Below are 47319 nucleotides of genomic sequence, written 5' to 3'. Positions count from 1 at the left end.
TAAGAGCAGCGCGCGGCGGTGGTACTCGTAGAGCCCGTCGAACTGCGGCCGATCACAAGTTGGAGCGCAGGTCGGCATGACCGGATCTTTGGATTTGATCTATGACCTGTGCGAGGTGGTGCGAGGTAGCCCATGCGTGCCAGTTTGAGGCGTTGCCGGGCCCGCCGACGCCCTCCGCCCGCGCCGCAATCTGATGGTCGCCCCAGGAAAAGTCTCGTCCTTCTGGATGCCAGTGGTCGGAGACCACCAGCGCGTTGCACAGGTCGTACATCGCAGGTCTGTCGGTCTTGCCTTGTGGCCAACGGTAGATCCACCACACCTCATCGTGGGTGTAGCGCAGACTCGGCATAGGTCGCCAGGCAGCTCCGGCCGCTCCTGGATGGGCGATACCGTAGTCCGCGTAGTGGATGCCGAGGTCCCACACGCGCTGCCACAGTTGCAGGTCCCAGCGCCGCAGCGGTGTGGGCGTGTAGACCGGGAGGTGCGAGATGCTCTGCGGCATGGCACCGGCGGCGACCGTAATCGAACGCCAACGGTAGCGCAGAGCCCAGGACACGCATTTGCGGACGATCGGCTCGACTCTGGTCAGATCGCGTTCGGATCGCACCTCGAACACGTCACCTCTATCTATGGTCAACGTTAGGTGACCGATTGACAACTCCCCGTCCTTGCTCTGGCGGGCAGTCGAGACGTCGCGAGCCCAAGGACTTTCGTTCACCACGAAAGCCGATTGAGTCGGCCTCGGCCCGCGAGACGTTTAAGCCAACGGCCACTGGCACATCCCGGAGCCAAACGTCGGGCGCGCGATGGGTCGAATTTGATCTTTGAGTCCGCTGTTCACGACAGTGAGCCACTCCGTTAGCACGGGGGTGGTCAACAGCGAGGTTGCTGAGGTGTCCCTGCTGTCGTAGAGCGGTTGATGTGTTTCCCGGTCTGACTGGTCCAGACAGGTCATCGGTACGTGCGTGGTTCGTTGAACAGGATGAGGTGTCGCATCGAGGTGATCTCCATGGGCGCTACGGCGAGAGTCAACCAGCCCGACCTCCTGGCCGGATGGCTGCACAACACGCAACCCCGAGTCCGAGGGCACCGGCCACCACCTACTGTCGGCGGTTTGCGGTTCGCGTTCTACGGGCGGATCTCCACCGCCGACTACCAGGACGCCGCCTCGTCACGGGCTTGGCAACTCGACTCGGCACATCGGACCATCACCTACCAGGGGAAGATCGTCGCCGAGTACTTCGACATCGGCTGCTCCCGGCGGGTGCCGTGGCACGCCCGCCCGCAAGCCGCCGCACTATTGACCGCCGCCACCGGGCAGTGCCGGATGTTCGACGCGGTGATCATCGGCGAGTACGAACGCGCTTTCCACGGTGACCAACTCACCCACGTCGCCGCCATGCTGGCCGCTCACGAGATCCAACTGTGGCTCCCCGAGACCCGCGGACCCATCGACCTGAACGACCCCACCCACCAAGCCCTGGCCATGCTGCTCGGACATCAGTCGGAACGGGAGGTCCTGCGCGCCCGGTTCCGCACCACGATGGCCATGCGCGCCCAAGCCCGCGACCAGGGCCGCCACCTCGGCGGACGGCCACCCTACGGCTACCGCCTCGCCGACGCCGGACCCCACCCCAACACCGCACACGCCCGCTGGGGACGCCGACTACACCGACTCGAACCCGACCCGATCACCGCACCACACGTACAATCGATCTTCGCCCAGCGGATCGCCGGAACCAGCGCCGCCGGCATCGCCCGCACCCTCAACCACCTGGGTGTGCCATCCCCATCGCAGTACGACCGCACCCGCAACCCGCACCGGACAGCAGAAGGCTGGACAGTACGGACCGTCGCCGAAATCCTCGCCAACCCCCGCTACACCGGACGGCAGGTGTGGAACCGGCAGCACACCGACCACCAGGAAACAGAGCCCGGAGACCGGCGCACCAGCCGAGGATCGGTACGGCGATGGAATCCACGAGACCAGTGGATACTGTCCACCCGGTTGGTGCACCCGCCGCTGGTCAGCGAGACGGACTTCGTCCAAGCCCAAACCGTCAACGCCGTCGCCACACCCGAGGACGGCCAACCACGCCGGTACCTACTCACCGGACTGGTCATCTGCCGAACCTGCGGCCGACAGGCCGACGCACACTGGATACACGGACGATCCGGCTACCGGTGCCGACACGGCCACACCAGCGCCAGCCCACCACAACCTGGCCGGCCCAAACCGCTGTACCTACGCGAAGACCTGCTCCTCGCCCGCATCGCACGGCAACTCCACGACCGAACGACAGAAGCCGACGACGGCCCACGAGCCATCGCCGCCTATCTGCGGGCGAACCAGATCACCCTCACCTGCGATGCCGACACCATCACCCTCGGCCGCCAGCCGTCGCCAGCAGGAATCCCGCGCCAAAAGCAACGACCCCCACCCGAACCGCTCGAAAACATGAACGGCTTTGGTGGGGGTTAACGTGTCCGAGCAACACAAACCAAAACCCAACCGGGTCCCACCCTATCGGCGTTGATCCCGTTGGCTTAAAGCCTTCGTATTGCGGCGTTCCTGCTCGACCCAGTTGGGGAGTGCTTGGAGCGCCGCTCTTTTTGTTTCAACGCCTTGCCGGTTGTGTTGCTACTTAAAGCCTATCCCCGGGTACTGTCACTGTACACCTTTGTCACTATACCGTGGATGCCGCGCTCCGTCACTGGGTTGGTGCGCAACAACGTTTGTTGGCTCGGGATCGAGACACAAGCCCGGTGCGGCTCGGTGGGATCCCTTGCAACCCACCAGAGCAATACTCGACTTTATTGTTGCGGCCGGTGTGTTGGTCGTCGGACAGGCACCATGCAGGATCAGCGAGATGGTCGCGGAGCCGATGACGTCGAAGGCCGCGGCGGCGAGCTCAGAGCCGCCAGATACCCGCCGGAGATGATCCGGAGTATCTCCGATGGGCCGAACACTGCAGATCCCACATGGAGCGGCTTAGCACCGACCCCACGGCTTGACCTCGAGGAAGAGGAGGGTGTTGGTGCGGCCGCCCCGCCCTCTACGATGGATCACTAGATCGGGGCGCATGCGGGTGGTGTCCGCCGGGTTCCGGTTCTTGCGGCGCGCGGGCCGTGCCTCGCGCTCATAGAGCTAGCTGACGCGGCGAGCGACAGGCTCGGCATCGACATCGCGGACGAGACAGTTGCAAACCTGCAATGGGGTGTCGCCACCCAGCTATCTGATCAAGCTCGCGGCGGGCGGATTCCCGTGTATCGCATCAGGACTCAGCCTGCAGTGAGTTCCGGCTGTTGAGCTTCGTCCCAACGAAGCAGATGGACAGGACGAGGGTACGTCGATGAGGTGTGACGAGGTTGCGCAACAGGCAGGCGAACCCACCGACTGGCACCGGCGCCCTTCAGTGTTCGAGCGAGATTCGGCAGAGCAGCCGGGACGGCGGCAGCGAGACTGCGCGGGCCATGGAGCGGTCAATCCCACTTCGTCTTCACGTCGTACTGCAGGTACTCCCACGGGTCGTTGTTGCGCAGACCGGGCGGGACGGTCTCCTGGAGCTCAAGCGAGACCTCCTGACAGATGAACTGCGTAATCCCGAGGACGGTCAACTGAACCTCGTACCAGGTGCGCACCTGAGCAGCATTGTCCTCAAAGGTCGACGTGGAGTCCTCGCCGGGTTTGACGTGCGTGAGAACGTTTCGCCTGGTGACCCAGTCCATCCAGTTGCCGCGAATGCGGTCCCACACGTGGAGCGGCGCCTGCGGCTTCGCCTCCCTCATGAGAAGGTCGATGGAGTACTGGAGGCCACGCTTCCGCTCACCCGGGGCCGGTTCGGGGGCAGGCCGAAGTGCCTCGGCGAGGCCGCCGGTTCGCACGTAGAGCGCGGTGCCTGCCAGCTCTGGCCACGGCTCGGCGATGTCCTGGAGGTGTAGGACCTGCTCGACAAGTCCCTTGTACGCCGCCGTGATGTGCGGGTCCGTTGGATACCAGGCCGGCACCATCGGCAGTGACGGATCGAGCGTGCCGGGCACCATGCCGAGCGTCCAGCCGCGAATGATTGGTGAGAGCGACTGGGGACGTACGGTCAGCTGGGGCGCATCGGTGTCCATGCGCCGCTGGACTGCTTCTACGAGATTCGAGGAGAGCTCATCGGAGAACCCAGTGTTGCGGAGGCCGGCGAGCAGCCAGGTGGCGAGTACAGAGTGCTCCAGGGACAAGGCCAAGTCGTCGGCAGCCGCCGCCTCAAGCGAGGGCGCGTCGAAGCACCACTTGGCGTCGTAGTCCTGCGCCCGGGCCGCGAGCCACTCCAAGTCGCATCCGAACTCTCCGAGGCGTTCGCCCAGCTCATCATGTAGGTCACCGCTCGCTAAGAGCAGGTGATAGAGCTCCGCGAAGACCAGCGGCGAGAGCTGACAGGTCAGCTCTCCCACAGGACCAGCTCCAGACGCTGGGCCAGCGGAAGGACGACTGCCGACGTTTCGACCGGCTCCAGAGCCGCCGCGGGCACCGGGATGCGCCCAAGGTCGGTGGCGGAAATCGACGGGATCTGCGCCCCGACGGTGAACACCTGTCGCACCCTGTACGCATCCTGCCCGTTGAGGTAGTGCGCCAACGCGGGGCCGAGCGAGGGATCTCGCAGCCGGAGCACCAGGACGTGGCTGTCAGCGACCACGCGAGCATCGGCAATGCGAGCGTGCGGCAGATTCCCGACGGCCGCCACCAGGAGGTCGCCCGGCTGCGCGACCGTCTGGTTCCTCTCTTCCTCGGGCGCCCACCGACGGGGAGCCTTTCCGCCAAGCATCGAGACGTCGGCGACGGGCAGGTAGCCCGGTGCCTCTTCCTCAATGGCAAGCATGCCCGTGTTCCTGCCCCGCACAATCTCAACGCAGAAGTTCGCCAGCGGCTCGCCTGCAGTCAGGACTGACGGGTCTGGCGTCGCGAGCGCCATGCGCCACTCGGTCGTCCGCAGATCGGTCGTCTGCCACCAAGTCTCAACTGCCTCTTCCTCGTCGACGTGTGTCGAGTCCTCAATGGCACGGAGGGGGCCGGTGAGCCGGCGCAGTCGTTCGATTGGCGGGACTGGAACGGTGGCATCAAGAAGCGACGACGCCTCGACAGCAGCTAGGGAAGCCCCCTGCGAGAGATTGGCCCGCAGGCGGTGCCCGCTTTCGCTGCTCAGTACGGCCCAGAGCCACAGGCCGAGCTCGGAGTCGAGCGGGCGCAATGCTGAGAAGCGCGCGGCAACTAGCGCGCCGCGGAGGTGTTCAGAGACCAGCACGGCCGGGCCGAGGCCGACGCGCGGCACCAACACGTCTCCGGGACGTAGCTCGGTACCAACCTGGAAGACCGCGCCCTGGTACTTCTTGCTTCGTCGCCGGACGCCGCCGCCGTCGGGGTCAATGCTCGCAGGAGTCACCACCGGTGACCCGGAGTCCGCGAATGAGCCCGGAGCGAGACGGGTTGTGAGCTTGCGGAGCGGAACCTCGGGATCCGAGGCGGGCCAGCGGAAGGCCTCGGCGGTGAGGCGACCGGGCTCCCAGTTCCGCTGGAGCCGCAAATCGAGAATTGCACTGGTGAACATGGCGATCTACTCGCCGTCCAGGTGCTCAAGCGCCGCGTTCATGGCCGCGCCGGTCTCTGAGAGCTGAGCCGCCCAGTCCTCGCCAAGCTGGGCAACAAACGTCTCCCCGGGCTCGGCGCGGTCGATCACCAGCAGCACAGCGCGGATTGTGGTGCCCTCGAGCGCACCCGCCGGGAGGCCGATCAGGGCACCGACCCGGTACTCACTCGCGAGGTACCGGCGGTACGACTCCAGCGTCTGCTTGAACGTGATGTTGTTCGGCAGCAGGAACACCGCGCGGCCACCGGGGCGCAGCTTGCGCACGCATAGGTCGATCGCAGCAACCTCAATCTCTCGTGCAGGCACCCCAGTGGGCAGGGTCCACGGCCGCCGCATCGGAGGTCCGAATGGTGGGGCCGTCACGATGACGTCCGCCTCGGGGAGCTCCGTGGTGAAGGCGTCGCCAGTGGTGATCGTGGCCGGCGCCGGCGCAGTCCGAGCAATCTGCTCGGCAAGCTCGGCAAGCTGCGTGTTGATCTCCTGCCCGACGAACTCGACCGGACCGTCCAGATCCCGTGCGCGATCCATCGCGGCCCAAAGGAAGTTGCCTGTGCCGCAGAAGGGATCAAGAACTGTGCCGACGAGCTTCTTGCCGATGAGGCGGCCGACAGCGTCGGCGATCACCGGAGCGGTTGTGTGTTCCTCGGCTTGTGGTCCCTTGAGGGCGAAGGACGCGAGCGCTCGACGCCGGGCCTGCCAAAGCACGTCGTGACGCACCGGAACGAACTCGCCGCTGGCGGTTTCGATCCCGGGAGTCGCCGTCTCCGCCAGCAATTCTGCCGGCGGGAAGAAGATGTCGCGATGACCCTTGCTGCGGGCCTTTTCCGCCTCGAACCACAGGCGATCCATCAAGAGTGCGGTGGCCAGTGCAGGATCCGTCAGGGATCCAAAGTCACCGTGGACCGGAACCACCGGGCCATTGACGGGCACCATCGAGCGCATGCTCCGGTCGGCACGGAACCACTGGCTATTGATAACTGCATAGTGCTCCACCGTGCCGAGCAGCTCACGCCACTTGCGCAGCTGCGAGAGCGCTACTTGGGGCTTGACGTTTGCGCCGCTCTTGACCTCGACAGCGAGCCACGGGACGAGGTCGCCGTCAGCGTTCGCGGCGTAGGCGAGCGCGTCAACTCGGCGGCTGGAGTGGCTGTCGATCTTAGGATCAAGCTGGACCAGCCGATAGCCGGCAGCCTGCAGCTTGGCGCGGATTTCGGCGCGGCCTTCCCGTTCCTCAACCATCTGATTCCCCTCCTCCCAACTCAAGCAGGCCGGGGATGCTATCACGGCACATGATCCGCGCCTTGGCACTGTTCAGGTAGCTACCCAGCTCCGATAGGCTCGCGGCGGAGTCCGGCACTGGCACGAGCGCCATCAGTAGCCGGGGCGGGATTACCTGGTGTTCCACGCCTGCACCTTCTCGTCGAGCTCTGCCCGTGCGCGTCCCGCGGTGAACGCGCCGGCTCGCATGCGGTCAGGCCCAGACCTGCTGAATCCGTGCAGTTGCAGCCGTGCTCGGACCTGACTCACGTCAGACACCTCGCGGGCTTCCGGTTGCACACGCAGATCCCTTCCCGGCGCTACGCCACCGACGTTGGCGCCTCGGTCGTGCCGATCCCCATCGCCAAGGGCATCACCCGCTGGCCGCCACCGCGCTGCCCACCGCCACTGGCGGCTACCGCGGCGTCTTCCTCACGGCGCCATGACGTGCGTCACCGCAGCTGTCGTGCTCGCCAATGTGCCCGGCCACCGCCGTAAAGCCACAGCAGGCCGCGCGTGGGATCGCCGCCCGCCCCGATCAGGGAATGGTCAACGCGGTGAGGGCATGGCAGAGCGCCTCGGCGTCGGTGATGGCCTGCCGGCACTGCCGCTCGGTGAGGGTGAGGCGCTGGCCGAAACGGGCTGTACTGGCAGGGACCTTCGTCAGGAATTTCGCGTCGACGAGCCCGTCGTTGTGTGTGAACACGTGCCGCATCGCCCAGAATTCGATCAGCCGCTCCCACCGGTCGGGCTCGAGCACGGTACGCAGGTCCGGGTATCCGGCCGCGACGAACAGGTCCGCGGTGTCAGCCAGCCGTTGGAAGACGTTGCCCTTGCCGTTGAGCCGCTGCTGTGCGTCGACGACGGCATCGCGGAACACCGCCGAGCCAAGAGCCTCTACGATCCCGACCAAGTTTTTCAGGGTGTCAACCCACAACCGGGTGAACACGCCCTGCTCGCGCAAGCTGGCAGCCGTCTCCGCGGGCAACTCTTCCAGGCCGTCCAGCCGTGCCGTCTCGGCGCTCAGCGCATCCAGCGCCACCACCATGGCCGGCAGCGTCCCGCACACCGGGCAGAAGCGATGCTCGCCGAACACCGCGTACCGCAGCGAACAGCCCGCGCAGTTCCGGACCCGGATCAGCTTCTCCTCGTCGATGGCCGGCAACGGCTCCGGGTAGAACGGCTTCGACCTGTACTGGATGCGGATGCTGAACCCGGATCTCGACCGCGACGACCGCCGCCGCGGCGACCGGAAGCGGCTGAACGCGTCATCGAGCGCCTGCCCGACGATCTGCATCCCGAGGTCCCCGGCCGCGCGCATTGCCCGGTCGAGCTGCTGCTGGGTCATGAACTCGCTGTGGTCTTCGTGGTGGCCGCAGTACACACACCAAAGTTCAAGATCATCGGGCAGAGCCTCGTAATCATCGCCATCGACCCGGAAGATCTGCCGGCAGCTCGGACACTGCCGACCGAAGAAGCCATGCTCGTCGCTCGGGATGCTCACCCGCACCTCGAACGAGTCGCCGTCACGGCCAACGATGCTTGCACCCTGCGCCATCCGGAACTTGGCGAAGCCGTCCCACGAGCCGCCGGTCACGTCCCACATAGCTGCCAAGTGTGCACCTTGGGTACGACACTTCCGCCATTCATTTTCGGCAGCGGTCATGCCCGAGTCGGCGCCGACCCGCTCGAGCCCACGCCGGAGCATCGGAGCGCTGGTGCCGGATCCTGGCCGACCGCGGCCCCCCTCCCCGCGAGACCCCCCAAACTCCCACAACCGGGCGCGAGCTTGCCCTGGGTGGGTCTTGCCGGGTCAGCGCCGATCAGGTAGATCGGCGGGACGTTACGGGGTGGGTGTTGAGGCAGGACTAGATGGATCCACTTGCTCTTCCCTCTGTCAGTCTGGCAGAATCCTTGTGTCTACAGACTGGCAGATTGGGGACAGCGTGCGGCGGATCGAGATCGATGACGACGTGTACGCCGAACTGGAGCGGAACGTCAAGGGCTTCGAGCAGCCGAACGACGTCCTCAGGCGGATGCTCCTAGAAAAGAGCCACTCCACCCCGGGAAGCTCGGGAGGTCCCAGCCCGGCCGCGCCGTCCATCCCAGGAGCTCTCACGGCCCTCATCGAGAAAGGGTTTGTGAAGGCGGGCGACACTCTGAGCCACGTCCAGGTGCGAAAAGGGCGGCGCTTCGCCGCGACCGTCGAGACCGATGGCTGGATAAGGACCGAACTCGGCCGATACAAGGAGCCCTCGCCGGCGCTGGGCAAGCTGGTGGGTACGTCGATCGACGGGTGGGCGTACTGGATTCATGACCCGACGGGGAAGTCCCTTCGACGACTGCGCGCGGAGAGCGGCGCTGCCGGCCGGGGAGGCCGCTGAACAAGCACCAGTCCACCGGGGCATCGACTTCTGGTCGTCAGAGCCTCTGCGTAGGCGGACCTCGTCGTTGGGTTTCTGTCGACATGCCCCGGGCTTCAGTTACCGCTGCGGCGCCAGCCGGCAATGACCCGCCCGCTGCTTCAGCAGGTGTTCGAATCAATTAAGGGAAGGAAGCAAGGAGTGGCTTCCGCGCACTCGTCGGTCGAGGATCCGCAGGGGACGGTCCTCCAGGCCCTGTACGACCACTTCCGCAGCCACGGGGTATGGCCAGAGTTCGACCGCGTAGACCGCCAGCTCAGGCGAGCGGCGAAGATTGACGTCGCCCAGGTGGCCGTCGGGATTCCCGAAATGCTTTTAGTGACTCATGCACCGCGGGGCGTCGCGCCCAGGGGCCACGACCTGATGCGGCTCACGCTAGCCGGCATGGAGCGCTGCAATGGAGGCCAGGACGATGTTGAACTCTTCCTCCGCGCCCTGCGCTGGTTAGCGCGATACGAGGAACAGCATGACCCCGAGCCAGGCGAGACGACACTGACGGTAACCCGAGCCATGCTTGCGAGAGGCCTCCGTGTGCCCTTACGAGAGGCACGCCAGCTTCGCAGGCTCTTCGAGGTGCTCTACTGGGAGCGGTGGGGCGGAGAAGGCAGCTGGCGTGCACTCGATAGCGACAACTGGCACGTGAAGGTTGGTCGAGATGTCAGGCATTTCTTGCGTGTGAGGAGCGTCGACGACTTCCTCGAGGCGACAGCGGGCTGGCTCGGGCCTCATGCGCCCAACGTTGAACCACGTGCTGAGCCGTCGCCCCACTCTCCTGAGGAAGCGGGCAGCTACATCGACGAGCGCATCTTCGACCTCATCAAGCAGGCAAACGGACGGCGATGGGATTGCACGAAGTTCCTCGTTCTCCTGCGTGAGCTCGATGACAACTGCCGTGCCGGCAACGCATACGCGGCACACGCGTTGTTGCGTGCCCTGCTGGATCACGTACCGCCGCTGTTTGGTCAGTCGTCGTTCGCGCAGGTTGCTAACAACCATCCGTGGGGTCGGACCGACGGCAGGTACGTCAAGCGGCTAGTAGCCTTTCGTGACCAGGCCGACGACGTGATGCATCGCCAGATCGCCAAAATCCCTTGTCTGCTGTCTATGGACGACATGCCGGCCCGTGCTGCTGTCAACCGCTTCCTGGCAGGCTGTGCGGATCAACTCGCCTAAGGTCCGATCGCTGCTTAAGGAGGAGGCGTAGCGGCCGCCGACGGAGCGGGCGACCGGCGGCAGCAACCACGAGCGGCGACCAACACGTGGTGCTCTCAAAGCAGGTACGAGTCGACGACCCCTTCGCCCGCGAATCGCCCGGTACGCTGCTTCCTGCCGCACGCCAACGGTCACCCGCCGCCCTGACAGCGCCAGCCCGAAGGAGTTGGTCTTGCGAAGTGAAGGAAATCAGAGCAGTTGATCTATAGCGCTGCAGGTCAAGAAGCCTGCTCCCCGCGCACGCGGGGGTGATCCCGCTGACGGCGAGCTGGAAGTAGAGCGGGTCGACTGCTCCCCGCGCACGCGGGGGTGATCCCGACAGCGTGAACGTGCCGTTGCTGTTGCTGGTCTGCTCCCCGCGCACGCGGGGGTGATCCGCGACCGCCAGCCTCAGCCACCCGGGCGTACGCGCTGCTCCCCGCGCACGCGGGGGTGATCCCCTCCAGCCATACGACGCCGACGCTCGCGCGCGCTGCTCCCCGCGCACGCGGGGGTGATCCCGCCCGGCGGCGGTAGGGGCCCTTGATGTGCCGCTGCTCCCCGCGCACGCGGGGGTGATCCCCCGTTGTTGGGTATGGAACAACGACAGGTTGCCTGCTCCCCGCGCACGCGGGGGTGATCCCACCCCTGGTCACGCAGTTGACAGCACCACCCGCTGCTCCCCGCGCACGCGGGGGTGATCCCGGACTCGTGCCGTGCGTGTGTGGACGGGCGAACTGCTCCCCGCGCACGCGGGGGTGATCCCACGTGGACGCGGCAAACGTACGCGCCGACGTCGCTGCTCCCCGCGCACGCGGGGGTGATCCCGGAAGTCACGTCTTGATCAAGACCCTAGGCCCCTGCTCCCCGCGCACGCGGGGCGATCCCGGCTTGCGGGCCATGGTGCGGCCTCCCCTCGTCTGCTCCCCGCGCACGCGGGGGTAATCCCGCCCGCTGGGATGCCTGGCCGAGGCTCAATGTCCTGCTCCCCGCGCACGCGGGGGTGATCCCCAGGAGAGCTGCGACTGAAGGATCTGTTCACCCTGCTCCCCGCGCACGCGGGGGTGATCCCAACAACACGCCGCCAGCCAGGCCTGTCAACGCCTGCTCCCCGCGCACGCGGGGGTGATCCCTATCTGAATGACCCGCTGGGCCGGGAGGGCGCCTGCTCCCCGCGCACGCGGGGGTGATCCCGTGACGGCGGACCTTCTGTCCGCGTACTGGTCCTGCTCCCCGCGCACGCGGGGGTGATCCCCGGACCCTCTGGGCGAAGACCTCGCTGTAGTCCTGCTCCCCGCGCACGCGGGGGTGATCCCGAACGACTCGGCGGTCATGTGAGAGGGAAGGACTGCTCCCCGCGCACGCGGGGGTGATCCCGTGTCGGCGTCAGTGAGTGGCAGATGTTCGCCCTGCTCCCCGCGCACGCGGGGGTGATCCCCCGGGGACACGGTACGGCCGAACCCGTCCGACCTGCTCCCCGCGCAGGTGGGGGTGATCCCGGCGGTCGTCGTTGCGGAACCGGATCGTGGCCCTGCTCCACGCGCACGCGGGGGTGATCCTTCCGCGCGGTCGAATTCCACGATCTGGATTCCCTGCTCCCCGCGCACGCGGGGGTGATCCCTTGTGGAGGCACGAGGCGTCACCGCAACGAACGTGCTCCCCGCGCACGCCGGGGGACCCCACCTACGGGACAATGCTCGCCCTGTTCGTGCCCGGCTCCCCGCGCACGCGGGGGGTGATGCGGGTAGATGTCCAACCTCCGGAGCAGTCTCAACTGCTCCCGCCCACATGGAAGCCGAACTTTCAATCTGGACCTTGTAGGTTCGGCTAACCGGTGTCTTCCTCACCTTGTTTGGGAGCGCCACCGAGGTGTGGCCGAGTTTCTGGAGAACGATGTCCGAAGCGCCGGCGTTTTGATGCTTTGCTCCAGCCGCGGGACAGGGCGGGGTTGTAGGTCCGTCGGTCGGTGGGTCGACGGATCAGCGTGATGCCGTCGAGGTCGACAGGCTGCCAGTGGTGGTCGTGAACCTGGAAGCGCAGCCGTTGTTCACCTGGCTGTTGATGGACGAGCAGGGCTCGGCCAGGCCCGGCCATCTCGACAACTTTGGCCCAGAGGCGTTGCCGGATTCGGCTGTTCACGTGGCCCACGTACACGCCGGCGGATATCTCCAGCAGCCACTGAGTCAGATGGCCGCGCAGCCCTTCGGGGCAGGCGGTAAGGATGATGACGGTCATCAGAAGTCGGCTTCTCCGCCGTAGTTGCGGCCACTCGTGAGTTCGTAGCCGCTGTCGTCCCACAGGCGTACGGTGTCGCTCTCTGCCTCCTCATCGAGCCACTCCTCATCGATCGGCCCGGTCGGGCCCGGATTGAGCAGCAGAGTGCGGATGTCGCGTACGCAGCGGGAGAGGAAGGCGCCGTCGTGGATGCGGTCGCGGACGGCACGGCGGGTGTCCGCGCCGATGTCGGTCGACCCGCTGGCGGCGATATCGAAGGCGACCGGGATGGTGATGTCGGCCTTGTAGAGGTCGGCGATGTCGTAGACGAAGGATCGGTCGTGCCCGGTGTGGACGAAGCCGAGGCCCGGTGAGGCGCCGACAGCGACGATGACGGCGTGCACGACGCCGTACAGGCAGGCGTGGGCGGCGGACAATGCCTGGTTGACCGGATCGCTGTCGGTGAAGTCGTCCGGGTTGTACTCGCGGTTGTTCCAGTTCACACCGGTCCGCTTGGCGTGCTCGCGGTAGCTGCGGCGTACTCGGGCTCCCTCTTTGCCGCGGAGTTGCTGCATGGTGAGGGCGGTGGTGTCTTCGCCGGGGAAGCGCATCCGATACATCTCCCGCGCGACCTGGAGCCGCCGGTCGCGGTGCGTGACCGCGGCGGCCTGGGCGACGAGGAGTCGGCTGGATCGGGCCAGGGGGCGTCCGTGGGCGTAGTAGCGCACGCCGTGTTCGCCGACCCAGACCGCGGTGGCGCCGTTGTCGGCGAGCAGCATCATCGCTTGCTGGGTGATGCTGGTGCCCGGTCCGAGCATCAGCACGCCGAGGGTGGCGGCCGGGATGTGGGTGACGCCTTTGTCGTCGGTTGTGGTGATCGCGTTGCTGTCGCGGTGGATGACGCAGCGTTCGAGGTAGATGAAGCTGAGCCGGTCCTGCGCGCGGTTGAGGTCGGCCAGTTCCGCCGGTGGGACGCCGGGGATCTTCACGGGCGGCCCTGGACGGGAGCGAGGGTGAGCAGGCCGCAGCCGTATGCCTTGGCGTGCCCGATCCCGCTGGTCAACGCGCTTCGGAAGGCGTCGGCGTCGAGGACCTGGAGGATGCCGTCGTAGGTGGCCGTGGTGAGGGTGACGGTTCCCATGCCGCGTTTGAAGGACTGCGTCTGGCGCCGGTGCAACCGCAGGTTGGGGCGGCCGTCCTGCTGTGTCGCGAGGGCGAAGCCATGTCGCTCGGCCCGGGCGAGTAGCCATGCGGTTTGTTCGTGCTCGCGGAGGTAGCCGAAGCGTTGCGTCTCCTTCGCCTCGGCGGTTTTTCGTCCGCTGTGGGTCGGGTTGGCGGTGAGGCGGAACGCCCACTGCTGTCCCGGTCGCAGCGAGGCGAGCAGGCCGTCGTACTCCCGGGTGGTCCAGGCTTCGTCGCTGGTGGGCCAGCCGGCCTGCTCGACGAGGTGGGTGAGGTCGGGTCGTCCAGGGCTGACGATGTAGAGGTGGACGGTGGCGGTGGCCGGGGTGTCGAGGCGCCATAGCGTACGAACGCCGGGGCGCTCGTAGTCGGCGGCGTCGGCGAAGGCGGTGCGGACGGCCGCGTGCATGGCGTGTGGCGAGGCGAGAAGCTTGCGGGCGTTGCGGCGGGCGGCGTTGATCTGGAACCGGGTGAGGAACATGCTCAGCCTCCCAGCAGGCTCAGCGGGTCGTGCTCGGTGATACCGGCCCGTTCCGCGAGGTCGTTGGTGACGTCGACGTGCCGGCGCACCACGGAGCGCCAGGTGTGTTGCCGATGTGCGGGGTCGAAGCTGACCGGCTCGTCGGGAACGGTTTCGGTGACCGGCTCCCCTGGGCGCGCGTCTCGGATGATTTCCAGGCGGACGGTGTGGGCGGCCTTCTTGCGGTGCCAGTTGGCGGCGAGCCAGGGCCACTGGGTCAACGCGTCGTCGAGGGTGTCGTCGTGGACGCCGAGGTTGATCGGGCCGACCGGTGGGCAGGATCGACGGCCGAGGTAGAGGGGGAACTGGGGGCGGTCCAGTGCTTCGGCCAGGCCGGTCAGTAGGGTCTGTTCGCCGCTGACGGCGGCGAGGAAGACCGCGTCGGACAGGTAGAAGCGGTAGGTCAGTGGTGCGCTGCGGCGGCCGTCGAGGGATCGGGCCGTCTGGAAGTCGCGCAGGATCTGGCCGGGCTGGTCCAGGCGTACGCCGAACTGGAGGCCCAGCAGGTCGGTGAGCGGTTGGGTGCGTCTCATGCCCTTGGCGGCGGCGAGCAGGCCGATGACGCCGCTCTTGGTCGGTGCGACCTCGGTGCCTCGTCGGGCGAAGCGGCTGGACGAGCCCCACGATTGCAGTGGGCCGGCCAGTTTCAGCAGCAGCACACTCATGCCGGCTGCCCGAGTGCCACGGTGACCTGCTCTCCCACGGCGGCGACGAGTTCGCTGAAGGTGACTGCCTTGCCCAGGTCGGCCAGGACTGCGGTCCGCTCGCCGACCTGGGTGACCCAGGCACCGGCGGGTCGTTCCCCGTAGGCGCTCTCGACCGCCACGGTGTGCTTGGCTAGTGCCTCGGCGGCCAGTTCGATGCGTCCGGCGGCGTGGGTCTCCCGGATGGGTGTCTCGAAGGCGCCGACGAGGTTGATCGGCTGGGTGTCGCGCAGCCGGACCAGCACGGCGTCGGGGAGCGTGCGGTGGGCGAAGGTGTTTTGCTTTCCGGTCGGCATGCTGCGGGCGAATGCGGTCAGGAACGCTTCGACGGCGGCCCGGGTGGCTGTGGCGTCGCCGAGGGTGCGGTGTAGCGCGTCGACGTCCACGGTGGCGTACCGGTACAGGGTGGAGGAGTTGAATTCGACGGTGCCGATCATGCCGGCGCCGGTTTCGGCGGCGTCGGCTTTGCGGTCGTCGACGGCGGTGAAGTAGTCGAATTCGTTGTCGACGGCGTGGACGCTGATGGCGTGGGAGACCTGGCAGGCAGCGTCGACGTTGATGTCGGTCATGTCGGCGACCATCCGCCCGAACATCGCGATGTCGACGGAATGCTCCGAGTCGACCAGCGCCTTGAACCGGGCCTTGTCGAGGGTGCCGCCGGTCTGCGCCGCTTCCAGCGCGGCGGCGGCGAGGTTGTCCAGCTGGCGGTGGCTCAGGAACAGCAGGTAGCCGGACTCGACGTCCTTCAGCTCGCCCTTCTTCTTGTCGACCTTGGCCAGCCCACCAGCCACGAAGGTGTCGGCGGCCAGCGCTGACGCTGCTTCCTCGGACATGCTCGGGTCGAGCGCCCGGATCCGCGCGGCGAGGGACTCCCCCACGCGCTTGGTCCGCTCGCCGAGCTGGGAGCGGTCGAGCAGGTCGCTAAAGGAGAGCCGGATCGCCCGTTTCCAGGCCTGGCTGGACACCCGCGCACGCCGCACGCCGCCGTAGACGGCGGTCTTCGGTGAGCCGGTGTCGTCGCGGTTGAGGTTGCTCGGCGGCACGGTCTGCAGGGCGTAGACGTCGATGATGGTGCGGCTCATGACGGATCCTCCTCGGAATTGTCAGTGTTCGGAGCGTCAGCGTCGGTGCTGGGCCGGCTGCGGAAGAACTCCCGCCCCCAGATCGCCTGGATCTTCGGGCGGCGGCCGGGGATGCGCAGGGTCTGGAGGTCGTCGGCGAGCAGACCGTAGTCGAGTGGGATCTGGTGTTCCCGCAGCATCGTGATCAGGCTGCGCAGGTGGTAGATGCTCTCGGGGTAGGTGCTGGCGGTGCCGAGGGCGGCGAACCGTCGCCGTACCCCGTCCGGCCCGGCCGACCTGCGGACCAGGTCGGCCATGGCGTGGCCCAGCCCGCGTCCGTCGGCGTGCATGCGTTCCCGACGGGACTGCTGGTGCAGCGCGTACAGGGTGACCGCGTCGTGGGCGGCCTGTTCGGCGTCGGTCGGCTCGGTGTCGTCGGCCGGGCGGCGACCCAGCAGGTGCTCCGGCACCTGCACGTACCGCTCAAGGGTGAAGTCGAAGCCGGGGGTCCGGCCGATACCGCGCCGCAGTCGCGCGAGTGCGCTGACCGCCTCGGGTTGCGGCACGGTGCTCAACGCCCGCGCCTGGAGGCGGCCGACGGTGCGGGCGACATGCTCGCCGAGGTCCCGGCGACGCCGGTACCGCACCTTGTGGGGTGGGCCCGCCGGATCGGCTTCCACTGCCGTGGTCATGCTGGTTGCTCCTGTCTCTGCTGCGGGGACTCGACCCCCATCGGCAACGCCTTGGCCAGACCGGTGCGGAACCACGCCTCGGCCTGCGAGCTGGAGTAGTGGACATCTCGGCCGGCGCGGTCCTTGCCGGTGCGGCCGACCCATGCCGTCGGGCCTGCCGCTTCCACCAGCCCGGCACCGAGCCGACTGATGGCCCGCCAGACCAGCCGCTGCCACTGGCCCCGCTCGGCGGCCGGGTCGCTGTCCGGACCCAGGCGCGCCAGCCAGTCGCGGAACTGACGGTCCAGCAGGGCGTACGCGCGCTCAGCAGCGCGGTCGGCGGCGCCACCCTCGGTGTCCCGGCTCCCAGCGGCACGAGCCAGGTTGTCGGCGAGCCTGCGCAGCACCGTCACCGCGGCCTCGGCGTCGCCGGCCGCGTCGACGGCTGTCGCGCGCAGCGCCGAGTCCGCCACCAGCAGCAGCACGTTCATGGTCAGCGCATCGCTGAACACCTCGTCGACAACGGACTGCTTGGCGCCGTAGGTGATGCTCACGGCACGGGTGCGGGTCTGGAAGTCGGTGCCGACGACGCCGGTGACGGTGAGCCGGGCCAGCCACTGCACCACCATCGGCGGCAGCCGCTGCGGCGGCTCACCACCGGGCGGTGGCGGCGCGGGAAGCAGGGTTTGCAGCCCGCGCCACAGGGCCCGGCCGTGGTCGTGCGGTCGGGGCAGGTAGATCGGGGTGCGTTTCTGGTCGCGTTCGCGGGGTGCGCTGCGACCCCAGACGCTCATGGGTTCCAGCAGGTGCCGGTCCTGCCATTCGATCCGGTCGCCGTTGGCGATCAAAGCTCCGGTGATGCCGCCGGCATCACCGAACAGCCGGATGCGGCGGGACTGCCAGGTGTAGAGGCTGAGCAACCCGTACGGGCCACGCGTCGAGGCGGACTCCTCGGCGGCGGTGTGCGGCTCGCGTTCCCACACCGGCAGGTCCCGCTCGTCGGCTTCCCTCCAGGTGGGCGCGACCGGCACCAGGTTGAGCAGCAGGGTCTCCCGCAGGTTCGCGCCTTCCAAGTGGACGCCGCCCAGCCACCCGACGGATCCCGCGCCGATCGGATAGCCCTTGCCGTTCTTGGCCTGCGGGTCACCGACCGCTCCGGTCTTGATGCCGGAGCTGTCGTACGCCTGGCAGTGCACCACCCAGCGGGCCGCCTCCGCCGGGCTGATCAACTCCATGCCCGGTCCGGCGCGGGTGGTCAGGAAGGGCATCCCGTTCGGCACGTCGGCGATCAGCCGCTCCAGGCCGTACGTGTTCTCCTTCGCCGCCCGCAGGTCGGCCACCTGGTAGAACGGCTGCTGCGGATGCAGCAGGTCGAACCTGTCTCGGAAGGCGTCGAGATACTCGGCGATGTCGGCGGTCGGTAGTTGACGGCCCCGCCACAGCGCGCGCCAGGCAGCCTCCCCCAGCGGACCGTCCGTGGCGCGATGCAGGACCGCCAACGCGAGGCGCAGGATCGCGAAGCTCTGCGTGGGCAACGCGCAGGCGATCATGCGCAGGTCGCCTGCCTGCTCGAACAGGCCGCGCAGGGACACCTCGCGGCGGCTCCCCGCGATGTCCAGCACTGGAATCCACGCCTGGTCAACCAACGAGAACCCCTGCCACTCCGGCGGATTCGTCAACGTTGGCCACCTCCTTCGTCGCATCATCTAACCAGGATCATTGTGATGCTGCCTATATGGACAGACTTGCGGTCCGCCTGAACGTCGCTATAACCTTTCGCCACCGCCGTCCGGGATGGCGTTGTAGTCCCTCCGGTGGAGGGGTGATCCGCAGGATCAGTGGGACGCAGCATCGCTCCCCGCGTATGCGGGGCTTCCTATTCGTTCCGAAAGACACGGAGACCCTCGTGAGGCTCGTAGTAAAGATCGAAAGGGCCAATTCGCCCGTGACCCTCGCCGTCGATGTCGAGGACGAGCTCGCCAGCGAGCCACGGGTTGTCCTGCCAGGCTCTGACGTCGACCCGACCCTCGATCTCGGCGATCACGCCATCGATGACGTCAGCGGAGGTCATCGCACGGGGCAAGGGCAGGGTGCACCGAGCTATGGAACGAGCCAGGGTGAAACTCGGGGAGGAGGCAATAGGCACCCGTACTCCGCCCCCGTCGATCCATGGGGGGAGTACGAGACCTTCCGGGGTGCGTACCAGGAGTAGGACTTCGAGGGTTTCGGCGTCGGTGTCGCGGACGTGGCCCTGCGCCACGCGTTCGTCGGCGTCGCCGACGCCGCCGGAGAGCCAGCCGATCAGGGGCACGCCCGGTTCGGCGACGGCGGCCAGCCGGAAGCTGTCGGCCTTCGACTCCTTGGTGGCGATCTCGTCGCGTTGCCGGGCCTCCGCGTCGACCATGGCGGGCTGCCAGGACTCGGGGCCGACCGGCGTGTCGCCGTAGGCGGTCTGGGTGATCGGTGCGATGTCGCGCGGCAGCCGCACCGGTTCGCCGTCCAGATAGGGCAGGAGAACGGCGGCGCTGCGCAGCAGGGTGGCCGGCTGGTAGACGCGTCGTGATCCACTGACCGGCTGGGGTGGTTCAACGCTCCAGTCAGCGCCGGTGATCCAGCAGGTCGCCTCGGTGAGCCGGGCGGGTCGGTCGGCGCGCGGGTGGCGGTGCAGCCGGCCGACGCGTTGCAGCACCAGGTCGACCGGGGCGAGGTCGGTGACGAGCAGGTCGAAGTCGATGTCGAGGGACTGCTCGGCGACCTGGCTGGCCACCACCACATGCCGGTGGGGGCGGTCGCCGCTGCTGCCCGGTGGACCGAAGGTGTCGCGCAGCCAGCGGTCCTTGGCGGCGCGGTCGACGGCCATGAAGCGGGAGTGCGCCACCGACACGGGGGTGTCCGGCCCCAGGGCCGTCCGTAGTGCGGCGGCGGTCTCCTGGACCCGGGCCACGGTGTTGCGGACGACGAGGGCGCACCCGCCGTCGGCGAGCCGGTCGCGGAGCAAGTCCACCAGTGCGGGCAGGTCGTCGGGTAGTCGCCGCAGTGTGACGTCGATGCCCCGTCCGGAGTCGCCGCAGCTGATGGCGGTGGCGCCGCGCTTGTCGGTGGAGACGGTGACCAGGGGGTATCGCAGATCGCCGCGCAGTGGGGCGTACGGGTCGATGCGTGGTGTGCCCCGGTCGCGCCAGGTCAGCGGCGGGGGTGTGCCGAGGCGGCCGTCGTCGTAGGCCTTCATCAGTTCGGCCCGTCGGTGTGCCGGCAGCGTCGCGGAGAGCACGACCACCGGTACGCCGTACGCGCCGAGCCATTGCAGCGCCCGGTCGAGGAACCGGCCCATGTAGACGTCGTAGGCGTGTGCCTCGTCGATGACGACGACCTTGCCGGCGAGGCCGAGGTGGCGCAGCACGAGGTGTTTGCTGCGCAGCGCGGCGAACAGTAGCTGGTCGACGGTGCCGACGACGAAGCTGGACAGCATCGTCCGCTTGGCTCCTGCCAGCCAGCGGTGCACACCGATGTCGGCGCCTCCGGCGTCCTCGCCGATGCTGCTGGGCAGCGACGTCGTCCGCAGGTCGTCGTAGTCGGGGTTGAGCGCGGCCTTGCCGTGGGCCAGCCGCACGTCACGGTCGCCCCGGCCCACCTGGGTGTCGGGCAGCCGGCGCAGCCAGGACAGCATCCGGCCGAACATGGCGTCGCTGGTGGCCCGGGTGGGCAGGGCCAGGTAGCAGCCGGATGCGCCGGTGCGGCGAGCCAGGATCTCCACCGCCGCCAGGGCCGCTTCGGTCTTGCCCTCCCCCATCGCCGCCTCGACGATCATCATGCCCGGTGTGGGCATGGTCTCGGCCAGGTCGGCGGCGGTGCGCTGCACCGGGCGTGGTGTCGCCCCCGCCGGCAGCGCGAACCGTGCCGTGAACAGCTCGTCGACGCTGGCCGGTGCGGCGGCGGGTCGCCATGGCACGGGCAGGTCCACCAGCTCCCACCCGGTGCGTAGCCGATCGGTGTCGCTGCCGGTGAGCAGGTAGGGGAAGTACTCCTCGTTGCTGGCGATCCAGTCGGCCATGATCACCAGGCCGGTGAGCAGGGCCTGCACGGGTTGGGAGACGGCGACATCGCGCCAGGCGGTGAACCGGTCTCCGGCGCCGGACCGGTGCGTCATCCAGGTCAGCAGTTCGTGCTGGACGGGCCGCCACGCGTCGCCGCCGAGCAGGTGGGGGCGCACCCGCACGTCGCGCAGGCCCATGTCGGTCGGCGGTACGCCGTGGTGCCCGCCGACGACCACGGCGTACGGGTGCGGGTCGGCCCAGTCCTGCTCGTGCAGCCAGTCGGCCAGCAGCACGTGCCCGGCGGTGGCGTGCGGTGCGTACCTGCGGTCGGCGGCGATCAGGTCCCGCTGGTAGCCGAGTCCGTGGTCACGCATCCGCTCCGCGAGGTTGTACGCCTGGTAGGCGAAGGCGGGGGTGGCCTTGCCGATGTCGTGGATGCCGGCGAGCCAGACGATCAGGGTGCGGGCGTCCGCTTCACCGGCGGGCAGCTCGTCGGCGATGCGGTGCCGGGCGGCGCGGCCCAGCCAGTGATCCCACAGGTGTCCGGCCACGTCGGCGGTGTCGGCCAGGTGTCGCCACAGCGGCAGCCATCCCACCGGGGAGGTGCCCCGGCGGTCGGTCTTGCCCCAGACCGTGCGTGCCGCCGCGCCCAGCGGTGGGGCGTCGGTGCTGACCCGGGCGTTCATCGGGCCACCGGCAGCAGCGGGCTCGGCGTGCCGCTGTGGGACAGGTAGAGCACGTCCCGGGCGCGGGTCAGCGCGACGAACAGCAGGCAGCGTTCCCGCTGGAGGTCCTGCCGGTGGGCGTGGGGATCCTCAGCGGCGGAGGTGAGCGCGTGTGGTGCCGGCAGCACGCCCGCGTCGAGCCCGACGACCGCGAGGCACTGGAACTCCAACCCCTTCATCCGGTGCATGGTGGCCACCCGCACCCCGTCGGTGCCGCGTTTGTCGTCGGCGACGGGGATGTGGGCGTCGCTCAGGATCCGGCCGACGGTCTTGACCAGTTGCCCGGTGCGCACGGCCACCCCGACCGCGTGCGGTTCGACGCCCTGGTCGAGCCAGGTGCCGACCCGCTCGATGAGCGCCTCGCACTCGCCGTCGCGGCTGACGTGCGCGGCGAGTTGGGGTGTCCCGCCACGGGTGACCGAGCGGTAGCCCCGCAGGGTGTCGTCCTGCCCGTCGAGCCCGATGGTGGGGTCACCGCCGAGGACCTTGACCGACAGGTCGAGGATCTCGTGGGTGGTCCGGTAGTTGACGCTGAGCCGGCGGGTGCGGCCCCGGACCTCGATGCCGAGGTGGGCCAGGGACACGTGGCTGTCGTAGATGCGCTGGTACGGGTCGGCGAGCAGGAACATGTCGTTGGGGCCGGGTGCCACCAGCGCCCGCAGCAGCCGCCACTGTGCCGGGTGCAGATCCTGCCCTTCGTCGACGACGACGTGCCGATACGGTGCCGGTGCGTGGCGGGCGATGGCGGCGGCATCGTCGGCGAGTTGGGTGTGGGTGCGCAGGCGTCGTTTGGCCAGCTCGCCGGTGACCGTCTCGATGACGGTCCACACCTGGTCGCGCTGCGCGGCGCGTAGGCCGGCGCCGCGTCCCCGGCGGGTCGCCTCGCGGTACGCCTCCCGGGTGGTCACCTGCTGGGCCAGCACCACCTGCTCCCACTCGTGGCGCAGGAAGGCAGGGCTGAACGTAGTGACTTGGCCGGCACGGTTGAGGTAGGTCGGGCCGGCCTTCGCCGCGGCCTCCCACAGCTGGTCGACGATCTCGGCGTCGGCGACGGTGACCCGGCCGCTGCCTCGGGTGACGATCTCGTAGGCGAGCTTGTCGACGCTGATCACGTCGATGCGGGCGCGTACCGCCGGGTCGTCGGTGAGCCGGTAGAGCTGTCGGGCGAGGGCCTCGGCGAGGGCGCGGGTGAACGTGGTGAGCAGGACCTTCTCACCGTCCGGTAGTCGCCGGGCGAGGAACACCGCCCGGTGCAGGCCGGTCACGGTCTTTCCGGTGCCGGCGCTGCCGGTGACCAGCGCCGGTCCGCTGTAGGTGTCGCGGTATGCCACGTCCCGCTGGGTCGGGTGCAGGAAGGTGCGCCACACGTCGAACGGGTGGGCGAGGATGGCCGCGAGTTCCACCGGACCTGAGACGAAGGCGATCCGCTCGGGGGTGCGTCGCGCCGCGGTCAGCAGGTCGTCGGTGTCCACCCCGGACACCGTCCGGTCGGCCAGCTCCGCCCAGACCTCCTCGACGGACAGACCGCTGGCCAGGCCCAGCAGCACGTCGAGTTGGCTTTCCGGCAGGCGTCCGGCCAGGCTTTCGAGTTGCTTGTCGGTGGTGATGACGCGCAGCAGCGGCAGCAGGTCCTCGTCCACACCGAGCCGGGTGAGGTCCGCGATCGAGACGTGGGTGAACAGTCCGGCACTCGCCGGTGCCGGTTCGGCGCGGGTGAACTCCTCGATGCCGACCTGGTCCCGCATCTCCAGCACCCCGAGGGTCTGGTTGACGGTGAATCGGCGGCTCACCGCGAAGGCGATGGCGTCGTCGTGGGGCAGGACGTCGAGCAGCGCGTACCTGTCCTCACCGAGCGCGAGCACCACCCCCCGGTAGAACTGGTCGATCCGGATGGTGCGGATGTTCGGGTCGCGCGCACCGGTCAGCTTCTCCAGGTGCAGGCCCGCGTGGGTGTGCTCGGCGAACTTGCCGATGGCGGCGTCGACGGCGCGCTGCACCCGCCGTTGCAGCCGGGCGTAGGCGGGCAGGAAGCCCCGGCCGATGGCCAACTCAGCCATACATCCCCCGATGACGGGCACCCTGGGCGCGGCCAGGAGCGGAATGGACGAACTGTCGCGCGCCGGACACGACCGGCGGCCTGGTTCACGCAGCATGGACGGCGGCACCGAGCTCACCGCCACGCATCGAGCCCATGATGCACCTTGTGAACTATGCTTGCAAGGGTCCTTCTGTGGGCAATGTTCACCAGAGTGGATGCGGCGTGCCGAACGGATGTGTCCGACGGTGACCGCTTCGGTCGTTATGCTGAGCCCCGTGGTGCCTAGCACGAGCCTCAAGGACCGCTATCGGCTGGCCCGATACCCGTTGGCCCATAAGGGAATGAGCGAGGTCTGGCCGGCCCACGACGCACTGCTCGACCGGCCGGTGATCGTCAAGTTCGTCGCTGCCACGGACCTGGATCTGGTCCGCCGCTTCCGCCGCGAGGCACTGCTCACCGCCCGCCTCGACCACCCCGGCGTACCCGCCGTCTACGACCTCGGCGAACACGCCGGCCACCCCTACTCGGTCCTTCAAAAGATCAACGGTGTCGCCCTGTCGGACCTGGTCGCCGAACACGGTCCACTCCCGATCGGCTGGGTGGCCGCCATCGGCGCCCAGATCAGCAGCGTCCTGCTCGCCGCCCAACAACTCGGACTCGTGCACCGCGACATCAAGCCCAGCAACGCCATGCTGGAGCCGAGCGGCGCGGTGAAGGTGCTCGACTTCGGCCTGGCCGCGATCCCCGACGACGACCGCTACTCCCGCATCACCCAGAGCGGGCAGGCGCTCGGCACGATCGGCTACATGGCACCGGAGCAGATCCTCGGCCAGCCGACCGACCACCGCGCCGACCTGTACGGCCTGGGAGCTACCCTGTTCGACCTGCTCACCGGCAGCCCACCCTTCGACGACCTGACCACCATGACCACCGTGCGGCAGCAGGTGGCCGCCACCCCGCCCCGACCCGCCACGCTGCGACCCGAAACCCCTGCGGCGCTCGACGACCTGGTGCACGCGCTGCTGGCGCCCACCCCCGACGACCGGCCAGACAGCGCCGCCGACGTCTACCGCGTGCTGGCCCCGCTGGCTGCGAACCTGCCGCCGATTCCGGGTGTGCTGGACGAGTCCGTCACCGCCGTTCAGGCGTACGCCGCGATCGTCGGGCGCACCCCGCCGCACCACGGGGCCACCGTCGCACCGGTCCGCGAGCCGTCCGATGTGGAGCTGGAGCAGGCTGTCCGGCAGGCCGAGCAGATGCAGGCCGCGGGCGAGTTCCGCGCCGCCGCCCGGCAGTGGCGGCGGCTCGCCGAGCACCGGGCCCGCCAGCACGGCGACGACGATCCCCAGGTGTTCGATCTTCGTCTGCGTGCCGCGCGTACCCATCTGGCGCTCGGCGAGCACGACCGGGCGGTACGACAGCTCACGACCCTGCTGGAGGGCCGGGAGCGGGTGGACGGGCCGGAGCACCCGGCCGTGCGGGAGCTACGCGAGGAAATCGCCCGGCTCAGCGCGGAACGAGCCGGCTCGCTTCCGCTGCCGCAGCAGTACGCACCAGACGCGGATCGCTGAACAGCCGGGGCAGCAGCGCTGCCTTCTGCTCGGCGAACCGGCGACCCCCGTAACGGAAGATCTGGGCGCAGTTCTGCCCGCGCGTCTCGGTCGTCATCGCCCGCGCCGCCAGCGGCGAGTACATCGTGCTGTGCGTCAACCAGGCCGCCTCCTCGCCGTGCCTGTCGAATCCCCGGCCGCTCCCCGCGTGCCCGAACACGTCATGGACCGCGCGGAACATGTCGTTCTCCCCGTCACTGAGGTACGGGTGGGGGTTGCCGCTGGCCGCACTGGCGAACACCTTCAACCGGCGCTGCCACACGTCGTCGATCATCGACTCGACGTCGGGATACGGGTCCTCGTCGACGATGCGCACCGTCACACCCAGGCCACCGAACTCCGCCCGCCCCACCAGAAGGTGGTACTGCTGGACGGTCTCCCGACAGAAGGCCGCGTAGGCGGCGTAGGCCCGCTCGTCACCCTGCGGGGCCGCCACGTACGCGTCGGCGATGGCCGCGCCGACGACGGGGTCAAGGCGCACTCGCGCGTACGCCTGGGACGGCGTGCCGGGAGCGTAGCGCCGCGCGCCGCGACAGACGTACGCGACCGGCGGGAAGCACGGGGACGCAACAGGTGACAGCGTCGGTTCGCGCAAGGGTGTTCATGGTCCTCCTCAGGTCGACGGGATTCGGCAGGTGCGGATAAGCGCGGGTCAGCGCGGCGTCGCGCTGTCCCGCGCCGGCTGCGGGTAGGCGCCATCGCGCGTCTCGGTGCGCTGCTCGCGACGGAGCAGCTCGCCGAGAATCCGGATCTCGGAGGCGCGACGGGCCTGGCAGAGCTGGGCGATCTTTCCAACGGTGGTGCTGCGCCCACGACGTGGCATGGGAAACCTCCCCGAGGTTGTGAACTGATCGACCGGAACTGTAGCGGCTGTGAACCGGGTACACAATCCCGATCACTATGCTAACGTTCACGCGTGACAACAGAGCCGACGCTGGCCCCGAGCGAGACCACCCTGACCGCCAGCGGCATCGCCCGACTGGCCAACGTCGGCCGAGCCGCGGTGAGCAACTGGCGACGGCGCTACGCCGACTTCCCGACACCCGTCGGCGGCACACCGGCGAGCCCGTCCTTCGACGCCGGCGAGGTGGAGCACTGGCTACGCCGACACGGCCGGCTGCACCAGGCCGGCACCGACGAGTGGGCCTGGCGGCACATCGAGAGCTACCAGCCCGCGGCCCAGATCAGCGACGCGCTCGGCATCGCCGGCGCGCTCCTGCTCGTCCGCGCCGACCAGGCCCCCGCCCCCGACGCCGGCCTGCCCACACCCCGGCAGCTCATCACCCGGCTGCGCGCCCTCGACCCCGATCTGGCCACAATGGTCGACCCGCTGCTGCCGAAACAGTGGAGCATGCAGCTCAGCACCCTGCTGGGCACCGTCGACCAACTCGGTGCCGAACAGGACCCTGAGTCGGCCTTCGAGTACCTGCACCACCGCTACGTCTCCTCGGCCCACTCCATGTCCGGCCTGGCCGGGACACCGGACACCGTCGCCGAGGTGATGGTGGCCCTCGCCGGGCCGGGAGACGTCACCTTCGACTTCACCAGCGGCACCGGGTCGATCCTGCGGATGGCCGCCGACCAGGCCCTGACACGAGATACGGCAATCCGGTGCTACGCCCAGGAGATCAACCCGCAGTACGCCCTGATCACCATGCTGCGGCTGTGGCTGCTGCACCTGCGCGTCCGACGTAGCGTGCCCGACGCCGCGCCACCCGTCGTGCACGTCGGCGACAGCCTGCTCGCCGACGCACTGCCCGACCTGCGGGCCGACGTCGTCGTGGCGAACTTCCCCTTCGGCGTCCACGAATGGGGCCACGACCGGCTCGCCTACGACCCCCGCTGGTCCTACGGCCTGCCCCCACGTACCGAACCCGAACTCGCCTGGGTGCAGCACGCCCTCGCCCACCTGGCACCCGGCGGCACCGCCGTCGTCCTCATGCCCCCGGCCGCCGCATCGCGCCCCGCCGGCCGCCGCGTCCGCGCCGAACTGATCCGCCGTGGCGCGCTACGCGCCGTCGTCGCCCTACCCGCCGGACTCATGCCGCCCACCGGCATCGGACTGCACGTCTGGGTGCTCACCCAACCCGACCCACACCAGCCACCGGCCGGCGACCTGCTCGTGGTCGACACCACCGCCGCACCCGACCAGCCGCTGACCGACACCGTGGCCACCGCCTGGAGCGCCTACCGTTCACCCGCGTACGCCGAACTGCCCGGCGTCCACCGCACCGTGCCCGCCATCGACGTCCTCGACGACCAGGTCGACCTCACCCCGCAACGCCACCTCCCACACACCGGCGACCTCGCCGCCGACCCGGCGCAGGTCGTCGCCCGGCTCAGCGAATTCGACCACCTCCTCGACCAGCTACGACGCGGCCTGCCGGCAGTACGACAGACACCGGACACACCCCTGCGCGACGCCCCCCAGGCCGACGTCGCCGACCTCATCCGCTCCGGCAGCATCTCCGTACACCGCGCCACCGCACGCAGCCGATCGACAGGCGCTACCACCGCCACCGCCGTCGTCCTGACCGCCACCGACATCCTCTCCGGCAGCCCCGCCACCGGCACCACAACCCGCACCGCCGACGACGAACCCGGACCGGAGGTACACCCCGGCGACATCCTCGTCCCCATCATCGGCCGCAGAATCAACGCCCGGGTGGCCACCCCAGAACAGGTCGGCGCCGAACTCGGCCCCGGCGCCCAACTGATCCGCGTCGACACCACCCGCTTCGACCCGTGGTTCATCGCCGGCACCATCTCCCGCACCGACAACCTCCGCATCGCCGGCCGCGCCGCCAGCACCGGCAACGGGGCCATGCGCATCGACGTCCGACGACTGTCCATCCCGGTCGTAGCACTCGAACAACAGCACGCATACGGCCAAGCCTTCCGCCAACTCGTCGAATTCCGCGCCACCCTGGAGCGAGCATCAGCGACCGGAACCACACTCACCCGCGAGATCAGCGACGCCCTGACATCCGGCACCCTCGGCCTCACATCCTGATTCGACTGACCACGATGGAGCTGGGCGGTCAGGAAACCAGGAGCAACGACCAAGACTGGTCATCCCTGAGCAGCCGTCTGAACCGGCCGCGCCCGGTACGCTGCTCTCACCGCACCTCAGCACTGAGGCATCGCCCTTGCAACACAGTCCGCAAAGAGGCGATCTTGCGAAGCAAAGTGAATGAAATCGGAGTAGTTGATCTATAGCGCCGCAGGTCAAGAAGTCTGCTCCCCGCGCACGCGGGGGTGATCCCCGGACGCGACACACGCACCTCCACCGTCATTGCTGCTCCCCGCGCACGCGGGGGTGATCCCGTGCCCGGCCAGTCGCAGGACTCATCCGGCTCCTGCTCCCCGCGCACGCGGGGGTGATCCCGCGATCAGCGCGGTGACGGCTTTACCTGCGGCCTGCTCCCCGCGCACGCGGGGGTGATCCCGAGGAAGGCGGCCGGTCCCTGACGATTGACCGCTGCTCCCCGCGCACGCGGGGGTGATCCCATGACAGGTCACCCCTTTCCGAGGGCGAAGGTCTGCTCCCCGCGCACGCGGGGGTGATCCCTCGGCGGCACGCTTCGGCGACATCGGACGCAACTGCTCCCCGCGCACGCGGGGGTGATCCCTCCTACGCGCCATGCTCCGCCGCTTCAACGACCTGCTCCCCGCGCACGCGGGGGTGATCCCTGCTCCTTGATATAGGTGGAGCCGCCCAGGTTCTGCTCCCCGCGCACGCGGGGGTGATCCCGTGCCGATGAACTCGCGCAGGATCGGCCCACGCTGCTCCCCGCGCACGCGGGGGTGATCCCTCCCGGCCCTGGGTTTCCATGGCTGCCTTCAGCTGCTCCCCGCGCACGCGGGGGTGATCCCCGTACGGAAAGCGTGATGGCCAGGATCCTCTGCTGCTCCCCGCGCACGCGGGGGTGATCCAGCCTCCGCCGCGCGGAATCCGGTCATCTCATCCCCTGTTCCCCGCGCACGCGGGGGTGATCCCCACACGCCGCGCAGGAAGCCGTACGCGGGAATCTGCTCCCCGCGCACGCGCGGGGGTGATCCGGACCGCGTGCGGGACGGCCAGCCGACCCTCCTCTGCTCCCCGCGCACGCGGGGGTGATCCCGCTGTCGCCACGGCGGTGCAGTGGGCGTGGCACTGCTCCCCGCGCACGCGAGGGTGATCCCAGGTCGACCGCACCCCCGGCGGCGGTCTGCAGCCTGCTCCCCGCGCACGCGGGGGGATCCCTCGGCGCTGCACGTCACGATCCGAGCCCGTGCCTGCTCCCCGCGCACCCGGGTGATCCGGAGAAGGTGAAGACACATGACTCGGCCGGTAACTGCTCCCTGCGCCTACCGGATCCGGCGTCGAGTGCCGAGCCGCTGGCCTGTCACGGTCGGCGCTCGGTCGACTACCGTGAACGCTGGTGCGACACGTTCGTCCGTCCATGGGGGAGGAAGATTGCGGCACGGTCGGCGTTCGTCACTGACGCTGCAATTGTCGGTGCTTCTGCTCGCGGTGCTGCTTGAGGTGACGACGAGCCTGGCCACGGACGCGGCTGCCGGTTCCGGGTTGTTCGCCTGGGTGGAGGTGATCGCCGGGCCGGCGCTGATCGTGCTGCTGCTCGTGCTGGTCGGCGGTAATGCGCTGATTCTGTGGTGGGAGAACCCTCGTACACCGAAGTCGACCTGGGACGGTGGCCGTTCGCCCTATCCGGGGCTGTCGGCGTTCACCGAGCAGGATGCGGCGGTGTTCTTCGGCCGCGACGAGCTGGCTACGGATCTGGTCCGCCGCATGCACCTGCTCACCGCCGACATTGAGGCGCGTTTCGTCTGTGTCACCGGGGCTTCCGGGAGCGGGAAGTCGTCGCTGGTACACGCCGGTGTGGTGCCTCGGCTGCGGGGGCAGCGGTGGCAGCTGCTCGGTTCGCTGGCCCCGGCGGGCGAGCCTGTTGCCCGGCTCGCGGGGCTGGCAGCGACGTTGTCCGGTGGGCAGCGTCCGGTCGCGCTGCGCGAGATGTGGTCGGAGGCGGACGCGTTCGCCAAGGCGGTACGGGCGTGGCGGGCGAAGGTCGGCAACCGGCACGGTCGGGTGCTGCTGATCCTCGACCAGTTGGAGGAGCTGGTCACCCTGTCCGGCCCGGCGGAGCGGACCCTGTTCCTCGACCAGGTTGCCACGGCGCTCGACGCGGACCGCCGGCTGTGGGTGGTGGCGACGCTGCGCATCGAGTTCCTGGCCGAGCTGCTCGCCGGTGAGCACGCGCGACTGTTCGCCGCGCCTGTGGCGGTGGGCACCATGCGTCGCGGCGAGTTGGTGAGCGTTGTCGAGAAGCCGGCCCGGCTGGCGGGGATGAGTTTCGAGCCGGGGCTGGTCGACCGGATCGTCGAGGAGACCGGCACGCCGGACGCGTTGCCTCTGCTGGCGTACCTGTTGCAGGAGCTGTACCTGGCCGTTGGCGCCGGCAACGTGGTCACGAGGCAGCGGTACCAGGAGTCGGGCGGGGTGGCCGGGGCGCTGGCGCGGCAGGCGGACACCGTCCTGGCCGAGCTGCGTACCAGATACGACGTCGAGCCGATCCTGACCACCCTGCTGCGTCTGGTGTCGATGGACGGTGGCGAACCGACCCGACGTCGAGTGCCGCTGGCCGAGCTGTCGGCTCAGCAGCGGCGGATCGTGGACGTCTTCACCGACGCTCGGCTGCTGACCTCAGCCGCTGACGGCGACCCCTACGTGCAGGTGGCGCACGAGGCGCTGTTCCGGCAGTGGGCGCCGCTGCGTCAGGAGGTCGAGACGCGGGCCGAGCAACTGAAACGGCGTACCGAGTTGGAGCGGTGGGCAGCGGACTGGCAGCGCTCCGGCCGCAGCCCCGACTACCTGCTGACCGGCGATCGGCTGACGCTGGCCGGGCAGTGGCTGGAGGCGATGCGCTCGGCCGGGCAGGACAGCCCGACCGCGTACGCCTTGGTCGACGCGTCGCGTCGCCGCGACACCGCTTTCCTACGCCGCGTGTCGGAGTCCATCGGCCGCTACGCGCTGGCCAACGTCGACCGGTACCCGGAACTGGCCGTCCTGTTGACCACGGCCGCGTTGACGGAGTGTCCCACCACTCCCGCCGCCGCGCAGGCGCTGATGTCCGCGTTGGCGTTCAGCCACGTCGAGGCGGTGCTGCCCGGACACACCGATGCGGTCCGGGGCGTGGCCTGGTCACCCGACGCCAGCCTGGTCGCCACCGCGTCCCGCGACGGCACGGCACGGCTGTGGGACGCCACTACCGGCACCGTCGCCGCCGTGCTGCGCGGCCACACCGACATGGTCGAGGCCGTGGCCTTCTGTCCCGACTCCGCCCACGTCGCCACCGCGTCGCGTGACGCCACGGTACGGATCTGGGAGGTGGCCAGCGGTACCCTGGTCACGGTCCTGTCGTGCGGCGACTGCGTACGCGGGGTCGCGTTCTCTCCTGACGGCACCCGACTGGCCGCCACCAGCCGCGAAGGTCTCGTCCACCTGTGGGACACCGCCACCTGGACCACCCACGACACGCTGACCGGACACACCGGCGACGTGTGGGGCGTCCACTGGGCACCCGACTCGGCACGCCTGGTCACCGCCTCGCACGACCGTACGCTCATCGTCTGGGACGCCGCCACCGGCGGCCCGGCGGCGACGCTGCGCGGCCACCTCGAACTCGTCGAGGGCGTCGCCTACTCCCCGGACGGGCGGTGGCTCGCCAGCGGATCCGCCGACCACACGGTACGGATCTGGGACGCGGCCACGGGCACGCAGCACAGCGTCATCGGTGGACAACGCGACACCGTCTGGTCGGTGGCCTGGACACCAGACAGCCAGCAGGTCGCCTTCGCCACCGGCGACGGCACCATCCGCGTCTGGGACACCGACCGGCTGCGCGAAGTCGCCGAGCTGCGCGGTCACGAGCACACGGCCTGGTGCGTCGCGGTCAGCCCCGACGGTGCCCGAGTGCTCAGCGGCTCGGCCGACGCCACCGCCCGCATCTGGGCACTGCGCCCACGCGGCGCCGAACAGGTCCTCCTCTCCGGGCACCGCGCCGCCCTCACCGGGATGGCCATCGACGACCAGGGCCTCATCGTCACCGGGTCGGCGGACGGCACGATCCGCCGCTGGCACCGCAACGGACGCCGGCAGGGCACCATCCACCCGGTTGCAGCAGGGGTAACCGCGGTGGCCAGCCACAGAGACCGGCTAGCCGTGGCGGCGCAGGACGGCTCGCTGCGCCTGCTCGACAGCTGCGGCGAGACCGTCTTACGCACCGACGGCGTCGAGATCGAGTCCCTGGCCTTCTCGCCCGACGGATCGCGGCTCGCCGCAGGGGCGAAGGACAACACCATCCACCTCATCGACGTACACGCCGGCGCGGTCGTCGGCTTCCTGCGCGGCCACACCGACTGGATCGGCGCACTCGCCTGGTCACCCAGCGGGCGCTACCTCGCCTCCGGCTCCGACGACCGCACCATCCGCATCTGGGACATGGAAAACCCCGCCGCCGGCCGACTGCTCGCCGGCCACCAGAACTACGTCGACGGCGTCGCATGGGCAACCGACGAACGCCACCTCGCCAGCTGCTCCGCCGACTGGACCATCCGCATCTGGTCACCCACCGAGCCGGACGCGCCGGCCCGCGTCCTCACCGGCCACGATCGACGGGTACGCGCCGTCGCCTACTCCCCCGACGGCCGCTATCTCGCCTCCGGCGGTGACGACCGCACCGTACGTCGGTGGGACACCCAAACCGACGACGGCCAGTTGATCGGCGTCCACCGCGACCCGGTCACTTGCCTGGCCTGGCTCGCGGACGGGTCGCACGTGGTCACCGGCTCGGTTGACGCCACCGCCCGCATCTGGGTCGTCGACGTCGACCTGCCGACGCTGACCGACGCCGCGCGGGCTCGGGTGTTCCGGTCCCTCACCACGGACGAACGCCGCGCCCACCTGCTGCCCGTGACCGAAACTGGCTAGAGCACTTGCTCCACCGTGCGGACCTCCTCGTCGACGAGGAACTCCGCCGGATCCACACCGAGTTGCTCGCGTTGCGGCGACGCCCAGTAGGCGGCGTTCGCGTCCTCGAATGACTGGTCGCCGTCGTAGGAGATGACCCAGATGTGGGCATCGCGCTCGCGGTCCACCCACGACCCGTGCACCTCGAAACCGAACTCACGCCGCAACGGCACGACCAAGGTCTGCCACGCCCGCACCCACTCGTCCAACCGCCCCTGCCGCACGCTGTAGGTGCGGATCTGCACAGTCCTCACGGCGACTCCATCGTGTCCGGCAGCATCTTCCTGACGCTCGACACCGCCTGCGACGGCCGACCTCCTCGACTCGTTCAGCGGTAATCCTCACGATGACACCCGCTACGCTGAACCCCAACTCCCGCCACACAGCAACACCTCCACGAAGTGGACCTAGACGATCTTGGGAAGCAAAGTGAAGGAAAACGGCGTAATTGATCTCTAGCGCCCCAGGTCAGCAAGCCTGCTCCCCGCGCATGCGGGGGTGATCCCTCCATGGAGCGCAGCGATACCTCGCAGGCCCTCTGCTCCCCGCGCATGCGGGGGTGATCCCGACCCGCCCAACCTCATCCTCGGCGGCGGATTCTGCTCCCCGCGCATGCGGGGGTGATCCCAAGTACATGGCCCCCGGTGTCGACCCCGAATTCTGCTCCCCGCGCATGCGGGGGTGATCCCTCAGGCTTGAACCTGAGGCGGCCATGTTCCACCTGCTCCCCGCGCATGCGGGGGTGATCCCTGGTCCCATGTAAAGCTAGCCCCGGGTCCGGTCTGCTCCCCGCGCATGCAGGGGTGATCCCCGGATCGTGCATGTCGGGCTGCTCGCCGAGATCTGCTCCCCGCGCATGCGGGGGTGATCCTGAGCAGCCTCGGCCGGCAGCTGGCCGCCGTTCCTGCTCCCCGCGCATGCGGGGGTGATCCCGCGGGCAAGCGAATGAATGAGGACACGCGGTACTGCTCCCCGCGCATGGGGGGTGATCCCGATCTCCGCTCGTCGGCGCTTGAGTACATCGCCTGCTCCCCGCGCATGCGGGGGTGATCCCTGACCGGGCAGTGACCCTCCCAGAGTCACTGACTGCTCCCCGCGCATGCGGGGGTGATCCCGCCGAACAGACCGCCGCTTGTACTGTTGGTGTCTGCTCCCCGCGCATGCGGGGGTGATCCCAATCTTGGTTTGGGGCTGACGTCCCCCCGGGTCTGCTCCCCGCGCATGCGGGGGTGATCCCGCGCAGGCGGCGCGGATCGTCGCGGGCAGGGTCTGCTCCCCGCGCATGCGGGGGTGATCCCCACCGATGGCGTGTTCGGGGCACCCACCGACCCTGCTCCCCGCGCATGCGGGGGTGATCCCGGCACGACGATCACGGTCCCGGCCGTTGTCGTCTGCTCCCCGCGCATGCGGGGGTGATCCCTTTCTCGTCAACTCGACCACCGGGGCCATCTACTGCTCCCCGCGCATGCGGGGGTGATCCCCGGGTCACCGCGGTGGACCCGCCCGCGCTCAACTGCTCCCCGCGCATGCGGGGGTGATCCCCGGGCCACCGGCAAGCCGTACGCCGACGACGTCTGCTCCCCGCGCATGCGGGGGTGATCCCCACGGCCTCAGCTCGACCGCCAGCGTCACCCACTGCTCCCCGCGCATGCGGGGGGCGATCCGGTGCCCAGGTGTGTCTGGGCCTGGGCCGCCGTCTGCTCCCCGCGCATGCGGGGGTGATCCCCCGCGATACCGACTGTCAGGACGCGGCTCACCCTGCTCCCTGCGCATGCGGGGGTGATCCCGGGAAGCGGTCATCCGGCCCGGCCATCGTGGCCTGCTCTCCGCGCATGCGGGGGTGATCCGATGGTGCAAATGCTCGCCGTCCCGGCCGAGGCCTGCTCCCCGCGGATGCGGGGGTGATCCCTTCGGCAGCACGAACGGTGTCGCGTCGGTCAGGTGTTCCCCGCGCATGCGGGGGTGATCGCGCCATGTCTACGTTCAACCAGCATTCTGGACTGCTCACCGCGCACGCGAGGGTGATTCCGGCACCGGAAGAACGCCACGGTCGAGGCCGGGCTGCTTCCCGCGCACGCGAGGGTGATCCCGAGGCGCCGGCGGAGGACGCGGTCCCGGCCCCGGTCGCCGATGTTCGGGCACGCGCTGTATAGGCGATCACACGACAGCGAAGTGCCCTGGCCTGTCTAAACGCCAGGGCACTTCATGTTGAGGTACTGCGTCAGACGAGCTGCGGCATCCGTCGTGCAGCTTCGGCGATAAGCGACGGCAGCTCCTTAGGGGCGGCGAGGCCCGCAATCTCGGTCACGTCGAACCAGGCGGCGTTGCCGACCTCTTCAAGTTGCGCGTTGAGGGTGTCGTTGTAAGTGCGGCAGATGTAGACGAAGTCGATGTGGCGGTGGGGGCCGACTTTGCGGTCTTCAATGTCCATTTCGATGATCGCGAAGGGTGGGGGGATGCTGCGTACGGCAGGGTGGGTGAACGGCTCGGGTGCGAGGATTTCTGCTTCGACGCCGGTTTCTTCTACGACTTCGCGGAGGGCGGCTTCGGCGGGGTCTTCGTTGGGGTCGACGTGTCCGCCGGGGTACAGCCACAGTCCGATCTTGTTGTGGTGCACGAGGAGGACCTGTCCGCTGCTGTTGAAGACGATCGCTGAGCTGGTGAAGTGCCGGATCATGCTGCGGTTTCTCCCTGGGCGATTCGGGCGGTTTGGTCGGCGATCCACGCTAGCGTCGCCTCTGGTAGTTGGGGGTGAACGGGGAGTTGGATGGTGGCCGTGGCGAGGTGTTCGGCGTTGGGGCAGGCCGTGGCGTAGGGCTGGAATAGGGGTTGGTGGTAGAGGGGCTGGTAGCGCCACCGGATCGAGTCTGGGGGTAGCCCTGCGCGGTGGAAGGCGTCGGCGATCTCGGTCTGGCGGGCGGTCGCGATGAGGACCAGGTTGTAGTAGTTGGGTTTGTCCTGCACGCCGTAGGGCAGTTCGCGCAACAGTCCTCCGGCGGGGAGGGCGGTGAGGATGCGTTCGGCGTTGCGGCGGCGCTGGGCCAGTTGCGCGTCGAGGCGGGCCAGCCGACGCAGGCCGATGGCGGCCAGTGGTCCGGCGAGTTTGTAGTTGACGCCGTGGCCGCCGCGTAGGTGGCCGAGGTGGGTGTAGTGGTCGATGCGGTCGGCGAGGTCGTGGTCGTTGGTCAGGACGAAGCCGCCTTCGCCGGTGGACAGGAGTTTGCGGTCGTGGGTGGAGAAGCAGCCGGCATGGCCGAGGGTGCCGGCGTGCTGGTTGGCGATGCGGGTGCCGTGGGCCTGCGCGGAGTCTTCGATGACGGGCACGCCCGCGTCGGCGAGCAGGCCGGTGATGGCCCGTTCGTCGTTCGGGTAACCCCATAGAGGCAGCGTGATCACAGCGCGGGTGCGGGCTGTGAGTTTCCGTTCAACGTCGGTGGGGTCCAGGGCCAGGGAGTTCGGGAGTGTGTCCACCAGGACGGGGGTGGCGCCGCAGGTGAGGATCGGCATCGCGGTGGGCAGTGGGGCGGTAGCGGGGACGAGCACCTCGGTTCCGGGGCGGACGTCGAACGCGACGAGCGCGGCGTGGAGGGCTGAGGTGCCGGAGTTGACGGCGATGGCGCGTGCGGCCCCGAAGCGGGCGGCGAGGGCACGCTCGTAGAGTGGCAGCACTTGGGCGCCGCCGGAGAGGCGGCCGTCGTCGAGGACGGCGCGGATCTCGTCCAGTTCTCCGCAGGGTGGTGGCGAGTACCGGTCATCGACCGGGTGGTCCAGGTCGTAGGCGGTGTCAGTGGTCATAGGTGAGCACCACCTTGATCGTCTCCTCGGGCCGGGTGTCGATAAGGCCGTACGCGGTGTGCGCGTCGGCGAACGGGATGCGGTGGGTGATGAGCCCGTCGACACGGACGTGTCCGTCGGTGACGAGCTGTCGGGCGGTGGCGCTGAGCCGCGGAAGGTCCCAGGCGGGGTGGGTGCGTTGGGGGCAGCCGTTCACGGTCATGGAGGAGACGAGGGTGATGCGGTTGCGGTGGTATTCCTCGCCGAGCCGCAGGCCGCCTTGGTCGCCGTGGTAGGAGGCGACGGTGGAGACCGTCGCGCCGACGCGGACGCAGCGGATGGCCTCGTGGAGCCCGGCGTAGGAGCCGGATGCCTCGATGGCCACGTCAGCTCCGGCAGGGCCGGTCAGCTTGCGGACCAGATGGGCGACGTCGGCTTCGGTGTCGGTGTGCATGGCGGTCATGCCGAGTGATTCGGCGGCTTCCAGGCGTATGGGGTAGCGGTCGATGCCGATGACGCGGCGTGCGCCGGCCAGGTGCGCGAGTTGCCCGGCGATCAGGCCGACGGTGCCGAGGCCGACGATGACGGCGGTGTCGCCGATGTGGATGTTGGCGTCGTGGACGCCGCCGAGCGCGACGCGGGTGAGGATGAAGAACACGGCCCGTTCCGGGTCGATGCCGGCAGGTAGGCGACCTGCCTCGGCGGTGTCGATGCGGACGACGTGGCCGGTGGCGTGTGGGCGGTCCAGCGCTACCAGGTCCCCGACGGCGATCCGGTCACGGGCGGCGCTGCCAACCGCTGTGACGCGGGCGATGGTCTCGTAGCCGGGTGCTACTGGGTAGTCCCGTCCCGGTTCGCTAGTGAACAGGCGTTGCTCGGGCAGCCAGGAGCGGTGCAGGGCAGCGGCCGAGCCTCGCACCCAGGCCATTTCGGTGCCGTGGCTGATGCCGGACACGACGGCTTGGGCGTACACGTCGGTCGGGCCGAGCGGCGGAAGGTTCTCCGAGATCAGCTCGACGTTGCCGGGGCCGGTGATCATCAGGCGTGTGGTGGGCGGGCACACGGCGATGCCCTGGTGTGCGAGAGCGGGTTGGGTCACGGCTTCTCCGATCCGGTGAGTTGGGCGATCAGCTCGTTGAGGTCCGCGTCGTTGAGGGCGTCGAACGTGCTGCCGTCGCGGTGGATGACGTGAGGGGTGAAGGCGCGCTGGAACGCCTCGTTGAGGGCGGCGAGATCGGCTTCGGACACGGCGGTCTCCATGTCTCGGCCTCGCTGCTTGACGCGGTGCAACAGCGTCGAAGGGGGCGCGGTCAACCCGATCACCACATCGGGGCTCGGACTGTCGGTGGACCAGATGCCGCAGGTCCGCGCGACACGGCACGCGTCGGCGGCGGGCAGCGTTTCGGCGGCGAAGATGCGTTGCTGCACCATCGCCCAATCGGCGACAACCCGACCACCAGCCCGGGTGATCATCTCAATCTGACGCAGCTGCGCGACCCGCAGGGCGATGAAGGTGAGTTCCACCTTCAAAGTGAGATCATCGCGGGCGCGCTCGGCCTCGGCGTACAGCTGCGGCAGGTAGGGGTTGTCGGCGAACGGATCGAGCATCAGCGTCGCGTCCAGCCGGGCGGCCAGGCGACTGGCGAGCGTGGTCTTTCCGACTCCAGTAGGGCCAGTGATCGCGATGAACAACGGGATCCCCTTCAACGCGGGATGTCAGCGATGCGGCCGGATCGGGCCGGGGCTGACGGCGGGGGTGGTGGACGTAGCCGGTGGCCACGGAATGTCGCCTCGCCTCCGCGAGCGTCGGTGTCGTGGTCAGGGCGTGGTGGTGAAGTCGGCCGGGTAAGGGGTGCGAGGGCGTGGGATGGGTGTCGCGATGGCGGTGGCGAGGTCGGCGGCGAGCGCGTCGATCTGGCCTCGGGTGATGCCGGGCATGCAGATGAGGTGGCTGACCGTGCCGTCGGTGGCGAGTAGCCACTTGGCGCGTACCGGCTCGGGTGGGGTGGGTAGGACGACGGTGAAGGCGTGCGGCCACCGCCAGGCGGTCCAGCCGGTCGCGCGGATCTGTTCGACGGCGTACGCGGCGGTGCTGCGGGCTTCGGCGGCCCGCCACCGGTGCCCTTCGCGGCCGTGCAGGGCGATGGCGTGCCACAGCAGGGCGGCGGCCAGCCCGCAGCGGGAGCCGGTGATGGTGGTGTCGGTAGCGGCGGTGTAGGCCACCTGCGGCCGGGCTGGTGTGCGGATGCTGTCGCGGATGAGCACCACTCCGCAGGGGGTGGGGACACCGAGGAACTTGTGGCCGCTGATCGCGATGGAGCCGATGCCGCCGGCATCATCCAGGCGTAGCTGTCCGTCGAGGGCGAGCGGGATGCCGGACAGGGCGGCATCGACGTGCAGATGCCCGGTCATGCCGTACTCGCTAAGGATCGCGCGGATGCGGGTGGTGTCGTCCACGGCTTCGGTCATGGTGGTGCCGGCCGTGGCGACCACGATCGCCGGCCACCGTCGCCGTTTCCGTAGCTGTGCGGCGAGGTCGTCGTAGCACATCTCCCCGTCCGGGCGGGCCGCTACGACCACCTTGTAGGCGCCGAGCATGTCGATGATCTTCGGTACGGAGTAGTGGGCGGCGGTGGAGTAGTAGATGCGGGCGGTCGGCCAGCGGCGGTAGGCGGCGTGCAGGGCGGACAGGTTGCCCTCGGTGCCGCCGGTGGTGACATAACCCCACCGATCGCCGACCGGCATGCCGAGCAGCTCGGCGACCCAGGCGATGACCGCCTGTTCCAGGACCCGCGTGTGGGCTACTCCTCCGGTGTCGCTGGGGTCGCCGATGTTGTTCCACAGCCGGTGGCTGAGGCGGGTCATGACGGCGGTGTGGTCGAGGTCGACGGCGCCCGGGTAGCCGATACTCGTCGCCGCGGCGGCGTCGGCGGTGTGGATGAGGTGGTCGAGGACGGCGGTGACGTCGATCGGGGTCCGGCTGAGGTCCGCGGCGACGGCCAGGTCGAAGGTGTGGGTGTGGGTCACGTTGCCGGCCCTCGGTCGAGGTGGGCGGCGAGGGTGTGGTGCAGGGCGGTGAGGTGCCGCCACACCTCGCGGGTGGTGTGGTCGCCCTGCTCGGTCAGGGTGGCGTGCGGGTTGTGCCAGTGGGCGGGCCGGTCCGCATCGAGGGGTTTGCTGCTGCGGATGCCGTCGTAGTGCAACGGGGCGTGCGGGTTACGGTCGATGTCGATGGCAGTGCCGTCGGTCAGCAACAGGTAGCAGCGGCCCTTGAGGTCGAAGGCTGACCTACGGTGGCCGGTGGCGGACGGCTCCCGCAGGGTGCGGGCGAGCTGATACCAGCGGCCGTCGTCGGAATCGAGGGTGCTCACCCCGACACCGACGTAGACGGCGTCGGGGCCGAGGGCCATGTCACCGCCGTTGACCATAGACCGCTCCGGCCCGAGTGGATGCCACCCACGGCCGGTGGCGGTCGCGTGGGCGATGTTGGTCGCGGCGATCCTGGTCAGGTCGGCGAGCATCCGGGGCAGGTCGTCGGACTCGGGTGCGGACAGGAACAGCCGCCACGCGGTGTGCAGCCGGTACCCCTGCGGCTCGGTCGCGGCCGGGGAGGTGAAGAACAGCATGACGGCGTGCGGGCCGAGGGCGTGCCGTGTGCCGTAGCGCTGGTCGGCTTCGATCAGGTGCCCGGAGTTGAGCCGCTTGGACCGGAACACCACCTGCTTGCGCAGGTCCGCCCACCGCGCGTTGGCTCGGCGAACCGCCTCGTCGTTCGGTTCGTCCACAGGCGGGGGCGGGGGCGGGGGTGGGGGCGGCGGCGGGAGTGACGGGTCCGGTGGGCGTTGATAGCCGGCGGGGCGGGGACCGTAGCCGGGCTGCGGCTCATACCCGCCGGCAGGCCGCAGGTCGGCGGTCGACTCCCGCCGCCATCCGGGGTGCAGCGGATCTGGCGGACCGTAGGGTCCGGCCGGTCGTCGTGCGTAGGTCATCATCGTCGCCCCCTTGTCAGATCGAGACGTGGATGGCGTCGGGAACGGCGTTCGTGGCCGGTGTGCCGCGCCCGATACCGGCATAGACGTCCGGCCGGGCCTGGCGCAGGTGCGCGGCCCACATCCCGCCCACAGCTGCGGCAGCACCGACGATCGCGGGTAGCAGCAGCGGGAACAACGACCCGGGCGCGGCACCCAGCAGCGGCCCGACGTTGCCGACCATCGCCACCAGCACCACCGACCCGGCGAACACACCCATCACCGGCGCGACCCGCCACTGCCACGCCCCGGCCCGCTCACCCCGGACTCGGTCCGGGGCGGCCAGCGCGGCCACTGACGCGGCCAGCAGCAGACACAGCAACCCCAGCGCGCCCAGGCTCGACAGCCAGGTGAACATCTGCGTGACCGGGTCGGCCCCGGCCACCGCGAACCCGGCCACCACCACCGAGGCTACGACCGTCTGCGCCACCGAACCGCCGCGCGGCGCGGTGACCCGCGTGCCGCTGTCCGCGCCCGCGAGGCCGGTGGGCAGCACTCCTTCCCGTGCCATGGCGAACACATAGCGTGCGATCACCGAGTGAAAAGACAGCTTCGAGGTGACGATCGCGAAGATCAACACCACGCCCGCCACGGCCACCCACCCGCTGCCGAGCCGTCCGAGGATCACCGACGTCAGGTCACTGTCCGGCTGGGCGGCCAGCTCGGCGACGGCGTACGGACCGACCGCCACCCCCATCGCCCACGCCGCAGCCGCATACACCCCACCGAGCACGAGCGCCCCGACGATCGTGGCCCGGCCGACCGCACGCCGATCAACGGCTTCCTCCACGAAGGAGCCGGGCGCGTCGATGCCGGTGAACGCCGCCACGCAGAACGCGACCGCCCCACCCACACCTCCGACCATCAACCCGGAGGCGTCGAAGCCCACCCACGACAGGCCACCGTCTGCCGGCCGTCCCACACCTGCCACCACGAACACCGCGACGACCAGCAACGACACCGCCAACACCACCGCCAGGGCCCGGGTCGACAGCACGATCGCCCGTACTCCCACCACCCCGACCAGGGCCACGGCGATACCCGCCCACACCCACCAGGACCCGCCCAACTGGGCGGCGAGGGTCGCCCCGAGCAGGCCGTACAGGCTGATCTGGATCGCGTTGTAGGCCAGCAGAGCCACCACGCCGCCGGCCACACCCCAACCCCGGCCAAGCCCCTGGGCGAGGATGCCGTAATAGGCGGCCGGATGCCCGACCTGGCGGGCCATCGCCGTGTACCCCACCGCCAGCACCGCCACCACGCCCGCCACCAGCACAAACGTCAACGGCACCGCGATCACACCCGTGGTCGCGTAGATCGCGGGGATACCGCCGGCGAGGACCACCATCGGGGCCGACGCCGCCGCTCCGAACACCCACAACCCGACCGGTGTCAGCGTCCGGCGCGCCAGCGCCACCTGCACCTGCGCCGTCACCGTGACTCCCCCCGCCCCGGCTGGTTCGGGCACCACGAGTTGCGGCAGCCGTCCACCGGGTGTTGGTTCACGTCGGCGGCGGTGGCCGGCACGATGGACACCGCCGCTGGCCGCACTGGGCCGTGATGCCAGTAGCTCTTGTCGCGGGCGAGGTTCCGCTGCGCGGTGTCCTTGACGGCCGTGAACCCGAACAGGTCATGCTCACCGCCGGGCCAGTCACGACGGATCGCGTAACCCCACAGGTACTCCGTCGAGGTGCCGCCTCCCGTCTCCGGGACGGCACCGGCGGCACTCGAAACGCCAAGGCGCATGGCCCACCACCTGACAGGCCGCCGTCGCCGGGCGTACATAGCGGCGGGACGGCTGGTCATGGTCAGCATTAGCAGAACCCTCCTGTCGAAAATTGGGTACGACGCACTGCCCCGCTGGGCGAACAGACGACGCGCCAGCAGGTGAACGAGGTGATGTCAGAACACGTGGATCACGGGGAACGCGGTGCTGCCGCCAGCCTCACCGCGCCGCGAAACGGCATCGCGGTGCGCTGAACACGGACCCGTCGCGGCAGCCCATCTCCGCCCGCCTCGTCCGGCTGTCCAGGGCGCACGGGTTGCCGCCACATCCGCCACAGCGCCGGACCACCCGGCTGAAGCAGAATCGGTGACCGAGGCTCGTAGCCCAGCCCGGCGAGCAGCCCCTCCCGAGGGCGGTCGGTGCTCACCTCCGCATACGACGGCAACTGCTCCGCGTCGAGCAGGCGGTGGTGGCGGGCCAGCAACGCCGCACCCACACCCGTCTGCCGCCGGCCGGGAGTCACCGCCAGGTGCGCGAGGTAGTGATGCGCGGTGTACGGGTGCACCGCGTCGACGTACGCGTGCAGCAGACCGAACCGGGCAGCGTGCACACCGAGCATCCGATGCAGGTCATACATCCACGCCGCCGACGGCGGCGGAGGCACCAGCCGCGAGTACCAGACCGCTACACCGGCAAGGTCATCGGTCGTGTCGACCATGCCCTGGGCCAACCCCTGCGCCACGACAAGCTGCGCGTACCGCCGCACGACCCTCGGCCGTTCGATCGGATCGGACACCAGCCAGGCACTCAACCGGCTGGTCAACAACGCGTCGGCCACAAGCGCCGACAATCCCTCAGCATCGTCATCCGTCGCGCGACGGACACCAGAGTTCATCAATCGCATGACAGCTCCCCCGAAGATCCTTGAACACCCTCGCCTTCCGCGTCGTCGTCCCGGACCGCCAGCGGTCCGCGCGACGCGGCCCGCTGACGGCTCATCCACACCGCCGAATCGAGGGCCCGGTCGAAGGTGGTAGCCAGGTGCAGGCGGTCACCGGCGACGCCGGTCAGCGGCAGCCGCTGGCGGGCAGCTTTGATCATCTGCGGTGGGCCGCAGACGTAGATAGCCTGGCCGCTCCGGTAGTGATACAGCGCCACGCTCAGCACGTCGCCCTGCGCGGCAGGCTCGACGTCACGATCGTCGGAGAACGCCAACACCACGGTCAACCAGTCGCGATGCGCGGACGCGAGCTTGTCCAACGCCACCGCGTCATACAGGTCGAGCAGAGTGCGTGATCCGACCACCAAGGTCACCCGCTGCCCGGTCGGTGCTGCCGCCGCCTGCTCCACCAACGCCCGCAACGGAGCAAGCCCCGTCCCACCAGCCACCAACAGCAGATCAGCTCCCGCTGAATCCGCCAGCGACAACCCGAGATCGCATGCCGGCCCCAACCACAGCAGCTCCCCCGCCGCAACCTGATCCACCAGCACCGGCGACACCGCGCCATCCGCCACCGACCGGACGTGGAACTCCACCGTCCCATCCGGACGAGGAGCATTCGCTGGCGACAACCACCGCCACACCCCCGGCACGCGAGGCGTACACACCGGCAACGCCTGACCAGGCAGAAACCGCAACCGCCGCATCGGCCGTACCGTCAACACCGCCACACCGTCGGACCATGAGTCCCGAGCCTCAACCTCACCGACCGCGACCTGAGGCCCATCCCCCACCATATCCGCCGCCCGCTCCGCCAACCGAAACGCACGCCGACAACCCCGATCCCACGCGACGGCAAGAGCTGCGTCCCACCTGTCATCTCCGAACCGACGCACCGTATCCACCATCGCCGCTGCGACACAGGTGCCGTGGTACGGCTGAAGACCAAACCGTCGGTACATTCGACCCAGAACCGCAAGCGCGGCCCGCCTCCCCGACGGATCGCCCGTCCCAGCAACAAGCTGCGAAAACGTCGAGAAGAACATCGGCGCCAAGCCCGACGGAAGAAAGCGCACGCTTCGGTCCTCAAGGTGAGACCAGAAGTAGTCGGCCGCACGATCATGCGTTTCGGGTGCAGAAGCCTGTAGCGGCTCAAGGTCAGTCATCATGCCGCCCTTGAACACAGCGCATCAAGGACCGTCGGCTGCCGATCAGCCCAACCCTCTCGTCCATCGCATCCGCCCTTCACGCAGCCCTGCCCGCTGGAGCTGCTATCCGTCAACCGCATCGCCCCTGACGGCGCGGAGGACAGGGTTCCAGCTCGTGGATGCGCGACACACCTGTTCCGGTGGCCATAGCCGGACTGGTCTGTGGGCAACGCTGAACAGCACAAACGCGTCAGCGCGCCCGTCTTGCCCATCAGGATGGGTATGGTGCGTTGGATCGTCGTCCATCGCTAGCGCCCCACACCTGCCAGGAGGGAGCAACATGGGCACTTCTACATCTACTGGTCAAGCCGTCAGCCCTCAGTCGCGCGGTCGCGAGTTGGCCCGCCTTGGCAAGCAGCTGTGGCAGGAAACGGCATCCGTGAAGACGGTAGCTGCCGAGTTGATGAGTCGGCATCCAGAGGTTCCTAGCATTCAGGCGTACCGCTATGCGGCCGGGCTCTCCCAGGACCAGGCAGCACTTCGCTATAACGAGGTGACCGGTTATCAGACAACCCTCGGCGGAACAACTATCAATGCGTGGGAAACCTGGGCACGCAGCCGGGGGGCGGGCTCGCCGCCGACCTTCTCCAGCCTTCTAGTCCTCGCCGAAGCATATGGCCGGGGACCGCTCGGGATGGCTGTCGAGAAAATCTCGCCCAGCGATCTGATCTCGGAGGCATACGAACGACTCCCCCCAGAGGATCAGCTTTCACTAAAGAGCTTCTCGGCGAAAGAGAAAGGATCTCCGAATTCAAACGTCGGTCCAGCCTTCCACCCTATCCGGCAGACTGACAGTCCAAGTCAGAGCATTGGTCCCGACTTCAACCTCGTCGCCCCTACCGTCGACTACGGAAACCCTGAGATCTGTGTCTTCTCGTTACCGAACCCCCATCCCGGAAACCTGCTAGATCTCGACTGGAGCACTTTCGGTTTCGGGATCGAGAGGCTCATAAGGCAAATAAAAAATCTGGGAAGACGCCTTGAGGTGGATATCTGCTTTGGCGTCAACGAGGCAGGCTTGGTGATGGCTACCTTCCTTGCTTCCGCCCAATTTTCCCGCTGCCCTATAGGTTACCTTCGCTGCAACAAGGTACGCGACAGCATTACCCTTGACTCAACTTCTTCCTATCCGGAGGCCGGTGAAGCGCCTACGATTCTCATCTGTGACTTCGAAGTTAAGCATGCGGACGTAGTCGGATTCATCGCCAGCGAAATTCGGCGAAGGTACCCGGGCGCCCAGCTTTACTTTGCCGTGTTCGGTGCAATGACCAAAGGCTCGGACCTGGAAGTGACGAGCTTCGACGACCTAACGGGCGCACAGATCATGCGGGCGGCCGAATTTTCAGCTGTGTTCATAGCCGCAACGATGAGCCCACCCGGCATTGAGCCACCCCTCGAACTACGCTGACCATCGTCGGAGGTGTCGTGAGTAACGCAGCCCACCTGCCTGAGCTTGCCAAGAGCGCAGCGGATGTAGTGGAAACTCTCATCCTTGAGATTCGCCCTAAGCTGATGGAGGCCGCCTTTTCCGGGAATGCCGGAGAGAGCGATAATATACGCCACTCTGACAATTTCCTCTCAGTTCATGACATGTGGATGCATGATAGGTATCGCGAGTTGATGGCCCATCACATCGACTCGTTCGTGTATGCATCCGAGGAGGCAGATCCACAGGTAGTCGGCAACGAGAGGGATCCGGACCTGTGCATCCTTGTCGACCCACTCGACACCAGTGAGCTGGCCGTACGTGGACTTCTTGGATATACACATGTGATGATCTACTCGCGCTCACTGGCGCGGCCGATTGTGTCGGTAGTCGGCGATATCTATCACCACGTCCGGCTCTACGTCGCGGCTCGGCACGACGACGGCAGGGACTACGCTTACGCGTACACCGCAGACGGAGGTTTTCACAGGCTGAGCCAGCCAGCCCGGAAGAGTCTGCCAGAGTCACTACTCACAAATTTCCTCATGCGCCCAAGCGAACGCCTTCTTCCCCTGAGTCGCCAAGAACGCTTGATTAGCGCTTTGGACCAGGCGGCTGAGGATGGCAAGCGTCGAGGCAGGATCGGGGTTGACTTCGGCTCAGTAAGCCTCTGCCACGTCGCCGCAGGATTCACCGAAGGTGTACTGGAGTTCGCCAAAGGATTCGCTATCTGGGACCTGGCTCCGGGGCACTACATCCTAGAGTCGGCGGGTGGCACCGTGCTCGACCTTGCAGGTGAGCCAATCTCCCTGGACTACAGCTTGCAGTCATTGCCCGATATCGCGCGAGCGATGAACCGAAGGCAGAAATTTGTTGCCGCCGGCACGTATGAGCTGGCCTGGGATATCCTGAGCCACCTAGATCTATC

35 protein-coding genes and 4 CRISPR repeat arrays are annotated in these 47319 nt (G+C 68.8%); of the genes, 8 read left to right on the top strand and 27 right to left on the bottom strand.

All coding sequences use genetic code 11. The annotated features are described in order from the left end of the window. Positions 1-52: 52 nt before the first annotated feature. Positions 53-718, bottom strand: a complete 666-nt coding sequence (locus tag Van01_RS27060; protein WP_272491669.1) for a beta family protein — start codon at positions 716-718, stop codon at positions 53-55. A gap of 396 nt (positions 719-1114) precedes the next feature. On the opposite strand from Van01_RS27060, the gene Van01_RS27055 reads away from it, so the two are divergent. After that, positions 1115-2482 (top strand): recombinase family protein, encoded by a 1368-nt coding sequence (locus tag Van01_RS27055; protein WP_239099333.1) that lies wholly within the window; start codon positions 1115-1117, stop codon positions 2480-2482. Between the two features lie 1001 nt (positions 2483-3483). On the opposite strand, the gene Van01_RS27050 is transcribed toward Van01_RS27055, so the two are convergent. The 4 genes from Van01_RS27050 to Van01_RS27035 form a co-directional block, all read right to left on the bottom strand. After that, entirely contained in the window at positions 3484-4440 is a 957-nt protein-coding gene (locus tag Van01_RS27050) for a hypothetical protein (RefSeq protein WP_204013335.1), read from the bottom strand. After that, complete coding sequence (locus Van01_RS27045) at positions 4428-5591, bottom strand: restriction endonuclease subunit S domain-containing protein (RefSeq protein WP_204013333.1); 1164 nt, start codon at positions 5589-5591, stop codon at positions 4428-4430. The genes Van01_RS27050 and Van01_RS27045 overlap by 13 nt, the downstream gene beginning before the upstream one ends. Before the next feature lie 6 nt (positions 5592-5597). Then, positions 5598-6869, bottom strand: a complete 1272-nt coding sequence (locus Van01_RS27040) for an HsdM family class I SAM-dependent methyltransferase (protein WP_204013330.1) — start codon at positions 6867-6869, stop codon at positions 5598-5600. A 556-nt stretch (positions 6870-7425) separates the two neighbouring features. Continuing rightward, positions 7426-8493 (bottom strand): hypothetical protein, encoded by a 1068-nt coding sequence (locus Van01_RS27035; RefSeq protein ID WP_204013327.1) that lies wholly within the window; start codon positions 8491-8493, stop codon positions 7426-7428. Between the two features lie 340 nt (positions 8494-8833). Between Van01_RS27035 and Van01_RS27030 the strand changes: the two genes are divergently transcribed. Both Van01_RS27030 and Van01_RS27025 read left to right on the top strand, forming a co-directional pair. Next, complete coding sequence (locus Van01_RS27030) at positions 8834-9271, top strand: restriction system modified-DNA reader domain-containing protein (RefSeq protein WP_204013325.1); 438 nt, start codon at positions 8834-8836, stop codon at positions 9269-9271. 180 nt (positions 9272-9451) lie between these two features. Continuing rightward, the gene (locus Van01_RS27025; RefSeq protein WP_204013323.1) at positions 9452-10483 is read left to right on the top strand and encodes a hypothetical protein; all 1032 of its coding nucleotides are present in this window, start codon (positions 9452-9454) and stop codon (positions 10481-10483) included. 266 nt (positions 10484-10749) lie between these two features. Then, positions 10750-11329: a CRISPR direct-repeat array (repeat unit 29 nt; unit sequence CTGCTCCCCGCGCACGCGGGGGTGATCCC). Between the two features lie 91 nt (positions 11330-11420). Beyond that, a CRISPR array of direct repeats spans positions 11421-12122; the repeat unit is 29 nt; unit sequence CTGCTCCCCGCGCACGCGGGGGTGATCCC. Between the two features lie 206 nt (positions 12123-12328). Here the strand turns inward: Van01_RS27025 and cas2e are convergent. The 9 genes from cas2e to Van01_RS26980 all read right to left on the bottom strand — a co-directional run bounded on the left by cas2e (position 12329) and on the right by Van01_RS26980 (position 23669). Then, positions 12329-12736, bottom strand: a complete 408-nt coding sequence (gene cas2e / locus Van01_RS27020) for a type I-E CRISPR-associated endoribonuclease Cas2e (protein WP_204013321.1) — start codon at positions 12734-12736, stop codon at positions 12329-12331. After that, positions 12736-13704, bottom strand: coding sequence for a type I-E CRISPR-associated endonuclease Cas1e (gene cas1e / locus Van01_RS27015; protein WP_204013319.1), 969 nt, complete (start codon positions 13702-13704; stop codon positions 12736-12738). Before cas1e ends, cas2e begins: the two co-directional genes overlap by 1 nt. Beyond that, complete coding sequence (gene cas6e / locus Van01_RS27010) at positions 13701-14378, bottom strand: type I-E CRISPR-associated protein Cas6/Cse3/CasE (RefSeq protein WP_204013317.1); 678 nt, start codon at positions 14376-14378, stop codon at positions 13701-13703. The genes cas1e and cas6e overlap by 4 nt, the downstream gene beginning before the upstream one ends. Before the next feature lie 2 nt (positions 14379-14380). Beyond that, positions 14381-15082 (bottom strand): type I-E CRISPR-associated protein Cas5/CasD, encoded by a 702-nt coding sequence (gene cas5e, locus Van01_RS27005; RefSeq protein WP_204013315.1) that lies wholly within the window; start codon positions 15080-15082, stop codon positions 14381-14383. Beyond that, entirely contained in the window at positions 15079-16203 is a 1125-nt protein-coding gene (gene cas7e / locus Van01_RS27000; protein WP_204013312.1) for a type I-E CRISPR-associated protein Cas7/Cse4/CasC, read from the bottom strand. The genes cas5e and cas7e overlap by 4 nt, the downstream gene beginning before the upstream one ends. Continuing rightward, complete coding sequence (casB, locus tag Van01_RS26995) at positions 16200-16874, bottom strand: type I-E CRISPR-associated protein Cse2/CasB (RefSeq protein ID WP_204013309.1); 675 nt, start codon at positions 16872-16874, stop codon at positions 16200-16202. Before casB ends, cas7e begins: the two co-directional genes overlap by 4 nt. Further along, complete coding sequence (gene casA, locus Van01_RS26990; protein WP_239099332.1) at positions 16871-18532, bottom strand: type I-E CRISPR-associated protein Cse1/CasA; 1662 nt, start codon at positions 18530-18532, stop codon at positions 16871-16873. The genes casB and casA overlap by 4 nt, the downstream gene beginning before the upstream one ends. A 197-nt stretch (positions 18533-18729) precedes the next feature. Further along, on the bottom strand, positions 18730-21573 hold the full coding sequence (locus tag Van01_RS26985; protein ID WP_204013306.1) for a CRISPR-associated endonuclease Cas3'': 2844 nt from the start codon (positions 21571-21573) through the stop codon (positions 18730-18732). After that, a complete protein-coding gene (locus Van01_RS26980; RefSeq protein ID WP_204013303.1) occupies positions 21570-23669 on the bottom strand; it encodes a UvrD-helicase domain-containing protein in 2100 nt (699 codons plus the stop codon). The genes Van01_RS26985 and Van01_RS26980 overlap by 4 nt, the downstream gene beginning before the upstream one ends. A gap of 256 nt (positions 23670-23925) precedes the next feature. Between Van01_RS26980 and Van01_RS26975 the strand changes: the two genes are divergently transcribed. After that, positions 23926-25221 carry a protein kinase domain-containing protein gene (locus Van01_RS26975; protein ID WP_239099331.1) on the top strand — a complete coding sequence of 432 codons (1296 nt, stop codon included), beginning with the start codon at positions 23926-23928 and terminating at the stop codon, positions 25219-25221. Here the strand turns inward: Van01_RS26975 and Van01_RS26970 are convergent. Both Van01_RS26970 and Van01_RS26965 read right to left on the bottom strand, forming a co-directional pair. Continuing rightward, on the bottom strand, positions 25157-25741 hold the full coding sequence (locus Van01_RS26970) for a hypothetical protein (RefSeq protein WP_204013301.1): 585 nt from the start codon (positions 25739-25741) through the stop codon (positions 25157-25159). The genes Van01_RS26975 and Van01_RS26970 overlap by 65 nt on opposite strands. Before the next feature lie 171 nt (positions 25742-25912). After that, the gene (locus tag Van01_RS26965) at positions 25913-26083 is read right to left on the bottom strand and encodes a hypothetical protein (protein WP_204013299.1); all 171 of its coding nucleotides are present in this window, start codon (positions 26081-26083) and stop codon (positions 25913-25915) included. Between the two features lie 93 nt (positions 26084-26176). Between Van01_RS26965 and Van01_RS33565 the strand changes: the two genes are divergently transcribed. Beyond that, positions 26177-28273 carry an HsdM family class I SAM-dependent methyltransferase gene (locus Van01_RS33565; RefSeq protein ID WP_204013298.1) on the top strand — a complete coding sequence of 699 codons (2097 nt, stop codon included), beginning with the start codon at positions 26177-26179 and terminating at the stop codon, positions 28271-28273. A gap of 224 nt (positions 28274-28497) precedes the next feature. Beyond that, positions 28498-29260: direct repeats of the CRISPR family, unit length 29 nt; unit sequence CTGCTCCCCGCGCACGCGGGGGTGATCCC. A gap of 459 nt (positions 29261-29719) precedes the next feature. Next, positions 29720-33250, top strand: coding sequence for an nSTAND1 domain-containing NTPase (locus Van01_RS26955; RefSeq protein ID WP_204013296.1), 3531 nt, complete (start codon positions 29720-29722; stop codon positions 33248-33250). Here Van01_RS26955 and Van01_RS26950 read toward each other — a convergent pair. The 11 genes from Van01_RS26950 to Van01_RS33265 form a co-directional block, all read right to left on the bottom strand. Beyond that, the gene (locus Van01_RS26950) at positions 33247-33543 is read right to left on the bottom strand and encodes an NIPSNAP family protein (RefSeq protein ID WP_204013294.1); all 297 of its coding nucleotides are present in this window, start codon (positions 33541-33543) and stop codon (positions 33247-33249) included. The two genes, Van01_RS26955 and Van01_RS26950, sit on opposite strands and share 4 nt — an antisense overlap. A gap of 223 nt (positions 33544-33766) precedes the next feature. Beyond that, positions 33767-34222: direct repeats of the CRISPR family, unit length 29 nt; unit sequence CTGCTCCCCGCGCATGCGGGGGTGATCCC. A gap of 1288 nt (positions 34223-35510) precedes the next feature. Beyond that, positions 35511-35966 carry an NUDIX hydrolase gene (locus Van01_RS26945; protein WP_204013292.1) on the bottom strand — a complete coding sequence of 152 codons (456 nt, stop codon included), beginning with the start codon at positions 35964-35966 and terminating at the stop codon, positions 35511-35513. Next, positions 35963-37084, bottom strand: a complete 1122-nt coding sequence (locus tag Van01_RS26940) for a DegT/DnrJ/EryC1/StrS family aminotransferase (RefSeq protein WP_204013290.1) — start codon at positions 37082-37084, stop codon at positions 35963-35965. The genes Van01_RS26945 and Van01_RS26940 overlap by 4 nt, the downstream gene beginning before the upstream one ends. After that, positions 37074-38162 (bottom strand): zinc-dependent alcohol dehydrogenase, encoded by a 1089-nt coding sequence (locus Van01_RS26935; protein WP_239099330.1) that lies wholly within the window; start codon positions 38160-38162, stop codon positions 37074-37076. The genes Van01_RS26940 and Van01_RS26935 overlap by 11 nt, the downstream gene beginning before the upstream one ends. After that, positions 38159-38755, bottom strand: coding sequence for a deoxynucleoside kinase (locus Van01_RS26930; protein WP_204013287.1), 597 nt, complete (start codon positions 38753-38755; stop codon positions 38159-38161). Before Van01_RS26930 ends, Van01_RS26935 begins: the two co-directional genes overlap by 4 nt. Positions 38756-38881: 126 nt before the next feature. After that, complete coding sequence (locus Van01_RS26925; RefSeq protein WP_204013285.1) at positions 38882-40090, bottom strand: histidine decarboxylase; 1209 nt, start codon at positions 40088-40090, stop codon at positions 38882-38884. After that, complete coding sequence (locus Van01_RS26920; protein WP_239099329.1) at positions 40087-41055, bottom strand: hypothetical protein; 969 nt, start codon at positions 41053-41055, stop codon at positions 40087-40089. The genes Van01_RS26925 and Van01_RS26920 overlap by 4 nt, the downstream gene beginning before the upstream one ends. A gap of 13 nt (positions 41056-41068) precedes the next feature. Further along, on the bottom strand, positions 41069-42559 hold the full coding sequence (locus Van01_RS26915; protein ID WP_204013283.1) for an APC family permease: 1491 nt from the start codon (positions 42557-42559) through the stop codon (positions 41069-41071). Then, a complete protein-coding gene (locus tag Van01_RS26910; RefSeq protein WP_204013281.1) occupies positions 42523-42837 on the bottom strand; it encodes a hypothetical protein in 315 nt (104 codons plus the stop codon). Before Van01_RS26910 ends, Van01_RS26915 begins: the two co-directional genes overlap by 37 nt. 170 nt (positions 42838-43007) lie before the next feature. Next, positions 43008-43712: a GNAT family N-acetyltransferase gene (locus Van01_RS26905; protein ID WP_239099327.1), complete on the bottom strand. Its 705-nt coding sequence runs from the start codon at positions 43710-43712 to the stop codon at positions 43008-43010. Further along, the gene (locus Van01_RS33265) at positions 43712-44464 is read right to left on the bottom strand and encodes an FAD-binding oxidoreductase (RefSeq protein ID WP_275410399.1); all 753 of its coding nucleotides are present in this window, start codon (positions 44462-44464) and stop codon (positions 43712-43714) included. Before Van01_RS33265 ends, Van01_RS26905 begins: the two co-directional genes overlap by 1 nt. 880 nt (positions 44465-45344) lie before the next feature. Between Van01_RS33265 and Van01_RS26895 the strand changes: the two genes are divergently transcribed. Then, on the top strand, positions 45345-46373 hold the full coding sequence (locus Van01_RS26895; protein ID WP_204013279.1) for a helix-turn-helix domain-containing protein: 1029 nt from the start codon (positions 45345-45347) through the stop codon (positions 46371-46373). Positions 46374-46390: 17 nt separating this feature from the next. After that, positions 46391-47319, top strand: a 929-nt coding sequence (locus Van01_RS26890; RefSeq protein ID WP_239099326.1) for an inositol monophosphatase family protein, incomplete at its 3' end; no start/stop codon positions are given.

Origin of the sequence: Micromonospora andamanensis (assembly GCF_016863495.1) — a bacterium.
GTDB classification, from domain to species: Bacteria; Actinomycetota; Actinomycetes; order Mycobacteriales; family Micromonosporaceae; genus Micromonospora; species Micromonospora andamanensis.
This window is presented reverse-complemented; position numbering and strand designations above follow the sequence as displayed.

Coding starts and splice junctions, on each gene's coding strand:
- Van01_RS26985 (WP_204013306.1), bottom strand. CDS start 21,573: ATGAACGCCCGGGTCAGCACCGACGCCCCACCGCTGGGCGCGGCGGCA.
- Van01_RS26965 (WP_204013299.1), bottom strand. CDS start 26,083: ATGCCACGTCGTGGGCGCAGCACCACCGTTGGAAAGATCGCCCAGCTC.
- casB (WP_204013309.1), bottom strand. CDS start 16,874: ATGACCACGGCAGTGGAAGCCGATCCGGCGGGCCCACCCCACAAGGTG.
- Van01_RS27035 (WP_204013327.1), bottom strand. CDS start 8,493: ATGTGGGACGTGACCGGCGGCTCGTGGGACGGCTTCGCCAAGTTCCGG.
- Van01_RS26980 (WP_204013303.1), bottom strand. CDS start 23,669: ATGGCTGAGTTGGCCATCGGCCGGGGCTTCCTGCCCGCCTACGCCCGG.
- Van01_RS33265 (WP_275410399.1), bottom strand. CDS start 44,464: ATGCGGCGGTTGCGGTTTCTGCCTGGTCAGGCGTTGCCGGTGTGTACG.
- Van01_RS27040 (WP_204013330.1), bottom strand. CDS start 6,869: ATGGTTGAGGAACGGGAAGGCCGCGCCGAAATCCGCGCCAAGCTGCAG.
- Van01_RS26945 (WP_204013292.1), bottom strand. CDS start 35,966: ATGATCCGGCACTTCACCAGCTCAGCGATCGTCTTCAACAGCAGCGGA.
- Van01_RS26910 (WP_204013281.1), bottom strand. CDS start 42,837: ATGCGCCTTGGCGTTTCGAGTGCCGCCGGTGCCGTCCCGGAGACGGGA.
- Van01_RS26905 (WP_239099327.1), bottom strand. CDS start 43,712: ATGAACTCTGGTGTCCGTCGCGCGACGGATGACGATGCTGAGGGATTG.
- cas6e (WP_204013317.1), bottom strand. CDS start 14,378: ATGTTCCTCACCCGGTTCCAGATCAACGCCGCCCGCCGCAACGCCCGC.
- cas2e (WP_204013321.1), bottom strand. CDS start 12,736: ATGACCGTCATCATCCTTACCGCCTGCCCCGAAGGGCTGCGCGGCCAT.
- Van01_RS27045 (WP_204013333.1), bottom strand. CDS start 5,591: ATGTTCACCAGTGCAATTCTCGATTTGCGGCTCCAGCGGAACTGGGAG.
- Van01_RS26920 (WP_239099329.1), bottom strand. CDS start 41,055: ATGATGACCTACGCACGACGACCGGCCGGACCCTACGGTCCGCCAGAT.
- Van01_RS26940 (WP_204013290.1), bottom strand. CDS start 37,084: ATGACCACTGACACCGCCTACGACCTGGACCACCCGGTCGATGACCGG.
- cas7e (WP_204013312.1), bottom strand. CDS start 16,203: ATGAGCCGCACCATCATCGACGTCTACGCCCTGCAGACCGTGCCGCCG.
- cas5e (WP_204013315.1), bottom strand. CDS start 15,082: ATGAGTGTGCTGCTGCTGAAACTGGCCGGCCCACTGCAATCGTGGGGC.